Genomic DNA, 41,485 nt, shown 5'->3' with positions numbered 1-41,485 from the left:
GGCAGCCGCGGCTGAAGGTCTGCGCCGGCGCAGATCTGTCCCGGTCTTCTTGCTGATCACCGTGTTGGAGATCGCCCCCTAGCACCCCGGTTGCGTGAAAGCGCGTTCCTGCCCCAGCGCCAGCACGTCGTTGACCCGCGTGGCGATGTGTTCGGCGGCGACGCCGTAGACATGCAGCGAGACGGCCCGTGCGTCGCTGCCGTTCGAAAGCCGGTGAATGCTGGCGCGCCCAGGTCCGCCGAACGATACCGCGCCGCTCGCGCGCGGATGCGAGCGAACCTCTTCGGCGCCTTGCCGGACGTCGTCCCACACGTAAAGCGTTTCGGTCAGCGTGCCGTCGAGCACGGCGTAGCCGCACCAGGTGTGATGCGCATGAATCGGGCTCGCGTGGCCGGGCTGCCAGACGAGCGCCGCGACCGTGTAGCGGCCGCGGCTGTCGGCAGCGATGACATGACGCCGGTACGTCTGGGCGCAGCCCTCGCGCTGCGCGGGCGTAACGAGCGCCGGGTCGGCGAGCGCGCGCGTGAGCGCCGCGCGCATGCCGCGCGCGAAGCGTGCGCACCGCGAGGGGTCGCCGGGCGTCGAGCAGGCATCGAAGGCGGCCTCGAGTGCGGCGGTGAAGCGCGCGACGGCGGCAGCGTGGTGCTCCGCGGTATGGAAGGCGCTTTGCAGGGCGAGTTCTGCAGGGGCATTCATGGCGTGTTCTTCTTCCGGTTTCTACAAGAAGATTTATAGCCGTTCGCGGCCGGAATAAGTTTTCCTATTTTTTCCTCATTCGCCCTTCGTGTAGAATAAATTTCTACGCTTCGGGGAGTGCAGAAATGGATCTCATCGACAGAAAGCTGGTTGAGCTGCTGCAGCAGGACGCGACCATGCCGGTGGCGGAATTGGCGCAGCGCGTCAATCTTTCGCAAACGCCATGCTGGAAGCGCGTGCAGCGTCTGAAGGAAACGGGCGTGATCCGCGCGCAGGTCGCGTTGTGCGACCCGCGCAAGCTCGGCGTGGGAACAACGGTGTTCGTCGCCGTGCGCACGAACCAGCACACCGAGGCATGGGCGCAGACCTTCACGCGCGCCGTGCAGGAGATTCCCGAGATCGTCGAGGCGTATCGCATGAGCGGCGAGACCGACTACCTGCTGCGCATCGTGGTCTCCGATATCGACGACTTCGACCGTGTCTACAAGCAGCTCATTCGCGCCGTGCCGCTGTTCGACGTCAGTTCGAGCTTCGCGATGGAGCAGCTCAAGTATTCGACGGCGCTGCCCGTGCGCAGCGGGACGTAGTGGCCCTCGCGGCGCAAGCCGTCTGCAAGGCATGGCGGCGTAGAATGCCCGTTCCTGTCATCCAATTCCGATTCGAGGCTGGGCACGACCGATGAACGAACCGCGCAAGAAGAACCCAACGGTTGGTGTTGCCGTGCTCATCGTCGCGGTGGTGCTGTTGGTGATCGGCACCGTGCTGTTCAACGCGCTGAAAAGCAAGCGCGAGTACGACGAGACCGTGGGCGCCGGCGCGGCGCATGCGTCCGCGAGCACGGCGGGCTCGCAGGCCAGCGGCTCGACGCAGTGACGCGCCGGGCCTTCGCCTTCTTATTGCTCCGGTAGCCGGATGATGCTCGCGTCCCGGCGAATCAGCCAGGACGCCGTGATCATCTGCTTGCACTGGTGTGCGAGCAGCTTGAGTTCCTGGGGCAGTTCCGCGGCGGCGCCGAGCGCACGCTCGGCTTGCACCACCATGGCATCGAGTTCGCGCGTGAGCTGCTTCGTGATGCCCGCCTGATCGGCGGGTGCAGGCATGCCCGCTTCGGCGGCGACGAGGTTCTCGCGCACGCACGAAAGCGCGCGCTCGAGCGCATCGAGCTTGACCTCCGGCTGATCGGGCCGCGCCGTGCTGCGCAGGAGCGGTGCGGTGGCCGTGATCTGCGAGGCGAGCACGTGGCTGCGCACGAGCAGGTCGTTGAGCTCGGGTACGAACTTCTGGGCGGCCTTCGGTTCGAGCATCATGCGCTGGAACGCCTGGCCGAGATTCGCAAACGCCACGTGCACGTTCTTGCGTGCGAGCCGGTAGCGGAAGTCGCGCGCGAGCGAGGGCGCCGCCGCAGCTGCGCCCGCCGTGGCCTGCGCGGTCTGTGCAGTGGCTTTCGCGCCCACGGCCGACACGGGCGAGCCCGGAGCGCCGGCTGTGGGCGAGTCGTCGAGGGTCGCCGCGGCGGCGACAGGTTCGTCGATGACGCTCGCCGCGTTCGCCGAAGCACTCGCCATGGCGCTCACGCTGCCGGGCACCGGATTCGCCGCGCCGCCCGCATCGGCTGCGAGCGTCGCCGCGGGCGCTGCATGAGCGGCCACCCGTGCGCCGGCCTCGCTTACCGCGGCCCCCGCGAACGCCGGCTGCGGCGCGCTCGTGCGCCCGCTCCACCACCAGCTCGCCTCGAGATAGCTGCGCGTCGCGGCGATCATGTCGTGCACGAGCTTGCCCATCAGACGGTATTCCCAGTACGGGAACAGATGGCTCGCGCCGATGGCGATCATGCAGCCCACCACCGTATCGATCGCGCGCTCGCCGATGATGCGCATGCTGCCCGGCGCGAGCAGATGAAACATCAGGAGTACATAGGCCGACGTGAACACCACGCTTGCCGTGTAGTTGAAGAGCAGGAGGCTGTAGCTCATCACCATCGCCGCGAACATCGAGACGAGCAGCACGAGCGGCTGCTTCACGAGCAGGATCAACGCAATGCTCGCCAGACAGCCGATCAGCGTGCCGACGATACGCTGCGCGTTGCGCTGGCGCGTGAGCGAATAGCCCGGCTTCAGGATGATGATGCTCGTCATCACGATCCAGTAGGCGTTGGTGAGCGGCAGAAGCCGCCCGAGCCAGAAGCCCACCGCCACGGCGATCGTCACGCGCAGCGCGTGGCGAAAGCTCGGCGAGGCCATCGAGAGATTCGAGAAAATCTGCAGCCAGGACACGCGGCGGTTCGTGACGAACCGCGTGAGCGCTTCGTCGATGCGCAGCTCGGTTTCGGTCGTCGGCACTTCGCTCGCGAGGCTGCGGCGCATGCGGTCGATCAGGCGTGTCGCGCTCCAGATACGCCGGAACGACGCCGAGATCGCCGCGTAGGCCTCCGGGTCGGTCGCGGCCAGGTCGCGCTTTTTCAGCTGCTCGAGTTCGTATTCGATGGCGCGCAACTCGGCCTTCACGTTCACGCTCGCGCGCGGCGCCTCGTTTTGCAGCACCGCGAGGCCGATGTCCTCGAGATCGGCGGCGGCCTTGCGGATCAGGTCGCGGTAGAACACGAGCAGGTCGGAGCCGCCGAAGGTGTTGCGCACGAGCGGATAGTCGGTGTGTGCGCCCACGAACAGCTCATGCAGATCGACCGTGTTGATGAACAGGTTGAAGTGCATTGCGCGCCGCGCGTCGATCTTGCCGGCCCTGAGCCTGGGCAGGTTGCGCAACACGATGTCGCGCGCCGCGTCCTGACGCTCGACGGCGGCGATCTGCTTTGCGACGAGGTTGCGATAGCACTCGTCGAGATCGTTGTCGAGGTCGAAGAACTGGGCGCGCGCGAGCAGGTAGTCGGCGCAGGCGAACACGCTCTCGGCGAGCGCCTGCTGCTCGATGCGATCGAGCATGAGCTGGCTGATCAAGGTCGACCACGCCGTGTACCAGAGGCCGCCCAGCAGGATCCACAGCGCATTGACGAGGGCGAGGTGCGGCGTGAAATGCTCCTCGAGCGTCATCACCATCATGAAGAGGGTGGCGAAGCTGATCTGCGGCCAGCGGTTGCCGTAGACCACGATCAGTGAGAGCACGAAGGTGAGCGGCACCACGGTGGCCCATAGCGCGATGGGACTGAAGGTGGCGAGGCCCGTGGCGTAAGCGGAGAGAAAGCCGATCACGCTGCACGCGAGCATTTCGTTGCGCTTGTACTTGAGCGGCCCTGGCATGTCGACCACGCAGGCGCCGAGCGCGCCTGTCGAGATGGTGAAGCCCAGCTCGCTCTTGTGAAAGACGAACAGGCACAGGACAGCGGGAAGCGAGATGCCGATCGCGATGCGCAGGCCGCCGTAAAAGTACTGGCTATAGAGGAATTTCCTGATTTCTACGGAGTAGCGCATCGACTGCCGGGAAGTTCGAGAGCGGACGGAACGCCGCGGAGTGTGGCGCTGAGTCTAACGTATTTCGGGCGCGATCTGACCGCCGATGCATGCCGAAGCGGGCCGAAGGCGGCGCCGGCGTCTCAGTCCACGCTGAGCGTGCCCGCATTCGCTGCGGCGGCCGCGTCGCCGAGCAGGCCGTGCGTGCCGTGAATGCGCCGCATGCGCGTGCGATACCAGAAGGTCCAGGCCATCAGGCCGCCGAACACGCCATATCCGATGATCGGCGAGACGACGAGAAAGCGCTCGATCGGCCAGGTGGCGGCCAGATAAGTGCGCAGCGCGGAATCGAGACACAGCCCGAAACCCCAGATGAACGTGAGCAGCCGCATGGCCGCCGCGAAGCTCGCGTTTTCCTTCCAGAGCTGCTCGAGCCGCGCGACACCCTCGCGCGTCTCGCGCGCGACCGTCGCGCGCGTGAGATAGAACACGAGCGGGCGCTTCGCGAGAAGCGAGATCAGGAACGCGGCGCCGATCGCGCCGGACGCGAGGCTTTCGCGCATCAACAGCACGCGCGGGCTGCCGCCGAACGCCACGGCGACGAGCGAGAGCACGATGCCGAGCAGAATGATGGCGGAGAGCGCATCCACGCGCCGAAAGCGCACCAGCTCGACGATGCTCCAGGCGAGCGGCGGCGCGGCCGAGGCAATGAGGCCGCCCACTTCGCCCCAGTGCGGCTCGGCGAGACGGTAGGCGACCCAGGGAAGCAGCAGGTTGACCGCCAGTTCGGCAACGAATGCAGGACGCAACTTCATGGGGCGCGTGCTCCTGAGGGTTCGCCCAAGGCAATGTCGCCAGTATGGTTCATGCGCCGCGTGCCGGCAAACTGGCTGCGCAGGTCACGCTGGTGTCATGCCTGTGCCGACTCGGCCGCGCTGTGCGACACTGCCGCGTGTCCGGCCCGATGCGGCCTGCTTTCTCTTTGTTGCCCATGACCGCACGCGCGCCCATCCCGTTGCAGGAAATCGAACTCGTCGCCGTTCGCGCACAGGGCGCGGGCGGCCAGAACGTGAACAAGGTGTCGAGCGCGATTCATCTGCGCTTCGACATCCGCGCCTCCTCTTTGCCCGAGGTGCTCAAGATGCGTCTGCTCGCGCTCGCCGACCGGCGGATTACGAGTGAGGGCGTGGTCGTGATCAAGTCGCAGGAATACCGCACCCAGGAACAGAACCGGGTGGCCGCGCTTGCGCGCCTCGAGGAACTGATCGACAGCGTGAGCGTGACGCGCAAGGCACGCGTGGCGACGCGCCCGACGCGCGCCTCGAAGCTGCGCCGGCTCGACAGCAAGGCGCGCACCGGTGCGCTGAAGGCGGGGCGCCGACGTGTAACCGAATAGCGACGAGCACTGCGCGGCGAGGCATGCCATGCAAGGCGGAAGGAGTTGAGGCCGCGAGAGGCGCCCGCGTCAGCTGCGTGCACCTCGGATGCCGCCTGCCGGCGGCGCGGTTTGCTGCTCAGTGCGCCGTGTTGGGCACGTCGAGAATCAGGATGATGGTCCAGTCCGCATCGCCTTCATGATGGTATTGGCGCTCCGCCACGATGAACGGCTGCTGCTTGCCGGCCGGCCCGAGAAACAGCACATCGCCTTCCATCGGCAGGCATTCGATGGGGGGCAGCGCGAGATACGCGTCCTGGCTGCCGCCGCGCGGCATCAGTTTTTCGATCTTGCGTGAGGCCGCTTCGGTCCATTCGATGTCGAGCTGGATGTTGCTCATTGCGTTTCTCCGCGCGTGGCGCGCACAAAAGGTTGGGTCTACGCCGACCGGGGCGTTTTCGAGGTGCGCGACTTTAGCATACCGCGCCCGCGCGCCGTCGCGCAGGCGATGCCAGGCACGCGGCAGGGTGACGCGGCAAAGAAAAAAGCCGATGACGGCCAGACCGGCATCGGCTTCATTGCCTGGAAGGCGCTGCCCGCGTGCGCTGGGCTGCGCGCGGCCAGGCCTCGCCTGTTCTTACTGGGCGGGGGCCTTCTTGTGATGCATATGCCCCGACTTGTGATGCATCATCGGTGCCGGCGCGGGCGCCGCTTGCTGTTGCTGCTGCAGGGCCTGTGCGCGTTGCAGGACGTCGTCGGCCTTGGCCGGGTCGGTGCTCATCGTGATGCCGTTATCCGATTGCGCATGCGCAACGCCCGCCAGTGCGGAAAGTGAAATCAGGACTGCGAGGGACACTTTTTTCATCTCTACCTCCGAAGGAGCGGTTTATGGACCCAGCCGGTACCTGTCCAAGCAGGATGGACATCCCATTTTAACGATCAAATACTCGCGCCAGATGACATGATGTAAGCTATTCGCACGGGAGTTACATTTAGTTACATCCACCGTCGCCTAACGTCATACTAGAACCAGCCAATCATCCGATACACGTAAAACTGCGCAATCCCGATCGATTCGTGGAGCGCCGTTTCGGCGGACTTGAGATTTGCGATGCGCGGGAACAGGCCGCACTCGGCGCGGCGCACGCTGGAAACCGCAGGCAGCGGGTTCATGTCGAAGCGCCGGAAATCGAGCATCGCGCGGCGCATCTGGTACGAGGACGTCACCAGCAGGAGCGTTTCATCGTTTCCGGCCCGCACGATGGGCGCGACGTTGCGCGCGTTCTGATACGTCGTGAGACTCTGGTTTTCGAGCACGAGGTCGGCACCCGGCACACCGGCGCGCAACAGATAGGGCGCGTAGTTGTCAGCCTCGGCGCTCGCGTGGTGCTGCGGGTTGCCGCCGCTCACGATCACGCGGCACGTGCCGCCCGCGCGCGCGCATTGCGCGTACAGGTCGGCGGCAAGGGCGATGCGTGCGTAGACGTCGTGCTTGGGGACCAGTCGGCCATCGCGCATTTGCGTGCCTCCGCCGAGCATGATGATGGCGGTGCGTGCACCGAAGCGCGCCGGGCCGATTTTCGCCTGATCGTAGGGAGTGCGATACAACTCCGGCTGGGCGATATCGAGCAGCACCCCGGTGAGCCAGCCGGTCGCGAGCAGCCAGAAAACTGCGGCCGCGCAGGCCGCGACACGCCAGCGCGCGCTGCGCCACAGCAGGCCGAGCGCAACAAATAGCACAAACAAAACGAATAGAATCAATTTGGATGAGGTAACGTATTGTTTTCGGGAAAATGCGCGTCCAACCGACCTTTGCGCCGCGAGCGTGGCGCGGCGTTGACCGTGCGGGAAGCGGTGAAGCCGCTTTCACGGGGGCCCGGATAACCTGCAGTCCCTGCCGCTGCACAGCGCACGGCTAGGGCGCGTGGGGCCGCCAGGGCACCGTCTGCGCCGTTCTCAGGCCCGCATTGCGCCGCAGCTGGCTCGCGCGAGGCTCAATGATCGCAGGACTGCATTTTAAGAAAGAAGTGAGATGACCACGTATTCCAACGAAGCAGTACTCGAAGCGCTGAGGCGGGTGCAGTATCGGCAGGTCCCGTGGGCGCGTCGTCCTGAAGTGTTCCAGTATTTGCGCGATCTCGGCATGATGGACATCGTCCGGCAGCGCACGGTTGCGCCGGCGCCGGGTTTCCATGCGCCGGTCGATATCGCGGTGCTGACCGATCGCGGCCGCGCCGAATTCGCCCGGCTCGCGCGCGACGAGCGCACGCTCCAGTGGAGCGCGCATCGCGTGGCCGACTACGTCGCCGAGCGCGTGCCTCAATCCGGCCTGGAAGCCAGCCAGTAGCACTCCACCTTCTTCGTCCCGCCAAAAAAAAGCCCGCATCGAAGGATACGGGCTTACCGGAATTACTGCTGCCACGCTGTGCTTGATGGCGTAAGGGTAGACCGCATGTGACGCGCGGTGGTTCCCCGGGGCAGGGTATATGCTGAGCCGCGAGGCTCCGCGGCGGTTTCGCAGCCCTGCCTCATCGTTCCTCATTCATCGGTTCCGGCAGCCCCCTCGATCGCGTTTGGCTGGCGGGCTCACCGCCGCTGCGTCGGTTCCTGCCTCTGCGGCGCGCTGCGGCGGGCATTGTCCGCAATGTCGCCGCGCAAATCGCCGCGCGGCGCCGGTGGATTGCCCGCGTTCTGGCCGGGCGCTGCGGGCGGCAACGCATGCGCGCCGGCGCGCGGCATCGACCATGTCGGCGCGGCGGCATGCGGCGGCTGGGCTGCGGCGCTGAACGACACGAACGACGCTGTCGGCGCGAAGAGGGCGAGGGTGGACAGCGAAACCATGATGCCCCGGATGGGCAGGTTCATGGATTTCATGGTGGTTCCCCGTCAATCCTGTTTCTTGACGTTAATCGACATGGTCCTAAGCTAACGTCGGACGCGAAAGCGCGCTGTAAATATTGGTAAAGAGATGTATCGCGCAGTGCCGGTCGCTTGGTTGCGGACGCAGCGATGCCGAAGGCAGTCTGGATGAGCCGGAGAAAGCGGCCGTATAGGCACAGGACTGGAGCGCGGTCTGCAGCGCAACGAAATGCGCAAGGAGGGGGGGGAAGACACGCCGGGTGCGCGGAGCACCCGGCGGGAAAGCAAACGAAGCATCAAATGAAGCGTGGTTCAGGCCATCTTGACCGGTGCGCGCCACGATTCCGGATTGGTCCAGAATGCGCCGCGCAGGCGATCACGGCTGGGCGGCGCGGGCGGCTTGGTCGCCGTGGCGCCGATACGGCCGCGCAGCGAGATTTCACGCCCATTCGTGCTCAGTCGCTTGACGATCTCTGCAAGCGTGCCGTCTGCCTGCCACTCGTCGAAACGACGGCGGCAAGTCGGCGGCGAGGGGTAGCGGCCCGGGAGCTTGGACCAGCCTTCACCCGTCGAAAGCACCCAGAGCACCGCGTTGACCACAGCACGCGCTTCGACGCGAGGCCGTCCGCGCCGTTCGCTCCGTGCCGGTTCAGCACAGAACAACGCCTCGACCAGCGCCCATTCGTTGTCTCTCAAATCGTCGAACAGCATCATGTTTCACCTCAGCGAAGCTATCTCCGGTGCGCTGCCCCGCGCTGCGCACTCTTCATGGACTCCCGGCCGGATGCCGGAGTACCAGGCGGGCCCGGCTGAATCGCCCCGGACTGCATGTTTCCGGTACGTCCATCGAACCTGTGCGTGCCTTAATGCGAAAACCGTGCCAGCACGTACGTTCTCGTCTTGAAGCCGCGTGGCGCCAAGCCCGCGCGGGAGATTGCCAGGGGCGTATAAGACTCGAAAACACTTGTCGAGAAAATCGGGAGAATCACCAATCTTGTGCAGACAAGCCCGTCCGACGTGCGCTTGCGCCTTATTGCTGCATTGCGGCGAATAATGGGCTGCGCGGTTCCTCCACCCGTAACGATGGGTGTCCGGCATAAAATTGCATGAAAACGGACAATTCATGAGGCGAGCGGATGAATGTGACACTGCGGCAGTTGCGGGTCTTCATCGAGGTCGCCCGGCTGCAGAGCTTTAGCCGGGCGGGGGACGAAATCGGGCTGACGCAGTCGGCGGTGAGCCGCTGTGTGCGCGAGCTCGAAGCCGAGATTGGCGTGAAGCTCGTCGACCGGACCACGCGCGAGGTCCAGCTCACCGATGTCGGCGCAAACCTGATCGCGAGCATCCCGCGGCTGCTCGGCGATCTCGATGACGCCTTGCGCGAAATTCGCGAGATCGGCGAGCAGCGGCGCGGCCGCGTCGTCGTGGCGGCCAGTCCGACGGTCGCGTGCCGCTTGATGCCGCAGGTCGTTGCCGCGTGCGGGCGGCAGTTTCCCTACATTACGCTTGGCTTGCGCGACGACGTGCAGAGCGACGTCGTGCGCAAGATCCGCTCGGGCGAAGTGGACTTCGGCGTCATCATCGGGCCCTTTGCCGCTGAGGATCTCGAAACGCAATGCCTGACCACGGACTCGTTCTGCGTGGTCGTGCGCGGCGATCATGCGCTCGCGCTGAGCCAGGAAGTCTCGTGGAAAGAGCTGGACGGCGAGCGTCTCGTGATGCTGGACTACGCCTCCGGCAGCCGCCCGCTCATCGACGCCGTGATGAGCGAGCAGGGCGTGCGCGCACGCGTGGTGCAGGAGCTGGGTCATCCGGCCACGGTCTTCGGCCTCGTGGAGGCGGGCGTGGGCATCAGCGTGCTGCCCTGGCTCGCGCTACCCGTGCCGGCGGGCGCGCCCTTGCTTGCGCGGCCGCTCGTGCCGCGCGCGGAGCGCACCGTCGAGCTCGTGCGGCGGCGCGACCGCTCGCTTTCCCCGGCCGCCGAAGCGGTCTGGGCGCTGATCCGTCAACTTGCCGGTCAGCCCGAAGCGCAGCCCTGAAGCCGCTGCGCCGACGCTTGCAGGCGTGGACCTCGTCGCGCAGGGCCGCGCGCTACACTCCATGTTTTCCCACATTCTGTGCCACCCGAAACCCCGATGAGCGATTTCGAACCGTCGTCCTCCATCTCCCTGCCGCGCGAAGCGGTGCGTGCGTTGCGCTCGTCGCAGATCCGCGAAGTGGCGAACGCCGGGTTCGGCGTTCCCGACGTGCTGCCGTTCTGGTTCGGCGAGTCCGACCGCGTGACGCCGCCCTTCATCCGCGAGGCGGCCGCTGAAGCGCTCGGCCGCGGCGACACGTTCTATACGCACAACCTCGGCATCGCGCCGCTGCGCGAATCGCTCGCGCGCTATGTGAGCGAACTGCACGGCGCGACGTCGGTGGACAACCTGGCGGTCACGAGCGCCGGCGTCAACGCGCTGATGCTGGCGGCGCAACTCGTGGTCGGCGCGGGCGACCGTGTGGTGGCGGTGACCCCGCTGTGGCCGAATCTCGTCGAAATCCCGAAGATCCTCGGCGCCACGGTCGAGACGATTTCTCTGAGCTACGGCGAACACGGCTGGACGCTCGATCTCGACCGGCTGCTGGCGGCGCTCACGCCCGCTACGCGTCTGCTCATGATCAACTCGCCGAACAATCCGACCGGCTGGGTGATGACGCGCGACCAGCAGCGCGCGGTGCTCGAGCATTGCCGGCGCCTCGGCATCTGGATCGTCGCCGACGAAGTCTACGAGCGCCTTTACTATGGCGACGCGAGTGAGCGCACCGCGCCCTCGTTCCTCGATCTCGCGTCGCGCGAAGAGCGCCTGATCTGCGTCAATTCGTTCTCGAAGGCCTGGCTCATGACCGGCTGGCGGCTCGGCTGGATGGTCGTGCCGCGCAGCTTGACCGACGATCTGGGCAAGCTGGTCGAGTACAACACCTCGTGCGCGCCCTCGTTCGTGCAGCAGGCCGGGATTGCGGCAGTCGAGCACGGCGAGTCGTTTGCGCGCGCGCTGGTGACCGATCTGCGCGCCTCGCGCGACCATCTCGCCGCGGCGCTGGCGAAGCTGCCCGGCGTCGACCTGAAAGTGCCGCGCGGCGCGATGTACCTCTTTTTCCGGCTGGCGGGCGCGCAGAACAGCCTCGAGCTGTGCAAGGCGCTGGTGCGCGAGGCGGGTCTCGGCCTCGCGCCGGGCAGCGCGTTCGGGCCGCAAGGTGAGGGCTTCGTGCGCTGGTGCTATGCGTGCGATCCGGCGCGGCTCGATGCGGGCGTGGAGCGACTCGCGCGCTACCTGGAGACGGTTGGAGCGCACTAAGCGCGTGTCGGCCGCCACGCACTCGCGCCATGCGCCGGCATGGCGCGAGCGGGCACAAGGCGGTGGCGGGGCACGAGTCAAGAGGAGACCCCTCATGCGCAATGGCGTCTTTACGCACCCAGCGTTTTTGCGTAATATGGCGCTCAGTCAAGCGATTCCCTGCGGGATTTCGCGGCTCCCTCCGGCTGGGTCTGGCACTTTGCCTGAATTTCGGCCCCCCGGTGCGTGCTCCCATCAATATGACCGATCAGAATCGGGCGAGCGCGTCTCCAGTTCCATATCGTCTTTCGTCTGTCTGATCCGGTTCCTTGAACCTGATTTACCTTACTTAGGGTCTGACCTGGCTGCATGAATACCCAAGAGGCGAAAATCGTCCTCGAGACTGCATTGATCTGTACGCAGGAGCCGTTGAAGATCGGCGAACTGCGCAAACTGTTTGCCGACGACATTTCGGCCGACACAGTCCGCAACCTGCTCGAAGACCTGCGGCATGAATGGTCCGGGCGCGGCGTCGAGCTGGTGGGGCTCGCGTCGGGCTGGCGCTTTCAGAGCAAGCCGGCCATGCGGACGTACCTTGACCGGTTGCACCCCGAAAAGCCGCCGCGCTATTCGCGAGCGGTCCTCGAAACGCTTGCGATCATCGCGTACCGGCAGCCGGTCACGCGCGGCGACATCGAGGAAATTCGCGGCGTTACGGTCAACACGCAGGTCGTCAAACAGCTCGAGGACCGTAACTGGATCGAAGTCATCGGTCATCGTGACGTACCGGGCCGTCCGGCACTCTATGCAACGACACGGGAGTTTCTCGACGATCTCGGCCTGAAGTCGCTCGACGAATTGCCGCCGCTCGACGACCCGTCGAGCCAGTTCGGCGAGCAACTGCTTGCCCAGCATGCGATCGAGTTTCCCGATAGCGCTGCGGCGCAGTTCGTCGGGGAAGGCCAGCCCGCGGCTGCCACCGATGCCGCAGGCGCGGAAGATGCGCTGGTTCCGGCAGGCGAGAGCGCTGCGTCGGACGCTGAAACGTCGGGCGATGCAACGCCCGCACAGCCCGGGACGCACGCAACGGCAACAACGCACGAGGCGGCAGGCGCAGACGTTGCATACGCAGCCGATGCCCCGGGCGAAGCAGTACATGACGAAACAAGCCTCGCGCAGCACGGGCCCGCCCCGGACGCTTACGCGCAGGATGCCGCGCACGCAGCCGATGCGGCGGGCGAAGAAGAACACGAAGACCGCCGCGACGCGGCGCAGGACGACCCCGTCTCGACGACGGACGACGAAGCCGCACGACGCGGCATCTGAAGCAACAAGCATTTTTGACGCGCCCCGCAAGCGGGCGCGCAACCTGACATCTTGAGGTTGTTTTGACTGATATCCACGACACCGATTCGACCGACGCGTCCGAATCCGCGCGTCGCGCGTCCTCCGCGCGCGACGACGACACGCGTGCTTCGCAGGTCGAAGGCGAAGCACAGGGCGGCGAGGGCGAAGAGCGTCCGCGCCGTGGCCTGCGCCGCGGGCCGCGCAGCCTGATCGCGCGCCGCCGCGCGGGCGCGAAGGCCAAGGCCGCAGAAGGCACGGAGGGCGCCGGCGTGTCCGCAGCGCCCGCCGCCGCACCGGAGGCGACGCCTGAGCGCGCTCCCGCCGGGCGCGCACCGCGCAAGGACGCGGGCGCGAAGAAGCCGGGCCGCCGCCAGAACGCCGGCGCCGCAGTTCAGGGCGAGCGTCAGGGCGAACGCCAGCAGGGCGCGGGCAAGCGCCAGAAAGGCCAGGGCCGCGGCGAAGGCCAGCCGGCAGCCGCCGCGGGCGAGTCCACGCAGGACGACCTGTTCCTCTACGTGACGTCGCCGGCGTTCGACGCGGACAACGGCGCCGGTTCGGGCGTGCGCGCACCGATGCTGCGCCGCGGCCGCGCCCAGCAGCCCAAGCGCGTGCTGAGCCCGGACGACGACGCGCCCAAGCTGCACAAGGTGCTGGCGGATGCGGGCATGGGCTCGCGCCGCGACATGGAGGAGCTGATCATCGCCGGGCGCGTCTCGGTGAACGGCGAGCCCGCGCACATCGGCCAGCGCATTCTGCCGACCGACCAGGTCCGCATCAATGGCAAGCCCATCAAGCGCAAGCTGCAGAACAAGCCGCCGCGCGTGCTGATCTATCACAAGCCCACCGGCGAAATCGTGAGCCATGCCGATCCGGAAGGCCGTCCCTCGGTGTTCGACCGTCTGCCGCCGATGAAAACGGCGAAGTGGCTGGCCGTCGGCCGCCTGGACTTCAACACCGAAGGTCTCCTGATGCTGACCACCTCGGGGGATCTGGCCAACCGTTTCATGCATCCGCGCTACAGCGTGGAGCGCGAATATGCCGTGCGCGTGGTGGGCGAGCTGACCGAGGGCAATCGCCAGAAGCTGCTCAAGGGCGTCGAGCTCGAGGACGGCCCCGCGAGTTTCCTGCGCATCCGCGACGGCGGCGGCGAAGGCACGAATCACTGGTATCACGTCGCGCTGGCCGAAGGCCGTAACCGCGAAGTGCGCCGCATGTTCGAGGCGGCGGGCCTGATGGTGAGCCGCCTGATCCGCACGCGCCACGGCCCGATCGCGCTGCCCAAGGGCCTCAAGCGCGGCCGCTGGGAAGAGCTCGAGGACAATCAGGTGCGCGCACTGATGGCAGCGGTCGGCCTGAAGGCGCCGAGCGAAGAGAAGGGCGGTCGCGGCGGCAAGGAACAGGAGCGTCGCCAGCCCGATCCGATGCAGACGTCGATGGGCTTCATCAACCGCGAGCCGGTGCTCAGCTCGCACGGCGCGATGGCTCAGCCGCGTCAGGGTCAGGGACGGCGCGGCGCGGCGGGCGGCTTCGGCGGCGCGGGCGCCGGTCATGGCAACTTCGGCGCGGGCGGGTTCGGCGGCCGTGGCGGCAACCGTGCAGGCGGGCGCGATGTCGACGGCAACCGCGCGCCGGGCGCGCCGGGCGCGCAGGGCAAGCGTGCCGGCGGCAATGCCAACGGCAATCGCCGCAGCGGTCCCGGCAACGGCGGCAATGCCAATCCCAATGGCAACCGCGCGGGCGGCAACAGCCGCGGTGGTCAGCGTGGCACGCCGCGCAACCGCACGCGCGGACATTGATCCCGCCAGGCGCGCGCCGCCCGGCTGCGACATGCGGCGGGCGGCGGCCATGCAACGGCGGCGATGCGCGCGGTTAGCGCCCAAAACACCGGAAAAGCCCGCTTGCGAGCCCATAAATAACGGCAAATGGCGGCTTGGGCTTGACCGGTGATTTGCGTTAATGTGCAAAAAAGGCTAGAATCACAAAGTCGCTGGGCGTGCGGCTTTTATCTGCGCTGTAATACGCGCCCCAGGTGCGACCACCTGGCTAAGTGAGAAGATGGGCGTTTCGCCCATTTTTTTTTGGTTCGCCCCAAATTGGATACCGACAGATGCCGACGTTTCACGTTCGGCATTGTCAATTTGGGAGTCGTCCAGGCATTCCGGGTCGTTCGTCATCGTGGGGCAGGTAGGTGAGAAGCGCGCGCGCTCACCTGGCGCGCGGCCCGCGAATTCCTGGCGAAGCAAGAATTAAAGCGAAGGAAGTTGCTGGCCCGCTGCGCAGAACATCTGGAGTGGGCATTGTGCAACTGACGGAACTGATTGAAACCACGGTCACCGGGCTCGGTTACGAGCTGGTCGACCTCGAGCGCACCGGGCGCGGCATGCTGACCATCTTTATCGATCAGCCCGCGGGGATCGCGATCGAGGACTGCGAGAAGGTCACGCGTCAGCTGCAGCACGTTCTGACGGTCGAGAACATCGACTACGAGCGACTCGAGGTTTCGTCGCCCGGTCTCGACCGTCCGCTGAAGAAACTGGCGGACTTCGAACGCTTCGCAGGCTGCGAAGCGGTAATCACGTTGAAAAAGCCATTGGACGGACGGAAATCGTACCGGGGCATCGTGCATGCTCCCGACGGCGAATCCATCGGTCTGGAATTTGAAGGGAAGGCGGGTCCCGCGATGCTTGATTTCACGCTCGCGGACATCGACAAAGCACGCCTTGTCCCCAAAGTTGACTTTAGGAGCCGCAAACAATGAGTCGCGAAGTGTTGATGCTGGTGGATGCGCTGGCACGCGAGAAGAATGTCGACAAGGACGTGGTGTTCGCCGCCCTTGAAGCGGCGCTTGCGTCGGCCTCCAAGAAACTCTTCGACGAAGATGCGGATATCCGCGTGCATATCGATCGCGAAAGCGGCGAACACGAAACGTTCCGCCGCTGGCGCGTCGTCCCGGACGAGGCAGGCTTGCAGGAGCCGGACCAGGAAATCCTGCTGTTCGAAGCCCGCGAGCAAGACCCGGAAGCGCAGATCGACGGCTTCGTCGAGCAGCCGGTGCCTTCGGTCGAGTTCGGCCGCATCGGCGCGCAGGCCGCCAAGCAGGTCATCCTGCAGAAGGTGCGCGACGCCGAGCGCGAGCAGATCCTGAGCGACTTCCTCGAGCGCGGCGAAAGCATCATGACCGGCACGGTCAAGCGCATGGACAAGGGCAACTTCATCGTCGAATCCGGCCGTGTGGAAGCGCTGCTGCGCCGCGACCAGCTGATTCCGAAGGAAAACCTGCGCGTGGGTGACCGCGTGCGCGCCTGGATCGGCAAGGTCGACCGCACCGCGCGCGGCCCGCAGATCGAACTCTCGCGCACGGCGCCCGAGTTCCTGATGAAGCTGTTCGAAATGGAAGTGCCCGAAATCGAACAGGGCCTCCTCGAGATCAAGGCGGCGGCGCGCGATCCGGGCGTGCGCGCCAAGATCGGCGTGGTGGCCTACGACAAGCGCATCGACCCGATCGGCACCTGCGTCGGCATCCGCGGCTCGCGCGTGCAGGCCGTGCGCAACGAGCTCGGTGGCGAAAACGTCGACATCGTGCTATGGTCGGAAGATCCCGCCCAGTTCGTGATCGGCGCGCTCGCGCCGGCTGCCGTGCAGTCGATCGTCGTCGACGAGGAAAAACACTCGATGGACGTCGTGGTCGACGAGAGCGAACTCGCGGTCGCGATCGGCCGTAGTGGCCAGAACGTGCGTCTCGCCAGCGAACTGACCGGCTGGCAAATCAATATCATGACGCCGGATGAATCCGCGCAAAAGCAGAATCAGGAGCGCACGGTGCTGCGCGACCTGTTCATGGCGCGTCTCGACGTGGATGAAGAAGTCGCCGACATCCTGATCGACGAAGGCTTCACGAGCCTCGAAGAGATCGCCTACGTGCCGCTCAACGAAATGCTGGAAATCGAGGCGTTCGACGAGGACACCGTGCACGAGCTGCGCAACCGCGCTCGCGACGCGCTGCTCACGCAGGCCATCGCGAACGAGGAGAAGGTGGAAAGCGCCGCGCTGGACCTGAAGAGTCTGGACGGAATCGACCCGGACCTGCTCGCGAAACTGGCGCAGCATGAAGTTCACACCCGCGACGAGCTCGCCGAGCTGGCCGTGGACGAGCTGGTCGAAATGACGGGAATGGAAGAGGACGCCGCCAAGGCGTTGATCATGAAGGCGCGTGAGCACTGGTTCCAGTGACCCGGCAACGGGCAACTGCAACAGGGCGCGACGAGCAGGAAGCGACCATGACCCACTGAACTGAACGCGGCGGAGCCTTGCAGGACGCGAGGCACCGAAGGCCGCATGACCCGATGTCAACCGCAAGGAATCGGTCCTTGCATTAAGAGGAATGAATGGCGAGTAACAACGTAGCCCAATTTGCCGCGGAACTGAAAATGCCTGCCGGCGTGCTGCTCGAGCAGCTGCAGGCGGCGGGTGTCACGAAAGCGAGCGAGAGCGATGCCTTGTCGGAGACCGACAAGGCGCGTCTGCTCGATCACTTGCGCAAGTCTCACGGCTCGACTGATGCAGACAAGCGCAAGATCACGCTGACGAAACGGCATACGTCGGAGATCAAGCAGTCCGATTCGACGGGTAAGGCTCGCACCATTCAGGTCGAGGTGCGCAAGAAGCGCACGTTCGTCCGCCGCGACGAGTCCGCCGGTGAGGCGGAGGCATCGAATCATGCAGCCGAGGCAGCCGCTGCCGCCGAAGAGGCGGAGCTGCAGCGCCGCGAGGAAGAAGCGCGCCGCGAGGCGGAACTGCTCGAGCTTCAGGCTCAGGAGCTCAAGGAGCGCCAGGAACTGCTCGCGCGCGAAGAGTCGGAGCGCCGTGCGCGCGAAGAGGCCGCCGAGGCCGAGCGCCGCCGTGCCGAAGAAGAAGCGGCAAAGAAGAAGGCGGCGGCCGATGCCGCGGCTCGCGAACTGGCCGCTCAGGCCGTGGCCGCGCAGCGCAACGCCGAAGCGGAAGCGAAAGAAGTGAAGCAAGAGCAGGACCAGCAGGAAGAACAGCGCGCCGCAGCCGAGCGCGCCGCGCAGCGCGAAGCGGCCCAGAAGGCCGAAGCCGCCGCACGCGAAGCCGTCGAAAAGGCGCAGAAGGAACAGGACGAGATCGCCCGCCGCCGCGCGGCTGCCGAAGCCGAAGCGCGCGCGATCCGCGAAATGATGAACACGCCGCGCAAGGCGCAGGTGAAGGCGCCCGAGCCGCCCAAGCCCGTCGAGCCGGCCAAGCCCGCTGAAGCCAAGGGCACGCTGCACAAGCCGGCCCGTCCGGAAGGTGCGCCGGCACGTCCGGCCGCCGGTGCAGGCGCCGCGGCGAAGAAGCCGGCCACGACGGCCGCGCCTTCGACGAGCGCGCCGGGTGCCGGCGCGGGCGACCGCAACAAGAAGCCGGGTGCGGGCAAGGGCGGCTGGCAGGACGACGCGGCCAAGCGCCGTGGCATCAAGACGCGCGGCGACTCGTCGGGCGGCGTGGACCGCGGCTGGCGCGGCGGCCCGAAGGGCCGTGGCCGTCACCAGGACGCTTCGACGTTCCAGGCGCCGACCGAGCCGATCGTGCGCGAAGTGCACGTGCCGGAAACCATCACGGTGGCCGACCTCGCGCACAAGATGTCCGTGAAGGCATCGGAAGTCATCAAGGCGATGATGAAGATGGGCCAGATGGTCACCATCAACCAGATGCTCGATCAGGAAACGGCGATGATCATCGTCGAGGAACTCGGCCACCGTGCGGTTGCCGCCAAGCTCGACGATCCGGAAGCGCTGCTGGTCGAAGGGCAGGCGACGTCCACGGACGCCGAGCAACTGCCGCGTCCTCCGGTCGTCACGGTCATGGGCCACGTCGACCACGGCAAGACCTCGCTGCTCGACTACATCCGCCGCGCCAAGGTTGCCGCGGGCGAAGCGGGCGGCATTACGCAGCACATCGGCGCGTACCACGTGGAAACGCCGCGCGGCGTCATCACGTTCCTCGATACGCCGGGTCACGAGGCCTTCACGGCCATGCGTGCTCGCGGTGCGAAGGCAACCGACATCGTCATTCTGGTGGTCGCAGCCGACGACGGCGTGATGCCGCAAACGAAGGAGGCGATCTCGCACGCCAAGGCTGCGGGTGTCCCGCTCGTCGTGGCGATCAACAAGATCGACAAGCCCGATGCGAATCCCGAGCGCGTGAAGCAGGAGCTCGTGGCCGAAGGCGTCGTGCCGGAAGAGTACGGCGGCGACTCGCCGTTCGTGCCGGTGTCGGCGAAAACCGGCGCGGGCATCGACGACCTGCTCGAAAACGTGCTGCTGCAAGCCGAAGTGCTGGAACTGAAGGCGCCTGTGGAAGCCCCGGCGAAGGGTCTCGTGATCGAAGCGAAGCTCGACAAGGGTAAGGGTCCGGTTGCAACGATCCTCGTCCAGTCGGGTACGCTCAATCGCGGCGACGTCGTGCTGGCGGGCAGCGCCTACGGCCGCGTTCGCGCCATGCTCGACGAAACCGGCAAGCCCACGAAGGAAGCGGGCCCGTCGATTCCGGTCGAGATCCAGGGTCTTTCGGAAGTGCCGGGCGCGGGCGAAGAAGTCATCGTCCTGCCGGACGAGCGCAAGGCGCGCGAAATCGCGATGTTCCGTCAAGGCAAGTTCCGCGACGTCAAGCTCGCGAAGCAGCAGGCCGCGAAGCTCGAAAACATGCTCGAGCAAATGGGCGAAGGCGAAGTGCAGAACCTCCCGCTCATCGTCAAGGCCGACGTGCAGGGCTCGCAGGAAGCGCTGGTTCATGCGCTTCTCAAGCTCTCGACGGGCGAAGTGCGTGTGCAGATCGTGCACGCCGCGGTGGGTGGCATCAGCGAAAGCGACGTCAATCTGGCAACGGCTTCGAAGGCGGTCATCATCGGCTTCAACACGCGAGCCGACGCACTGGCGCGCAAGCTTGCCGAAACGAACGGCGTGGATATCCGCTATTACAACATCATCTATGACGCAGTGGATGAGGTGAAGGCGGCGATGTCGGGCATGCTGGCGCCGGAGAAGCGCGAAGTCATCACCGGCATGGTCGAAGTGCGCCAGGTCTTCAAGGTGCCGAAGGTCGGCACGGTGGCGGGCTGTATGGTCACGGACGGTATCGTCAAGCGTTCGTCGTCGGTGCGCGTGCTGCGCAACAACGTGGTCATTCACACCGGCGAACTCGACTCGCTCAAGCGCTTCAAGGACGACGTCAAGGAAGTCAAGCAAGGCTTCGAGTGCGGTATGTCGATCAAGAACTTCAACGACATCGTCGAAGGCGACCAGTTCGAAGTGTTCGAGATCACCGAAGTCGCGCGCACGCTGTAATACAGCGGCGCCCGCGGGCCGGCCTCCGGGCCGCCCGCCTGGCCGCGGGTATGCCGCGGGTATGCCGATAACGGGCGGGGCAGGCGCTGGCCAGCCCCGCCCGTTTTGTTTTTTTGCGCGGTGCCTATGCGCCTTCATGGACGCCATGCCGCCTGAATGCCTCGCAGATCGAGAGGTGGAACCATCATGCCGAAAAAACGTACTTCCCCAAACCGCAACGTGCAGATCGCGGATCAGATCCAGCGCGACCTGTCTGAACTCATGCGCGAAGTGAAGGACCCGCGCATCGGGCTCGTGACGATCCAGAGCGTCGAACTGACTCCCGACTACGCGCACGCCAAGGTCTACTTCACGACCCTCACGGGCGACCCGAAGACCACGCAGGAAGCGCTCAATCACGCCGCAGGCCATCTGCACAACCAGCTCTTCAAGCGCCTGCACATTCACACGGTGCCGACGCTGCATTTCCACTATGACCAGTCGGTCGAGAAAGGTGTCGAGATGTCGCGCCTGATCGACGAGGCGAACGCGACGCGCGCGAAGGACGACTGACGCGGGCAATGACTGCATCATCGAAACAGAATCCGGGCGCGGGGCGGCCCAGGGTCCCGCGCCGTCTGCTCGACGGCGTGCTGCTGCTCGACAAGCCCATTGGACTTTCCAGCAACGACGCGCTGATTCGTGCGAAGCGCCTGTACCGCGTGAAGAAGGCCGGCCACACGGGCACGCTCGACCCGCTCGCGTCGGGTCTGCTGCCGCTGTGCTTTGGCGAGGCGACCAAGTTTTCGCAGGATCTGCTCGAAGCCGACAAGACCTACGAGGCGACCATGCGCCTCGGCATTCGCACGGCCACCGGCGACGCCGAAGGCGAGACGATCCAAACGCGCGAGGTCGCCTGCGACGAAGCCACTGTGCGCGAAGCGATGACGCGCTTTCTCGGCGACATCGTGCAGGTGCCGCCGATGTATTCGGCGCTCAAGCGCGACGGCAAGCCGCTTTATGAATATGCGCGTGCGGGCCAGACGGTCGAGCGCGAAGGGCGCGAGGTGAAGATCCTTGCGCTGGAGATGATCGCCTGCGCGCTTCCCGAGGTTCCCGAGGTCACGTTTCGCGTGACGTGCAGCAAGGGCACGTACGTCCGCACGCTTGCTGAAGATATCGGCGAGGCGCTGGGTTGCGGCGCGCATCTCGTGATGCTGCGGCGCACGGGGGTGGGCGCGCTCACGCTCGAGCATGCGGTGACGCTCGACGCGCTCACTGCCGCCGACGAGTCCGAGCGCGACACCTGGCTGCGCCCCGTCGATGCGCTGCTCTCCACATTCCCCGCCGTGACGCTCGACGCTGAAGCGGCGCGCCGCTTCGCGCATGGCCAGCGCTTGCCGCTCAACGAGCTGCTGCTCGATCGCGCGGTGTGCGAAGCGGCTGAACGCGTGCGTGTGTACGCGCTAGACGGGCGCCTGCTCGGCGTCGCGAAGGCCGCCAATGGCGTACTTGCGCCGGAGCGGCTGGTCGTGAGCGGCGCCGCCTGAGCGAGCGCAATTCGCGCTGCGAGCGCACAAGCAAAAACGGCACGCCGGTTCAACGACGTGCCGTTTCTCTATCGACAGCCGTAAGGCTGGCGCATCGACCTCAATGCGCCGCCGAGGCTGCCGCACCCGCGTCCGCTCCACCGGCGCGCTCGGGGCGCGTGATCCAGATCAGCGCGATCAGCACGATGAAGATCACCGAGGAAATCCAGAACAGGTCGTTTACACCAAGCTGCGCGGCCTGCTGCGAGAGCATCCGGTCGAACAGCCCATGCGCCTGCGAAGGATCGAGACCCGCGCCCTGGAACTGCTGCATCGACTGGTTGAAGACCGGGTTGGTCGGTGTCGCCACTTCGGTCAGGCGCGCGTGGTGAAACGTCGTGCGGTGATCCCATGCCGTCTCGAAGATCGAGGTGCCGATACCGCCGCACATGATCCGCACGAAGTTCGACAGGCCCGAGGCGGCAGGAATGCGATGGCCCGGCAGACCCGAAAGCGTGATCGATACGAGCGGAATGAAGAGGCCCGCCATGCCGATGCCCTGGATGAGCGTCGGCAGCGTGAGCGCCCAGGTGTCCACCCCCGTGGTATAGCGCGAACGCATCCAGAAGCACAGCGCGAACACGATGAACGCCGTGGTCGCGATATAGCGCGGGTCGGTGCGCGGCAGGATCTTGCCCGTGATCGGCGAGAGCAGGATCGCGAAGAAGCCCACGGGCGCCATCACGAGACCCGCGTCGGTGGCGGTGTAGCCGATGTCCGTTTGCAGCCACAGCGGCAGCAGCACGAGGTTGCCGAAGTAAAGGCCGTAGCCCACCGAAAGCGCGATCGTGCCGCCCGTGAAGTTGCGCCGCGCGAACAGCGACAGGTCGACTACAGGGTGATCGGCGGTCAGCTCCCACACCACGAAGAACGCGAACGCGATGATGGCGGTGAGCGCGAGCACGACGATCGTGGTCGACGAGAACCAGTCGAGGTCCTTGCCCTTGTCGAGCATCACCTGCAGCGACCCCACCCAGACGATGAGGAGCGCGAGGCCCACGCCGTCGATCGGGGCCTTCTTCACGACCGAATCGCGGTTGCGGAAGATGGCCCACGTCGCGAACGCGGCCACGATACCGACGGGGATGTTCACGTAGAAGATCCAGGGCCACGAGATGTTGTCGGAGATCCAGCCGCCGAGAATCGGGCCCGCCACCGGCGCGATCAGTGTGGTCATCGACCACATCGAGAGCGCCATGGGCGCCTTCGCGCGCGGATAGCTCGCGAGCAGCAGCGTTTGCGAAAGCGGGATCATCGGGCCGGCCACGGCGCCTTGCAGCACGCGCGAGGCGAGCAGGAAGGGCAGCGTGGGCGCGAGGCCGCACATCCACGACGAGATCACGAACAGGATGATCGACGCCATGAAAAGGCGCACCTGGCCTATACGGTCGGTGAGCCAGCCCGTGAGCGGCACCGAAATCGCGTTGGCCACCGCGAACGAGGTGATGACCCACGTGCCCTGGTCCGACGACACGCCGAGGTCGCCCGAGATCGATGGGATCGACACGTTCGCGATCGAGGTGTCGAGCACGTTCATGAACACCGCGAGCGACACCGCGATGGTGCCGATCACGAGTTGCGCGCCCTGTAGCGGCGGATGCGCGACGGGTTGTTGTGCTGCTGCCATTGCGTCCTTTCTTGTTGACCTGCTGGAGGCTGCGCGAAACAAAGCGGCGCGGGCTGAGGATCAGCCCGCGCCGGCGTTGCGAGTGCTTTTTATCAGGGCTTCAATCAGCCTTTCAGCCTTTTGCGCCGGGCTGCGCTGCGTGAGCGGACGTCACCTGCGCCTTGACGGCTGCCCTGCCGGCCGCGCTGCCGCCAGCGTTGCCGGCTGCGCTACTGACCGCCTTGTGCGCATTCGGACCGGCGTTTTCGGCGATGATGCGCGCGATTTCCGCGTCGGCTTCTGCGCCGTACTTGGCGAACACATCGGTCTCATAGACCGTGTTCTGCGCATTGCCGAGCTGCGTGCCCGAATCGTTGCGGATGTTCACGTCCACCTGCATCGAGAGGCCGATACGCAGGGGGTGCTTCTGCAGGTCTTCCGGATCGAGCGAGATACGCACCGGCAGGCGCTGCACCACCTTGATCCAGTTACCCGTCGCGTTCTGCGCGGGCAGCAGCGAGAAGGCCGAGCCCGTGCCCGCCGAGAAGCCCACCACCTTGCCGTGATAGACGACCGACGAACCGTACACGTCGGCCGTCATTTCGACCGGCTGGCCGATGCGCATGTGCTTGAGCTGCACTTCCTTGAAGTTGGCGTCGACCCACAGCGAGTTCAGCGGCACCACCGACATGAGCGGATTGCCCGGCGCGACGCGCTGGCCCACCTGCACCGAGCGCTTGGCCACGTAGCCGGTCACCGGCGCGGGCAGCGTGTTGCGCGCGTTCGCCAGATAGGCGTCGCGCACCTTGGCTGCGGCGGCCTCCACGTTCGGGTGATCGGCGATGGTCGTGTTCGCGGTCAGCGCGCGGTTCGCGGCGAGCTGCTGCTGGGCGGCTTCGAGCGCGGCTTCGGCGCTGCGCACGGCGTCGCGCGCGTGCGAGATCTCTTCCTGCGAGACGGCGCCCGTCTGCGCGACCAGCATGCGGCGGCGCAGGTCGTCTTGCGCGCGCGAGAGGTCGGACTGACGCTGGGCGACTTGCGCTTCGTACTGGCTGTCGTCGGCGAAGAGGCCGCGCACCTGGCGCACCGTCTGCGCGAGTTGAGCTTCAGTCTGCTCGAGCGTGACGCGCGCGTCGGCCGGGTCGAGCAGCACGAGCGGGTCGCCGACGTTCACCGTTTGGGTGTCGTCCGCTTTCAGCGCGATCACCGTGCCGGTGACCTGCGGCGTGATCTGCACGACGTTGCCGTTCACGTAGGCGTCGTCCGTGCTTTCGGTGAAGCGCGCGACGAGGAAGTAGTAGAGGCCGTAGGCAACGGCCGCGATCACGATCACGAGGACAAGCAGCGTCATCATGCGCTTGCGCTTGCCGCTGTTCGCGTTCGGCTGCGGATTGGCTGCCGGCTGCTGGGGGGTGCTCATGGAAGGATCTCCGGATGCTTGCGTGCTGTTCGTTCAGTTTTTGATGTTCGCGTGCGGCTCGGCGCCCAGTTCGACACTCAGTTCGACGCAGGCGCAGCGTTGGCCGCGTTCGTCGCTGCCGCCGCGTTCTGCGGCGAGCGCGTACCGCGCCACGGCGCGCCGTTCACGTCGCTCTGGCCACGCGCTTCGCTGCCGACTTCGGCTGGCGGCGTGATACCGGCGCCTTGTGCTTCGAAGCCGCCGCCGAGCGACTTGATGAGCGCCATCTGCTGGTCGCGGCGCTGCGCCTTCAGGTTCGACACTGTCTGCTCCGCGGCGAGGCGGTTCTGGTCGGCCGTGAGCACCTGAAGCTGCTCGGAGAGCCCCGCCTTGTAGCGGATCACCGCGAGCTCCCAGGCCTTGGTCGAAGCGTCGAGCGCGCGATCGGCGTCCACCAGTTGCCGGTCGGCCGAGCGGATCGTCGACACGTCGGTCGCCACGTCCTGGAACGCACCGATGAGCGTCTGGTTGTAGTTCGCCACATCGAGCTCGAAGTCGGCGTAGCGGCCCTTCAGTTGCGCGCGCAATGCGCCCGCGTCGAAGAGCGGCAAATGCACGGCCGGGCCGATGTTCGCCTGGCGGCTCGTGAAGTTCAGGAATTTGCCCCATCCGAACGCGTCGAAGCCGAAGCCCGCCGCAAGGTTCACGTCGGGATAGAACTCGGCCTTGGCTTCCTTCACGTCGTGCATCGCGGCTTCCACCTGCCAGCGCGCGGCGACGATGTCGGGGCGGCGCGCGAGCAGGTCGGCGGGCAGATTGTCGGGCAGCGCGACGTTGGCGGCCGGATTGAGCACCGGTTTTGCGATCTGCAGGCCGCGGTCGGGGCCCTTGCCGAGCAGCGCGCCGAGCTGATAGCGCACAGTTTCGATCTGGCCGTCGATCTGCGAGAGGTTCGCCTGGCTCGTCGCGATGTTGCCGTTCGCGGTCTGCTTCTCGACGTTGGTGTCGAGGCCCGCCGCCACGCGCCCGTTCGTGATCGTGCCGATCGTCTTGCGGTTGTCGATCTCGTGCACGGCGATGTCGCGCAGTTCGTAGAGCTGGGCGAGCTGGTTGTACGTGCGCGCAACCGAGGAGGCGAGCGTGATGCGCGCCTGCTGCATGTCGGCCTGTGCGGCACGCTGCGCGGAAACGGCTTGCGCGAGGCGCTGACGGTTCTTGCCCCAGAGGTCCAGATCCCACGAGGCGCTGGCGAGCACGTTGTTCTCGCTATACCAGGTGCCCCCGTACGGGGGCGGGAAGAGGGCGTTGGCCGAGTACAGCTCGCGGGTCCACGAATAGCTCAGGTCGGCCTTCGGGAAAAGCGCCGAGCGCGAGGTTTCGATATACGACGACGCCTTGGCAAGGCGCGCCTGCGCCTGGGCGATGGTGGGGCTGCCTTCGAGCGCCTCGTCGATCAGCCTGGGCAGCTGCGGGTCGCCGAACTGGTTCGCCCAGTCGAGCGTGGGCCACTGGCCGCCTTGCGCCGGAATGCTCTGCGAGCTTTCGAACTGCTGCGGCTGATCGATGGTCTTGTCGCTCTTGATGCCGATGTAGTTCGCGCAACCCGAAAGGGCGAGCGCCGCGACCGCGGCGGCGACCGCCGCCCGACAGGACAGCGCCCGCACGGCCGGAACTGGCGCAAACCCGGATTGGGATTTCATGGCTCGTCTCGATACATGAGAGTGTGTAGTGATACTGGACGATGCAGCTATTTTCTTGTTCGGCGATTTCAAATTTGCTTGCCCCGTCATCAATTTGCAGGCGGATTCGGGTTCGAATTCTGGCTAGCTTCGCAGCTATTCGAAAGAATCCGCCGCAACATGCTCTTCAGGAAACCGACTTCCTCTGGCGTGAATCCGGCGGAGAGCTGCTCCGTGACGCTGCGGAAAATCGCCGGCATGCGAGCGGCGATGGCAAGGCCCTCGGGCGTAAGCGCAAGGCGCACCGCGCGGCGGTCTTCGGAACTGCGCACGCGCTGCAGGAGTCCGCGCTTCTCCAGCCGGTCGACGAGCCGCGTGACGGCGCTCGCGTCGATGCCGTAATCGCGCGCGAGTTCGGCCGCGAGCGTGCATTTGCCGCTCGCCACCATGAAGAGGATGCTGGCCTGCTGGCTCGTGACGCCGAGTTCGGCAACGGCGCGCTGGGTGACCATGTTCGACATGGTCGATTTCACCCGCGAGATCAGGTAGCCGACGCTCTCGCCGAGGTCGTAGTCGCGGACTTCGGGCGGGGGCGTGGGAGTCGGATCCGTCATGATTCTGCTGCGACTGCAATGGTTGACCAGGCAGGGATTATAGGGGCGGTTAGTTGACGCGGCAAGGTTTATTCTGCCTTTGCCGAGAAACCTTTGCAGAGTAGGGGCTTAATCCCGCCCCATGAGCATGGGAAAATGCGGCGTGAGCGCCGCGCCGGGTGCTCACCGGATCCTTGCCCGCGTTGCGCGGTTGCGACGCCGGCCGCCCCGATCCAGGGTGCTCCCTGATATGCGCGAGATCAATTCATCCGCGCGTGCTATAATTTCAGGTTCCCAAAGTGCGTCATTGCAGCGATGCTGAATTGACCCGCCGGCAGTCGTTGCGGGGCGGATCGAAGCGGCGGCCGCGCGCCCTCGCCGGGCCTGCCAGCAGGGCATGCGCGGCGCACTCAACTGTACCCAGGTTCCTATGTCCCGCGCTCTTCGCAACATCGCCATCATTGCCCACGTCGACCACGGCAAGACCACGCTCGTCGACCAACTGCTGCGCCAGTCCGGCACCTTCCGCGACAACCAGCAGGTCGCCGAACGCGTCATGGACTCGAACGACATCGAAAAAGAGCGCGGGATCACGATTCTCGCGAAGAACTGCGCGGTCGAGTACGAAGGCACTCACATCAACATCGTCGACACCCCGGGCCACGCCGACTTCGGCGGCGAAGTGGAGCGCGTGCTCTCGATGGTCGACTCGGTGCTGCTGCTCGTCGACGCCGTGGAAGGCCCGATGCCGCAAACGCGCTTCGTCACGAAGAAGGCGCTCGCGCTCGGCCTGAAGCCGATCGTCGTCGTCAACAAGATCGACCGTCCGGGCGCTCGTATCGACTGGGTGATCAACCAGACCTTCGACCTGTTCGACAAGCTCGGCGCGACCGAAGAGCAGCTCGACTTCCCGGTGGTGTACGCCTCGGGTTTGAACGGCTATGCGTCGCTTTCCGCCGACGCGCGCGAAGGCGACATGCGTCCCCTGTTCGAGGCGATCCTCGAGCACGTGCCGGTGCGCGACGCCGATCCGGAAGGCCCGCTGCAGCTGCAGATCACCTCGCTCGACTACTCGACCTACGTCGGCCGTATCGGCGTGGGCCGTATCAAGCGCGGCCGCATCAAGCCGGGTCAGCAAGTGGCGCTGCGCTTCGGTCCGGAAGGCGAGGTCATGAACCGCAAGATCAACCAGGTGCTGTCGTTCAGCGGCCTCGAGCGCGTGCAGGTCGAATCGGCCGAAGCCGGCGACATCGTGCTGATCAACGGCATCGAAGACATCGGCATCGGCGCGACGATCTGCGCGGTCGACACCCCCGAAGCGCTGCCGATGATCACGGTGGACGAGCCCACGCTGACGATGAACTTCCTCGTGAACTCGTCGCCGCTCGCAGGCCGCGAAGGCAAGTTCGTGACGAGCCGCCAGATCCGCGACCGTCTCACGAAGGAGCTGAACCACAACGTCGCGCTGCGCGTGAAGGACACCGGCGACGAAACGACGTTCGAAGTGTCGGGCCGTGGCGAACTGCACCTCACGATCCTGATCGAAAACATGCGCCGCGAAGGCTACGAGCTGGCCGTGTCGCGTCCGCGCGTGGTGCTGCACGAAGTCGACGGCGTGAAGCAGGAGCCGTACGAACTGCTGACCGTGGACGTCGAGGACGGCCACCAGGGCGGGGTGATGGAAGAACTGGGCCGCCGCAAGGGCGAAATGCTCGACATGGCTTCGGACGGCCGCGGCCGCACGCGTCTCGAGTACCGCATTCCGGCCCGCGGCCTGATCGGCTTCCAGGGCGAGTTCATGACGCTCACGCGCGGCACGGGCCTCATGAGCCACGTGTTCGACGCCTACGGCCCGGTCAAGGAAGGCACGCTCGGCGAGCGCCGCAACGGCGTGCTGATCTCGCAGGACGACGGCGCCGCCGTCGCCTACGCACTGTGGAAGCTGCAGGACCGCGGCCGCATGTTCGTGAAGCCGGGCGACGCGCTGTACGAAGGCATGATCATCGGCATTCACAGCCGCGACAACGACCTCGTCGTGAACCCGATCAAGGGCAAGCAGCTCACCAACGTGCGCGCCTCGGGCACCGACGAAGCCGTGCGCCTCGTGCCGCCGATCCAGATGTCGCTCGAATACGCTGTGGAGTTCATCGACGACGACGAACTCGTGGAAGTCACGCCGCAGTCGATCCGTTTGCGCAAGCGTCACCTCAAAGAGCACGAGCGTCGCCGCGCGAGCCGCGAAGGCGCTGCCGAGTAATTTGCACTTTTAGCGCTTTTCCGCACTGCAATGCAAACAGACTCACAGAAAAGCCGCCGCTTTACGGGCGGCTTTTTTGCGTCTGGCGGGGATTGCATTGCGGTGCAGGAAGAGTGCGTTGCGAATGCCGCAAGGGCCCGTGTAGAAAGGCTTCCCGCGTGGTGTTCGGTCGCATTGCATCCTGTGGCGAGATGCGCATATGCGCTATACTCCGCGGATGCATGATTTAGGTCCTTCCAAGCAGACTTGATTCGCAATCCGCTAAACGGTCAGGCCGTGGCGCGGAAGGTTGAGTAACCCGCTATTTCTCGAGAAACTCGAAGAAAGGTGAGCGTAAATGTCGGAAACGATGAAGCAATTCCAGCTGAACTCCTATTTGTTCGGCGGCAATGCTCCGTATGTCGAAGAGCTATACGAAGCATATCTTGACAACCCTGCGTCCGTTCCGGACACCTGGCGTGAATACTTCGACGCACTGCAAAACGTGCCGTCGTCGAGTGGCACGGCCGACAACGACATCGCCCACGGGCCGATCGTCGAATCCTTCGCCCAACGCGCGAAGGCCAACGCATTTATTCCGCGCGGCGGCGGCGAAGACCTCGCCACGGCACGCAAGCAAGTCTACGTTCAGTCCCTGATTGGCGCCTATCGATTCCTCGGCTCGCAATGGGCCAATCTCGATCCGCTCAAGCGCCGCGAACGTCCGAACATTCCCGAACTCGAGCCTGCGTTCTACGACTTCACTGAAGCCGACATGGACCAGACGTTCAGCGCCACGAACCTGTACTTCGGTTTCGAGCGCGCGTCGCTGCGCGAGATCGTCAAGGCGCTGCGCGATACGTACTGCGGCACGCTCGGCGCCGAGTACATGTACATCAGCGATCCCGAACAAAAGCGCTGGTGGAAGGAGCGTCTCGAGTCGATCCGCTCGACGCCCAACTTCACGGCTGACAAGAAGAAGCACATCCTGCAGCGCCTGACGGCCGCCGAAGGCCTCGAGCGCTTCCTGCACACCAAGTACGTCGGCCAGAAGCGCTTCTCGCTCGAAGGCGGCGAGTCCTTCATCGCCGCGATGGACGAAGTCGTTCGTCACGCCGGCGCGAAGGGCGTGCAGGAAATCGTCATCGGCATGGCTCACCGTGGCCGTCTGAACGTGCTCGTCAATACGCTCGGCAAGATGCCGGCTGACCTCTTCGCCGAATTCGAAGGCAAGCACGTCGACGACCTGCCGGCAGGCGACGTGAAGTACCACAAAGGCTTCTCGTCGGACGTCGCGACCGAAGGCGGCCCGGTCCACCTGTCGCTCGCGTTCAACCCGTCGCACCTCGAAATCGTCAACCCGGTGGTCGAAGGTTCGGCGAAGGCCCGTATGGATCGCCGCGGCGATGCAGACGGCCTGCAGGTGCTGCCGGTGCAGATCCACGGCGACGCGGCCTTCGCAGGCCAGGGCGTCGTGATGGAAACGCTGAACCTCGCGCAAACGCGCGGCTACGGCACGCACGGCACGCTGCACATCGTCATCAACAACCAGATCGGCTTCACGACCTCGGACCCGCGCGACGCGCGTTCGACGCTCTACTGTACCGACGTGGTCAAGATGATCGAAGCGCCGGTGCTGCACGTGAACGGCGACGATCCGGAAGCGGTCGTGCTGGCTATCCAGCTCGCGGTCGAATTCCGCATGCAGTACCACAAGGATGTCGTGGTCGACATCATCTGCTTCCGCAAGCTCGGCCACAACGAGCAGGACACGCCGGCGGTCACGCAGCCGCTGATGTACAAGACGATCGCGAAGCACCCGGGCACCCGCGCGCTGTACGCCGAGAAGCTCGTGCAGCAAGGTCTGATCACGGCTGAAGACGCGGACAACTACGTCAAGGCCTACCGCGCCGCGATGGACGAAGGCCACCATACGGTCGACCCCGTGCTCTCGAACTACAAGAGCAAGTACGCGGTGGACTGGGTTCCGTTCCTGAACCGCAAGTGGACCGACGCCGCCGATACGGCAGTGCCGCTCGCCGAACTCAAGCGTCTGGCTGAGCGCATCACCACGATCCCCGAGAACTTCAAGGTTCACCCGCTCGTCGAGCGCGTCATCAACGACCGCCGCGCGATGGGCAAGGGCGAAGCGAAGCTCGACTGGGGCATGGGCGAACACCTCGCGTTTGCATCGCTGGTCGCTTCGGGCTACGCCGTTCGCCTGACGGGCCAGGACTCGGGCCGCGGCACGTTCACGCACCGCCACGCGGTTTTGCACGACCAGAACCGCGAACGTTGGGACGACGGCACGTACGTGCCGCTGCAGAACATCGGCGAGAACCAGGCGCAGTTCACGGTGATCGACTCGGTGCTCTCGGAAGAGGCCGTGCTGGGCTTCGAATACGGCTACTCGACCGCCGAGCCGAACACGCTCGTCGCGTGGGAAGGCCAGTTCGGCGACTTCGTCAACGGTGCGCAGGTCGTGATCGACCAGTTCATCTCGTCGGGCGAAGTGAAGTGGGGCCGCGTGTCGGGTCTCACGATGCTGCTGCCGCACGGCTACGAAGGCCAGGGCCCGGAGCACTCGTCGGCGCGTATCGAGCGTTTCCTGCAGCTGTGCGCCGAGCACAACATGCAGGTCGTTCAGCCGACCACGCCGGCCCAGATCTTCCACGTGCTGCGTCGCCAGATGATCCGTCTGTTCCGCAAGCCGCTCATCATCTTCACGCCGAAGTCGCTGCTGCGTCACAAGGAAGCCGTGTCGGATCTGTCCGAACTGGCGAAGGGCACGTTCCAGCCGGTCATCGGCGAAGTGGACGAAGCGATCGACGCGAAGAAGGTCAAGCGCGTGGTCGCCTGCTCGGGCCGCGTGTACTTCGACCTCGTCGCACACCGCCGCGAAGCAAAGGCGAACGACGTCGCGATCATCCGTATCGAACAGCTCTATCCGTTTGCGCACAAGCAGTTCGAAGCGGAGCTGAAGAAGTATGACAACGCGACCGAAGTGGTCTGGGTGCAGGACGAGCCGCAGAATCAGGGCCCGTGGTTCTACATCGAGCACCACCTGAAGGAAGGCATGAAGGAAGGCATGAAGCTCGCGTACAGCGGCCGTCCTGCTTCCGCATCGCCGGCTGTTGGCTACTACGCGAAGCACTACGAGCAGCAGAAGGCGCTGATCGAAGGTGCATTCGGCCGCCTGAAGGGCGCGCAGGTCGCGAAGTAAGCACTAGGGCAATCGAACCGGGAAAGCGTGCGGATTCAACGCGCGCTTTCCCGCGCTCAAGTGCGCGACCCGGTTCGTCATACGGGGATGTCCCCGAAAAAGTATTCAGGAAAATCACATGGCTATCGTAGAAGTGAAGGTCCCGCAGTTTTCGGAGTCGGTGTCGGAAGGCACGATGCTGCAGTGGAAGAAGAAGCCGGGCGAAGCGATCGCCCAGGACGAAGTCGTCATCGAGATCGAAACCGACAAGGTCGTGCTCGAAGTGCCCGCGCCGGCTGCCGGCGTGCTGGCCGAGATCCTCGTGGGCGACGGCGCAACCGTCACGAGCGAACAAGTGATCGCGAAGATCGACACGGAAGCCAAGGCTGGCGCCGTTGCGGCTCCCGCAGCCGCCGTGGCTGCTGCGCCCACCGCTGCACCGGCTGCCGCTCCGGTCGCAGCCGCTGCCGCATCGACGGCAAGCAGCGCGATCGCCTCGCCCGCAGCGAACAAGCTGATGGCCGAGAAGGGTCTGTCGGGCGGCGACGTCGCCGGCACCGGCCGTGACGGCCGCATCACGAAGCAGGACGTGCTGGGCGCGGGCGCGCCGAAGGCCGCTCCCGCGGCCGCACCGGCTGCGAAGCCGGCTGCCGCCAAGCCGTCGCTGCCGCAAGTCAACGCACCGGCCTCGGCTGCGAGCTGGCTCAACGACCGTCCGGAACAGCGCGTGCCGATGTCGCGTCTGCGTGCGCGTATCGCCGAGCGTCTGCTCGAGTCGCAGCAAACCAACGCCATCCTCACGACGTTCAACGAAGTGAACATGGCGCCGGTCATGGAGCTGCGCAACAAGTACAAGGACAAGTTCGAGAAGGAACACGGCGTGAAGCTCGGCTTCATGTCGTTCTTCGTGAAGGCCGCGGTTCACGCCCTCAAGAAGTTCCCGCTCGTCAACGCGTCGATCGACGGCAACGACATCGTCTATCACGGCTACTTCGACATCGGTATCGCGGTCGGTTCGCCGCGCGGTCTGGTGGTGCCCATCCTGCGTAATGCAGACCAGATGAGCCTCGCCGACATCGAGAAGAAGATCGCCGAATTCGGCCAGAAGGCCAAGGACGGCAAGCTTTCGATCGAAGAAATGACGGGTGGTACGTTCTCGATCTCGAACGGCGGCGTGTTCGGCTCGATGCTCTCGACTCCGATCATCAACCCGCCGCAGTCGGCGATCCTCGGCGTGCATGCCACGAAGGAACGCGCCGTGGTGGAGAACGGCCAGATCGTGATCCGCCCGATGAACTACCTCGCGATGTCGTACGACCACCGCATCATCGACGGCCGCGAAGCCGTCCTGTCGCTGGTCGCGATGAAGGACGCGCTGGAAGATCCGGCTCGTCTGCTGCTCGACCTGTAAAGATCGGCCTCATCAAGCATCAAGTCTCATACTGAGCGCCGTGCGCGCGGACTCCGGAAATCGGGCTCCGCGTGCCGCGCTCACGTCTCGAAAGGATGACCATGTCCAAAGAATTTGACGTCGTCGTGATCGGCGCCGGCCCCGGCGGCTATATCGCGGCGATCCGCGCCGCGCAGCTCGGCAAGTCGGTTGCGTGTATCGAAAAGTGGAAGAACCCGGCCGGCGCGCTGAAGCTCGGCGGCACCTGCCTGAACGTCGGCTGCATTCCGTCGAAGGCGCTGCTCGCCTCGTCGGAAGAGTTCGAGAACGCCCAGCATCACCTGGCCGATCACGGCATCAACGTCTCCGACGTGAAGATCGACGTCGCGAAGATGCTCGCCCGCAAGGAAGGCATCGTCGAGAAGATGACGAAGGGTATCGAATTCCTGTTCCGCAAGAACAAGATCACGTGGCTCAAGGGCCATGGCAAGTTCACCGGCAAGAGCGAAGCCGGCGTGCAGATCGAAGTGAGCGGCGAAGGCGAAACCGAAGTCGTCACGGCGAAGAACGTGATCATCGCGACGGGCTCGAAGGCGCGTCATCTGCCTGGCATTCCGGTCGACAACAAGATCATCTCCGACAACGAAGGCGCGCTCACGTTCGACAGCGTGCCGAAGAAGCTGGCTGTGATCGGCGCAGGCGTGATCGGTCTGGAACTGGGCTCGGTGTGGCGCCGCCTCGGTGCCGACGTCACGATCCTCGAAGCGCTGCCGGAATTCCTCGGCGCGACCGACCAGGCGCTCGCGAAGGAAGCGGCGAAGCTCTTCAAGAAGCAGGGTCTCGACATTCACGTCGGCGTGAAGGTGGGCGAAGTCAAGGCGACGGACAAGAACGTCACGATCCACTACACGGACAAGGACGGCAACGCGCAAGTGCTCGAAGCCGACCGCCTGATCGTGTCGGTTGGCCGCGTGCCGAACACCGACAACCTCGGTCTCGAAGCGATCGGCCTGAAGGCCAACGAGCGTGGCTTCATCGACGTGGACGGCCACTGCGCAACGTCGGTGCCGAACGTGTACGCGATCGGCGACGTGGTGCGCGGCCCGATGCTCGCGCACAAGGCCGAAGACGAAGGCGTGCTGGTGGCCGAGATCATCGACGGCCAGAAGCCGCACATCGACTACAACTGCATTCCGTGGGTGATCTACACCGAGCCGGAAATCGCATGGGTCGGCAAGACGGAGCAGCAGCTCAAGGCAGAAGGCCGTGAAATCAGGACGGGCCAGTTCCCGTTCATGGCGAACGGCCGCGCACTGGGCATCAACAAGTCGGACGGCTTCGTGAAGATGATCGCCGATGCCAAAACCGACGAGCTGCTCGGCGTGCACATCATCTCGGCCAACGCATCGGACCTGATCGCGGAAGCCGTGGTGGCGATGGAATTCAAGGCTGCCGCCGAAGACATCGGCCGCATCTGCCATCCGCACCCGTCGCTGTCCGAAGTCATGCGCGAAGCTGCACTCGCCACTGACAAGCGCGCGCTGAACATGTAAGCGCCAAGGGCGGGGCGGCCGGCTTTATTGGGCTGCTCTGCTCCGCAATACCCGGCATCACGTACGGAGGCGGGTGGGCTTTTGCTCTCCCGCCTTTGCTCATTTGCGACCCGGAAAATGAACGTCACCGAATACTACGAAAACGAACTGCAGAAGCGGGGATACCAGCCCGATACGGCGCAACGCGCCGCGATCGACCGGCTGCAGCGGTGCTACGACGAGTGGGTCGCATACAAGTCGCGGCGTTCGAACGCCTTCAAGAAGTTCCTCATTCACCCCGACCTGCCGCGCGGCGTGTACATGTGGGGCGGCGTGGGGCGCGGCAAGAGCTTCCTGATGGACAGCTTCTATGCGGTCGTGCCGCTGCAGCGCAAGACGCGTCTGCACTTTCACGAATTCATGCGCGAGGTGCACCGTGAGCTCGAAGAACTCAAGGGCCAGGCCGATCCGCTCGACGAACTCGCGCGCCGCATTGCAAAGCGTTATCGACTGATCTGCTTCGACGAATTCCACGTCTCGGATATCGCCGACGCGATGATCCTCTACCGTCTGCTCGACCGTCTCTTCGAGAACGGCGTGCAGTTCGTGATGACGTCCAATTACGATCCCGATCTGCTCTATCCCGACGGCCTGCATCGCGACCGCATGCTGCCGGCGATCGAGTTGATCAAGAGTCAGCTCGACGTGCTCAACGTCGATGCGGGCGTCGACTATCGACAGCGCACGCTTGCGCAGGTCGAGGTCTATCACACGCCGCTCGGCGCCGCCGCCGACAAGGCGTTGCGCCACTCGTTCGCGCAGCTCGCTGCAGTCCCCGACGAAAGCCCGCTGCTGCGCATCGAAAAGCGCGAACTGAAGGCGCTGCGCAAGGCCGATGGCGTCGTGTGGTTCGATTTCGCGACGCTGTGCGGCGGGCCGCGCTCGCAGAACGACTATCTGGAACTGGCGAGCCGCTTCCACGCCGTGATCCTCTCCGGCGTGCCGCAGATGACGCCTCGTATGCAGTCCGAAGCACGCCGCTTCACCTGGCTCATCGACGTGTTCTACGACCACAAGGTCAAGCTGCTGATGTCGGCCGCGGTGCCGCCCGAAGACCTCTACGTGGAAGGCCCGATGGCCAACGAGTTCACGCGCACGGTGTCGCGCATCGTCGAAATGCAGTCGAAGGAGTATCTCGAAACGCCGCGCCGCATCGTCGATACGGCCTTGACCTGAGCGCACGGCGCCCGCGCCACAAGTGCGGCCCGTGGGCGCAGCTGCGCCACGTTTTTCAGGATTCGGACTCGTCTGATATGGGCGGCGGGGGCGGGTGGATATCGTTTGTCGGCACACCCTCTGACAAAGGATCCGCCATGACCCCGCATCGCGATATTACCGACGACGAATGGCAGCGCGTGATGCTGCTCCTGCCCGAACTGCGCCCGCGCACCGAGCTGCGCGGGCGGCCGCTCACCAATACGCGCGCGGTGCTCAATGGCGTGCTGTGGGTCATGTACAGCGGTGCGAACTGGTCGGCCATGCCGCGCCGCTACCCTTCGTATCAAACCTGCCATCGCCGCTTCAAGACGTGGCACTACACCGGCGCGCTCAAGCGCGTGATGGGCGAGTTGTTCGGCGAAGACGGCGTGAGGTTGTGCGACACCATCGAAGCGCGCATGCGCAAGCGCGCGAGCCGCGCAGAAAAGGCAGCGCGCAGGCAGAAGGCGGTGCGCAATTCGGCGCGCAACACGGTGCGCAATTCGGCGTTCGTATCGGTGGCGTCCGCGTCATCGCCGCCTTTTCGCTACCGGTGCGTGTATCGTCACAGAGTGTAACGTCGACGCCTGGGAAGGCGGGCCGAAGCGGCTCGTGTATGCGCTTCGGCCGGTTTCGTCTCTCAGGTCTCCTGCCGGTTCGAGCACCGGTCCGCAGGTCGATCCGCTCACTCATGCATTCACTGCTGACGTACCCACGTCTGTGAGCGTCCAAGCAGCGAAATGCCCATATAGCCGCGCACGACGAGTTTCTGGCCGCCGTCTTCCGTATGCATCTTGCACCGGTACACCTTGCCGTTCTCGGGGTCGAGAATGTGCCCGCCGTCATAGCCCTCAGCGGTCTTCTTCATGCTGTCGATGATCGTCATGCCGAGGATCAGCTGATCCTTGCGCGAGTCGGTGCAGGCCGTGCAGCGCCGGTCGGGCTGGTCGTTCGCGCCGAGTCCCTTGATGACCTTGCCGCTCAGGTCGCCGTTGGCGTCGGCGCTGATCTGCACGAGCGCCTTCGGCTGGCCGGTGTGATCGTCGATGGTCTGCCAGACGCCGACTGGCGTGTCGGTTTGAGCGTGCGCGGCGAGGGCGCCGCACAGCAGTGCACTCGCAAGCGCAACATGGCGTACCGCGCGTCCCATGACCAGGTTCATGTCTTCCTCCACTGATGTTGTTTGTCGTGTCGATGCTGACCGTGCGTCGCGCCTGGCGCGCCGCAAGGTGAGGGCAGGATACTGGAAAGCGCCGCGCGCGTTTGAGAGAAGGCACTCTAGTCTGGTCGGCCTCCTCGTCCCGTTGGACCAGAACGGCCGGCGATGCAGAACACCGCACAATTCCCTGAAAAATACTTGCCGGGTGTTGTGGGAAAAGACACGCAATCGGTAAATTTTCTACGAGGGACCCGAAACACGTGAAAGTGAGTAATAATTGTGCCGATTTGTAAAAATTAGAACTGTTCAAAACAGGTACTACATGGACTACAAGTGGAGAGTTCGTCGCACCGCCTTGGCGGCGCTGGTATTAATCGGGGGAATCGGTACGGGCTGCGCACAGACGCCGCCTGACAATTCAGCTGCAGCGAATGCAGCAGCGGCGCCCGTAGCACAGACCAACGCCGCACCCGCCGTGCAGGACGAGCAGGCCGCGACCCCAGCGCTGCCTCTGGCAGCGAGCCCGCCGGGCGGGCTCACGCCGGATGAAGCGAAGCAAAACGCGGCGGGCAACGTCGCCGAGCTGCAGCAGATGCTGCGGGGCCAGGAGCTCGCCGAGCTGCGCACGACCTACAACGGCTCGTATGGGGCAAGCTTGCTGTTTTACGGCAAGGAAATGACGTACTACGTCACGCTATTCCAGAACAAGACCTTCTGGCGCGTGATCAAGACGAGCGACGAGATGCGCGCTGAAGCTATCTATCACGACTTCGCGGTGAAGTCGGGACAGCTCGCCGAGGTGGAAATCCGCCGCACGCGCCTCGAAGCGCAGAAGGCATTCACGGACCGCATGATCGCGCTCACACAGGATCACGCGAACCGGCTCCAGGCGGATCTCGCCATCGCGCGCGAGCAGCAGGCGCTTGTTGCGGACCAGCAGAAGCAGGGCCGCGATCAGGCGAACGCATTGCAGGCGCAGAAGACGGCTGCCCAGGCGCAGCTGCGCACGGTTCAGCGTCAGGTGCGCGAACTGCAGCAACAAGTGGAAGGCGGTCTGCCGATCCGCTGATCGCAGGCAGGTGGCGCGCCGGCGCCCGCCAGGCGCCCCATCGTGCGACGGGGCGAGCGAAACACCCGGATGCAGCACGCAAAAGGCGGAACGTCATGGACGTTCCGCCTTTTTTCATGATGCGATCGTTCAGGCCGCGCTCAATGCTTGCCGTGGCGATGCGCGTCGCGGCCCTTGTGGGTTTCGTCTGCGGAATGGGGTTTCGGCTGAGCGCCAGTAGGCGAGGGATCGACGGCGATCGGATCGCTGGCCGGGAAGGTTTCGTCGAGGGCTTCGTCGAGCGGATCTTTCTGTGAGGGTTGCGGGGCTTTCGGCTTGGATGCGCTCATGGCGGTCTCCGTGGCGATATGCGTTACGACCAGAATAACGCAAAGCCAGAATCGTGACCGCAAGCCACGGCTGTCAGACCGTCTCGGAAGCGGTCGCGTTCCGTTTCGTTCCACCGTCTGCACCGCAGTACAAGAATCGGCGCGCGCAAACAAGCGGGCGCGCCAAGGCGCGCCCGTGCCGTACTGAAGATCGACGCGACTGGCGCACCGTGCAGCGGGTGCGCCAGCCAGCAGCGGCTCAGCTGTTGCCCGAGCCTTCGCCGCCGTTGCCGCCGTTGTTCACCGCGCCGTAGAGGCGGCGGCGGCGCGTGACGACGACGGGGCCGTCCTGGGCGCCACGGTCGTTGCCGGGGGCGCTCGATGCGCCCGATGGCGCGCCGGACGGCGCCGACCAGTTCTCACGCGGCTCGCGCGATTCACGCGGTTCTCGTTGTTCGCGCGGGCCATGGCCGCCGTGACTGCCGTGCGGGCCGCGGCTCGTATGCTCGCCGTGCGAGCTGCGAGCGCCGCCCGGGCGCGGACCCGGACGAGTGCCGGTGTCGAGCTGGATGGTCGAAATGGCGCGCTTGTAGATGCCTTGCAGGCCGACGGGCGTGCGCAGCATCACCAGGTACTGATCGAACGACTCGATGCATCCGGTCAGGCGAATGCCGTTGACCAGATAAATTTCCACGCGCTTTCTTTCCTTACGCGCGGCATTCATGAAGTCGTTTTGCGGGTGCGATTCTGCGGAAGGCATGGACTAGGTTTGGCCAGGCGGCGCAATGCCGCAATCAGTTGGAAACGTTTGCTCGCCGCGATTCTACCTTGTCGGTGAAGCGCGCGTGCGGGGAAGTAAGCTTACTGCAGAACTATACCGGCTCGCGGCCGCGACCGCAGATTGACGAAAAATGCATCGCTGCGTCCCTCGTCGTCGGCTGCCGGGAAGCGGCGCGTCCGGATGACAGGCTGCGATGGCAGCGACCGCGGTTTTCGGAAAGAGGCCTGCCGACGATACGCCCGCGGATCGTCAGACCCGCGCGACCTTTCGACGCGCATGCACTCACTCACACAGCGTAGTCCATGACGGCGGGCCATGCTCGACCGATTCGAGGCCGGATCGCCCGCTGACACGCTGTATTTCGATCCGCTTGCAACGATTCTCGCGGGGCCCGAGGGCTTCGTTCCGTGCGGCGGCACACGAAAGGCGAAATCGCCGCTTGCGCGGAATAAGCGCACCGGCTGCAACGTTTAACGCAATATCGGCGATGAACTGTCAAAGGAGGTGATCATGGAGCGGTTTCGCAAAGCTCTCGCGTGTCTCGTTTGTGCGGCGCTGGCAGGCGTCGCGGGAGCCGGCCTCACGGCCTGCAGCGACATGAATTCGGGCGGGGGGTCGTCCAGCAGTTCGGGCGGCTCGTCGGGTGGCGGCTACTGAGCGGCGTGCGGCGTGTTGCGTCGTCCGTCGCCGGAGTTCGAAGCGCAGGTCGTGGCGCAGCTCGGGCCCATGCGCCGCTATGCGCGCGCCCTGACCGGCGACCCCGCCTGGGCTGACGACCTCGTGCAGGACGCCGCGGAGCGTGCGCTCTCGCGCTGGACTTCGTTTCGCCCGCAGACCAATTTGCGCGCGTGGCTGCTCACCATCCTGCGCCATCTGTACATCGATCAGTTGCGCGGCCGGCGCGAGATTGCCGTCGACGATGAAGCCGCGCCGTGGCGCACGCTCGAGGCGCCGCACGGCGAGGTGGACGGTCTCGTGCTGCGCGATCTGCAGCGTGCGCTCTATGCGTTGCCGGCGGCGCAGCGCGAGGTGCTGCTGCTCGTGTGCGTGGAGGAGTTGAGCTACAGCGAGGCGTCGGCAGTGCTCGGAGTGCCGGCGGGCACGGTGATGTCGCGCCTGTCGCGGGCGCGCGAGCATCTGCGGGCGTTGCTTGACACGGGGCCGGTGCAGGATGCGGGGCGCGATCCGGCGCAGCGCACCGCGCCGCTCAGGGTGGTGGGGACGCTACGATGAACGACAACGATCTCGGCCACGAACACGAGGGTGAAGGCGTGCCGCCTGCTTCGCCCGAAGAGGACCTTATGATGTTGGGCGCTTTCGTCGATGGCCAACTGCCGGCGGGCGAGCGGGCGGCGCTGCAGGCGCGTCTCG

At 65.4% G+C, this 41,485-nt stretch carries 36 protein-coding genes and 1 pseudogene; 22 read left to right on the top strand and 15 right to left on the bottom strand.

Annotation, left to right across the window (positions count from 1 at the left end):
- Positions 1-78 precede the first annotated feature (78 nt).
- On the bottom strand, positions 79-696 hold the full coding sequence (locus BHE01S_RS34255; RefSeq protein WP_042272556.1) for a cysteine dioxygenase family protein: 618 nt from the start codon (positions 694-696) through the stop codon (positions 79-81).
- Between the two features lie 125 nt (positions 697-821).
- Here BHE01S_RS34255 and BHE01S_RS34250 point away from each other — a divergent pair, with 125 nt between their 5' ends.
- Positions 822-1,283, top strand: a complete 462-nt coding sequence (locus tag BHE01S_RS34250; protein WP_028204798.1) for an Lrp/AsnC family transcriptional regulator — start codon at positions 822-824, stop codon at positions 1,281-1,283.
- A 91-nt stretch (positions 1,284-1,374) separates the two neighbouring features.
- Positions 1,375-1,569, top strand: a complete 195-nt coding sequence (locus tag BHE01S_RS34245) for a hypothetical protein (protein WP_042272553.1) — start codon at positions 1,375-1,377, stop codon at positions 1,567-1,569.
- Positions 1,570-1,589: 20 nt separating this feature from the next.
- Here BHE01S_RS34245 and BHE01S_RS34240 read toward each other — a convergent pair whose 3' ends face one another.
- Complete coding sequence (locus BHE01S_RS34240) at positions 1,590-4,118, bottom strand: FUSC family protein (RefSeq protein ID WP_042272551.1); 2,529 nt, start codon at positions 4,116-4,118, stop codon at positions 1,590-1,592.
- 122 nt (positions 4,119-4,240) lie between these two features.
- Entirely contained in the window at positions 4,241-4,912 is a 672-nt protein-coding gene (locus BHE01S_RS34235) for a VC0807 family protein (RefSeq protein WP_042272549.1), read from the bottom strand.
- Positions 4,913-5,088: 176 nt separating this feature from the next.
- Here BHE01S_RS34235 and arfB point away from each other — a divergent pair, with 176 nt between their 5' ends.
- Positions 5,089-5,493 (top strand): alternative ribosome rescue aminoacyl-tRNA hydrolase ArfB, encoded by a 405-nt coding sequence (arfB, locus tag BHE01S_RS34230; RefSeq protein ID WP_042272544.1) that lies wholly within the window; start codon positions 5,089-5,091, stop codon positions 5,491-5,493.
- A 118-nt stretch (positions 5,494-5,611) separates the two neighbouring features.
- Here the strand turns inward: arfB and BHE01S_RS34225 are convergent, their stop codons facing one another.
- The 3 genes from BHE01S_RS34225 to BHE01S_RS34215 form a co-directional block, all read right to left on the bottom strand.
- The gene (locus BHE01S_RS34225) at positions 5,612-5,872 is read right to left on the bottom strand and encodes a hypothetical protein (RefSeq protein WP_042272543.1); all 261 of its coding nucleotides are present in this window, start codon (positions 5,870-5,872) and stop codon (positions 5,612-5,614) included.
- A 237-nt stretch (positions 5,873-6,109) separates the two neighbouring features.
- Positions 6,110-6,337 (bottom strand): hypothetical protein, encoded by a 228-nt coding sequence (locus BHE01S_RS34220; RefSeq protein WP_042272540.1) that lies wholly within the window; start codon positions 6,335-6,337, stop codon positions 6,110-6,112.
- Between the two features lie 158 nt (positions 6,338-6,495).
- Positions 6,496-7,218, bottom strand: a complete 723-nt coding sequence (locus tag BHE01S_RS34215) for a YdcF family protein (protein WP_245639945.1) — start codon at positions 7,216-7,218, stop codon at positions 6,496-6,498.
- Positions 7,219-7,504: 286 nt separating this feature from the next.
- Between BHE01S_RS34215 and BHE01S_RS34210 the strand changes: the two genes are divergently transcribed.
- The gene (locus tag BHE01S_RS34210; protein WP_028204806.1) at positions 7,505-7,819 is read left to right on the top strand and encodes a hypothetical protein; all 315 of its coding nucleotides are present in this window, start codon (positions 7,505-7,507) and stop codon (positions 7,817-7,819) included.
- A gap of 239 nt (positions 7,820-8,058) precedes the next feature.
- Here BHE01S_RS34210 and BHE01S_RS34205 read toward each other — a convergent pair whose 3' ends face one another.
- Entirely contained in the window at positions 8,059-8,337 is a 279-nt protein-coding gene (locus tag BHE01S_RS34205) for a hypothetical protein (protein ID WP_245639944.1), read from the bottom strand.
- A gap of 309 nt (positions 8,338-8,646) precedes the next feature.
- Positions 8,647-9,042, bottom strand: a pseudogene (locus BHE01S_RS34200) (transposase); the annotation flags it as partial.
- Positions 9,043-9,467: 425 nt separating this feature from the next.
- On the opposite strand from BHE01S_RS34200, the gene BHE01S_RS34195 reads away from it, so the two are divergent.
- The 9 genes from BHE01S_RS34195 (at position 9,468) to truB (ending at position 21,864) form a co-directional block, all read left to right on the top strand.
- The gene (locus BHE01S_RS34195) at positions 9,468-10,370 is read left to right on the top strand and encodes a LysR family transcriptional regulator (RefSeq protein WP_042272531.1); all 903 of its coding nucleotides are present in this window, start codon (positions 9,468-9,470) and stop codon (positions 10,368-10,370) included.
- A gap of 96 nt (positions 10,371-10,466) precedes the next feature.
- Positions 10,467-11,666 (top strand): pyridoxal phosphate-dependent aminotransferase, encoded by a 1,200-nt coding sequence (locus BHE01S_RS34190; protein ID WP_042272526.1) that lies wholly within the window; start codon positions 10,467-10,469, stop codon positions 11,664-11,666.
- A 348-nt stretch (positions 11,667-12,014) separates the two neighbouring features.
- Complete coding sequence (scpB, locus tag BHE01S_RS34185) at positions 12,015-12,971, top strand: SMC-Scp complex subunit ScpB (protein WP_042272523.1); 957 nt, start codon at positions 12,015-12,017, stop codon at positions 12,969-12,971.
- A gap of 62 nt (positions 12,972-13,033) precedes the next feature.
- Positions 13,034-14,788 (top strand): 23S rRNA pseudouridine(2605) synthase RluB, encoded by a 1,755-nt coding sequence (gene rluB / locus BHE01S_RS34180; RefSeq protein ID WP_042272520.1) that lies wholly within the window; start codon positions 13,034-13,036, stop codon positions 14,786-14,788.
- A gap of 503 nt (positions 14,789-15,291) precedes the next feature.
- On the top strand, positions 15,292-15,750 hold the full coding sequence (gene rimP / locus BHE01S_RS34175; RefSeq protein ID WP_042272564.1) for a ribosome maturation factor RimP: 459 nt from the start codon (positions 15,292-15,294) through the stop codon (positions 15,748-15,750).
- A complete protein-coding gene (nusA, locus tag BHE01S_RS34170) occupies positions 15,747-17,222 on the top strand; it encodes a transcription termination factor NusA (protein ID WP_042272517.1) in 1,476 nt (491 codons plus the stop codon). Before rimP ends, nusA begins: the two co-directional genes overlap by 4 nt.
- A gap of 155 nt (positions 17,223-17,377) precedes the next feature.
- Positions 17,378-20,335: a translation initiation factor IF-2 gene (gene infB / locus BHE01S_RS34165; RefSeq protein WP_042272513.1), complete on the top strand. Its 2,958-nt coding sequence runs from the start codon at positions 17,378-17,380 to the stop codon at positions 20,333-20,335.
- A 186-nt stretch (positions 20,336-20,521) separates the two neighbouring features.
- Complete coding sequence (gene rbfA / locus BHE01S_RS34160; RefSeq protein WP_042272510.1) at positions 20,522-20,887, top strand: 30S ribosome-binding factor RbfA; 366 nt, start codon at positions 20,522-20,524, stop codon at positions 20,885-20,887.
- A gap of 8 nt (positions 20,888-20,895) precedes the next feature.
- A complete protein-coding gene (gene truB / locus BHE01S_RS34155; RefSeq protein ID WP_042272507.1) occupies positions 20,896-21,864 on the top strand; it encodes a tRNA pseudouridine(55) synthase TruB in 969 nt (322 codons plus the stop codon).
- A gap of 100 nt (positions 21,865-21,964) precedes the next feature.
- Here truB and BHE01S_RS34150 read toward each other — a convergent pair whose 3' ends face one another.
- The 4 genes from BHE01S_RS34150 to BHE01S_RS34135 all read right to left on the bottom strand — a co-directional run bounded on the left by BHE01S_RS34150 (position 21,965) and on the right by BHE01S_RS34135 (position 27,201).
- The gene (locus tag BHE01S_RS34150; RefSeq protein WP_042272505.1) at positions 21,965-23,530 is read right to left on the bottom strand and encodes a DHA2 family efflux MFS transporter permease subunit; all 1,566 of its coding nucleotides are present in this window, start codon (positions 23,528-23,530) and stop codon (positions 21,965-21,967) included.
- Between the two features lie 112 nt (positions 23,531-23,642).
- On the bottom strand, positions 23,643-24,929 hold the full coding sequence (locus BHE01S_RS34145) for an HlyD family secretion protein (protein WP_042272502.1): 1,287 nt from the start codon (positions 24,927-24,929) through the stop codon (positions 23,643-23,645).
- Between the two features lie 77 nt (positions 24,930-25,006).
- Positions 25,007-26,608, bottom strand: coding sequence for an efflux transporter outer membrane subunit (locus tag BHE01S_RS34140; protein WP_042272496.1), 1,602 nt, complete (start codon positions 26,606-26,608; stop codon positions 25,007-25,009).
- A gap of 89 nt (positions 26,609-26,697) precedes the next feature.
- Positions 26,698-27,201, bottom strand: coding sequence for a MarR family winged helix-turn-helix transcriptional regulator (locus BHE01S_RS34135; protein ID WP_042272492.1), 504 nt, complete (start codon positions 27,199-27,201; stop codon positions 26,698-26,700).
- Positions 27,202-27,610: 409 nt separating this feature from the next.
- Between BHE01S_RS34135 and typA the strand changes: the two genes are divergently transcribed.
- The 6 genes from typA (at position 27,611) to BHE01S_RS38215 (ending at position 37,375) form a co-directional block, all read left to right on the top strand.
- Positions 27,611-29,437, top strand: a complete 1,827-nt coding sequence (gene typA, locus BHE01S_RS34130) for a translational GTPase TypA (RefSeq protein WP_042272490.1) — start codon at positions 27,611-27,613, stop codon at positions 29,435-29,437.
- 337 nt (positions 29,438-29,774) lie between these two features.
- Entirely contained in the window at positions 29,775-32,639 is a 2,865-nt protein-coding gene (locus BHE01S_RS34125) for a 2-oxoglutarate dehydrogenase E1 component (RefSeq protein ID WP_042272489.1), read from the top strand.
- A 118-nt stretch (positions 32,640-32,757) separates the two neighbouring features.
- Positions 32,758-34,029: a 2-oxoglutarate dehydrogenase complex dihydrolipoyllysine-residue succinyltransferase gene (odhB, locus tag BHE01S_RS34120; RefSeq protein ID WP_042272487.1), complete on the top strand. Its 1,272-nt coding sequence runs from the start codon at positions 32,758-32,760 to the stop codon at positions 34,027-34,029.
- Positions 34,030-34,130: 101 nt separating this feature from the next.
- Positions 34,131-35,561: a dihydrolipoyl dehydrogenase gene (gene lpdA, locus BHE01S_RS34115; RefSeq protein ID WP_042272562.1), complete on the top strand. Its 1,431-nt coding sequence runs from the start codon at positions 34,131-34,133 to the stop codon at positions 35,559-35,561.
- Between the two features lie 117 nt (positions 35,562-35,678).
- Entirely contained in the window at positions 35,679-36,776 is a 1,098-nt protein-coding gene (zapE, locus tag BHE01S_RS34110) for a cell division protein ZapE (protein ID WP_042272485.1), read from the top strand.
- 137 nt (positions 36,777-36,913) lie between these two features.
- Positions 36,914-37,375, top strand: a complete 462-nt coding sequence (locus tag BHE01S_RS38215; protein ID WP_167337732.1) for a transposase — start codon at positions 36,914-36,916, stop codon at positions 37,373-37,375.
- Between the two features lie 119 nt (positions 37,376-37,494).
- Here BHE01S_RS38215 and BHE01S_RS34100 read toward each other — a convergent pair whose 3' ends face one another.
- Positions 37,495-37,959: a DUF2147 domain-containing protein gene (locus BHE01S_RS34100; RefSeq protein ID WP_042272482.1), complete on the bottom strand. Its 465-nt coding sequence runs from the start codon at positions 37,957-37,959 to the stop codon at positions 37,495-37,497.
- A 319-nt stretch (positions 37,960-38,278) separates the two neighbouring features.
- Between BHE01S_RS34100 and BHE01S_RS34095 the strand changes: the two genes are divergently transcribed.
- Positions 38,279-39,025 carry a DUF2968 domain-containing protein gene (locus tag BHE01S_RS34095; RefSeq protein WP_042272479.1) on the top strand — a complete coding sequence of 249 codons (747 nt, stop codon included), beginning with the start codon at positions 38,279-38,281 and terminating at the stop codon, positions 39,023-39,025.
- 140 nt (positions 39,026-39,165) lie between these two features.
- On the opposite strand, the gene BHE01S_RS37435 is transcribed toward BHE01S_RS34095, so the two are convergent.
- Both BHE01S_RS37435 and hfq read right to left on the bottom strand, forming a co-directional pair.
- Complete coding sequence (locus BHE01S_RS37435) at positions 39,166-39,354, bottom strand: hypothetical protein (RefSeq protein ID WP_084069560.1); 189 nt, start codon at positions 39,352-39,354, stop codon at positions 39,166-39,168.
- A gap of 238 nt (positions 39,355-39,592) precedes the next feature.
- Complete coding sequence (gene hfq / locus BHE01S_RS34090) at positions 39,593-40,093, bottom strand: RNA chaperone Hfq (RefSeq protein ID WP_042272475.1); 501 nt, start codon at positions 40,091-40,093, stop codon at positions 39,593-39,595.
- Positions 40,094-40,624: 531 nt separating this feature from the next.
- Between hfq and BHE01S_RS38210 the strand changes: the two genes are divergently transcribed.
- Positions 40,625-40,771, top strand: coding sequence for a hypothetical protein (locus BHE01S_RS38210; RefSeq protein ID WP_157025810.1), 147 nt, complete (start codon positions 40,625-40,627; stop codon positions 40,769-40,771).
- 12 nt (positions 40,772-40,783) lie between these two features.
- A complete protein-coding gene (locus BHE01S_RS34085) occupies positions 40,784-41,347 on the top strand; it encodes a sigma-70 family RNA polymerase sigma factor (protein WP_407669587.1) in 564 nt (187 codons plus the stop codon).
- The last annotated feature ends 138 nt before the right edge of the window (positions 41,348-41,485 follow it).

Source organism: Paraburkholderia heleia NBRC 101817 (assembly GCF_000739775.1).
GTDB lineage: Bacteria > Pseudomonadota > Gammaproteobacteria > Burkholderiales > Burkholderiaceae > Paraburkholderia > Paraburkholderia heleia.
This window is presented reverse-complemented; position numbering and strand designations above follow the sequence as displayed.

Coding starts and splice junctions, on each gene's coding strand:
- BHE01S_RS34255 (WP_042272556.1), bottom strand. CDS start 696: ATGAATGCCCCTGCAGAACTCGCCCTGCAAAGCGCCTTCCATACCGCG.
- BHE01S_RS34250 (WP_028204798.1), top strand. CDS start 822: ATGGATCTCATCGACAGAAAGCTGGTTGAGCTGCTGCAGCAGGACGCG.
- BHE01S_RS34245 (WP_042272553.1), top strand. CDS start 1,375: ATGAACGAACCGCGCAAGAAGAACCCAACGGTTGGTGTTGCCGTGCTC.
- BHE01S_RS34240 (WP_042272551.1), bottom strand. CDS start 4,118: ATGCGCTACTCCGTAGAAATCAGGAAATTCCTCTATAGCCAGTACTTT.
- BHE01S_RS34235 (WP_042272549.1), bottom strand. CDS start 4,912: ATGAAGTTGCGTCCTGCATTCGTTGCCGAACTGGCGGTCAACCTGCTG.
- arfB (WP_042272544.1), top strand. CDS start 5,089: ATGACCGCACGCGCGCCCATCCCGTTGCAGGAAATCGAACTCGTCGCC.
- BHE01S_RS34225 (WP_042272543.1), bottom strand. CDS start 5,872: ATGAGCAACATCCAGCTCGACATCGAATGGACCGAAGCGGCCTCACGC.
- BHE01S_RS34220 (WP_042272540.1), bottom strand. CDS start 6,337: ATGAAAAAAGTGTCCCTCGCAGTCCTGATTTCACTTTCCGCACTGGCG.
- BHE01S_RS34210 (WP_028204806.1), top strand. CDS start 7,505: ATGACCACGTATTCCAACGAAGCAGTACTCGAAGCGCTGAGGCGGGTG.
- BHE01S_RS34205 (WP_245639944.1), bottom strand. CDS start 8,337: ATGAACCTGCCCATCCGGGGCATCATGGTTTCGCTGTCCACCCTCGCC.
- BHE01S_RS34195 (WP_042272531.1), top strand. CDS start 9,468: ATGAATGTGACACTGCGGCAGTTGCGGGTCTTCATCGAGGTCGCCCGG.
- BHE01S_RS34190 (WP_042272526.1), top strand. CDS start 10,467: ATGAGCGATTTCGAACCGTCGTCCTCCATCTCCCTGCCGCGCGAAGCG.
- scpB (WP_042272523.1), top strand. CDS start 12,015: ATGAATACCCAAGAGGCGAAAATCGTCCTCGAGACTGCATTGATCTGT.
- nusA (WP_042272517.1), top strand. CDS start 15,747: ATGAGTCGCGAAGTGTTGATGCTGGTGGATGCGCTGGCACGCGAGAAG.
- infB (WP_042272513.1), top strand. CDS start 17,378: ATGGCGAGTAACAACGTAGCCCAATTTGCCGCGGAACTGAAAATGCCT.
- rbfA (WP_042272510.1), top strand. CDS start 20,522: ATGCCGAAAAAACGTACTTCCCCAAACCGCAACGTGCAGATCGCGGAT.
- truB (WP_042272507.1), top strand. CDS start 20,896: ATGACTGCATCATCGAAACAGAATCCGGGCGCGGGGCGGCCCAGGGTC.
- BHE01S_RS34150 (WP_042272505.1), bottom strand. CDS start 23,530: ATGGCAGCAGCACAACAACCCGTCGCGCATCCGCCGCTACAGGGCGCG.
- BHE01S_RS34145 (WP_042272502.1), bottom strand. CDS start 24,929: ATGAGCACCCCCCAGCAGCCGGCAGCCAATCCGCAGCCGAACGCGAAC.
- BHE01S_RS34140 (WP_042272496.1), bottom strand. CDS start 26,608: ATGAAATCCCAATCCGGGTTTGCGCCAGTTCCGGCCGTGCGGGCGCTG.
- BHE01S_RS34135 (WP_042272492.1), bottom strand. CDS start 27,201: ATGACGGATCCGACTCCCACGCCCCCGCCCGAAGTCCGCGACTACGAC.
- typA (WP_042272490.1), top strand. CDS start 27,611: ATGTCCCGCGCTCTTCGCAACATCGCCATCATTGCCCACGTCGACCAC.
- BHE01S_RS34125 (WP_042272489.1), top strand. CDS start 29,775: ATGTCGGAAACGATGAAGCAATTCCAGCTGAACTCCTATTTGTTCGGC.
- odhB (WP_042272487.1), top strand. CDS start 32,758: ATGGCTATCGTAGAAGTGAAGGTCCCGCAGTTTTCGGAGTCGGTGTCG.
- lpdA (WP_042272562.1), top strand. CDS start 34,131: ATGTCCAAAGAATTTGACGTCGTCGTGATCGGCGCCGGCCCCGGCGGC.
- zapE (WP_042272485.1), top strand. CDS start 35,679: ATGAACGTCACCGAATACTACGAAAACGAACTGCAGAAGCGGGGATAC.
- BHE01S_RS38215 (WP_167337732.1), top strand. CDS start 36,914: ATGACCCCGCATCGCGATATTACCGACGACGAATGGCAGCGCGTGATG.
- BHE01S_RS34100 (WP_042272482.1), bottom strand. CDS start 37,959: ATGAACCTGGTCATGGGACGCGCGGTACGCCATGTTGCGCTTGCGAGT.
- BHE01S_RS34095 (WP_042272479.1), top strand. CDS start 38,279: ATGGACTACAAGTGGAGAGTTCGTCGCACCGCCTTGGCGGCGCTGGTA.
- BHE01S_RS37435 (WP_084069560.1), bottom strand. CDS start 39,354: ATGAGCGCATCCAAGCCGAAAGCCCCGCAACCCTCACAGAAAGATCCG.
- hfq (WP_042272475.1), bottom strand. CDS start 40,093: ATGCCTTCCGCAGAATCGCACCCGCAAAACGACTTCATGAATGCCGCG.
- BHE01S_RS38210 (WP_157025810.1), top strand. CDS start 40,625: ATGGAGCGGTTTCGCAAAGCTCTCGCGTGTCTCGTTTGTGCGGCGCTG.